The sequence below is a fragment of the Thermosynechococcus sp. genome, assembly GCF_046299655.1.
In the GTDB taxonomy this organism is placed as follows: Bacteria; Cyanobacteriota; Cyanobacteriia; order Thermosynechococcales; family Thermosynechococcaceae; genus Thermosynechococcus.
Genome location: NZ_JBKBHZ010000002.1, coordinates 112,569 through 168,845 on the forward strand (window position 1 = coordinate 112,569; position 56,277 = coordinate 168,845).

Genomic DNA, 56,277 nt, shown 5'->3' on the forward strand with positions numbered 1-56,277 from the left:
CAGCAGCAAGCCAGTGTCCCCCTCAATCCCCAAGGCCAGCTCATCGCCCAATTTTACCAACGGTTGCCCTTTCAACTGACAGGGGCACAGCAGCGGGTAGTGGCGGAAATTTTGGCAGACTTGGAGCGCCCAATTCCCATGAACCGCCTTCTGCAAGGGGATGTGGGGTCAGGGAAAACCGTTGTGGCAGTGATTGCTCTCTTGGCAGCAGTGCAGTCTGGGTATCAAGGGGCACTGATGGCCCCCACGGAGGTTTTAGCAGAGCAACACTATCGCAAGCTTCTGGAATGGCTAACCCCCCTGCATGTGCCACTGGAATTGCTCACTGGATCCACACGCACAGCTAAGCGGCGCCAGATTCTGGAGCAGTTGGCCACGGGGGAGTTGCCAGTGCTGGTGGGTACCCATGCCCTAATCCAAGAGGGGGTGACGTTTCAGCGACTTGGCCTAGTGGTCATTGATGAGCAGCATCGCTTTGGGGTGATGCAACGGGCAAAGCTGCAAGCCAAGGGACTCCTACCCCACGTGCTGACCATGACGGCAACCCCCATTCCCCGCACGCTGGCGCTGACGCTGCATGGCGACCTAGATGTCAGTCAAATTGATGAGCTGCCCCCCGGTCGGCAGCCGATTCAAACCACTGTTTTGGGACGGGGCGATCGCCCCCATGCCTATGAGTTAATCCGCCGTGAAGTGGCGCAGGGGCGCCAAGCTTACATTGTCCTGCCCTTGGTGGAGGAATCGGAAAAACTCGATCTCAAATCTGCCATTGCCGAGCACCAGCGATTAAAAACGGAGATTTTTCCCAATTTTCGGGTGGGGCTGCTCCACGGCCGCATGGTCTCCCGCGACAAGGAAGCCACGATTCAGGCCTTTGCTAAGGGGGAGCTGGATATTCTTGTTACAACAACGGTCGTGGAGGTGGGAGTGGATGTGCCCAATGCCACGGTGATGCTTATTGAACATGCCGAACGCTTTGGCCTCTCCCAACTGCATCAACTGCGGGGGCGAGTGGGGCGGGGTGCCCAGCAGTCCTATTGTCTGCTCCTGAATAGTTCTCGCAATGATGCCGCTAAGCAACGGTTGAATGTGTTGGCGCAGTCTCAGGATGGCTTCTTTATTGCCGAGATGGATCTGCGGCTGCGCGGGCCGGGGGAGGTCTTGGGCACACGGCAATCGGGATTACCGGACTTTGCCTTGGCTAGCCTTGTAGAGGATCAGGATTGCCTAGAGGCGGCGCGATCGGCAGCAAGTGAACTCATCGCAAAAGATCCGGCCCTACGGGGCTATCCTCTGCTACAGGCAGTGCTCCAACAGCGGCGCGATCGCCTGCTAGAGGGCAGCATGAACTAGTCCGTCGCCTTTGGAGGAGATATGTTAAATTTAGTTAAGAACCTGATAAAAAGCGCCGCCAATGAAAGTCTCTTGGAAAACTCTTCTCCTATGGTCTATTCCCCTACTGCTCATGGGCGTTCTCCTCTGGCAGGGGGCAAGTAACTTTGTGCTCAATCAAAGTCAGCCTCCCCTCAATGCCGCCAGTACGCGCATGAGTTATGGGCGATTCCTCAACTATCTAGAGGCGGGTCGCATTAGTAGGGTGGACATTTTTGATAATGGTCGCACCGCCATTGTGGATCTCGCAGATCCTGAATTCATTAACGGCCGTCCCCTGCGGGTACGCGTAGATATGCCGGGTATGGCGCCGGAAGTCATTAGTAAACTGCGCGAGCAGCACGTAGAAATTGATGTGCATCCGGCGCGCAATGATGGTGCCCTGTGGGGACTGTTGGGGAACCTGCTCTTTCCTGTTCTTCTGTTGGGGGGACTCTTTTTCCTCTTTCGCCGCTCTAGCAATGTGCCGGGCGGCCCTGGGCAAGCAATGAACTTTGGCAAATCCCGCGCCCGCTTCCAAATGGAGGCTAAAACAGGGGTCACCTTTGACGATGTGGCCGGCGTAGATGAGGCCAAGGAAGAACTGCAAGAGGTGGTCACCTTCCTGAAAAAGCCGGAGAAATTCACAGCCGTGGGTGCCCGTATTCCCAAAGGGGTGCTCTTGGTCGGGCCTCCTGGTACGGGTAAAACAATGCTAGCCAAGGCGATCGCGGGCGAAGCGGGGGTACCCTTCTTCTCCATTTCAGGCTCAGAATTTGTGGAAATGTTTGTGGGGGTGGGTGCCTCTCGCGTGCGGGATCTCTTCCGCAAAGCCAAGGAAAATGCTCCCTGTTTAATTTTTATTGATGAAATTGATGCCGTGGGTCGCCAACGCGGTGCCGGCATCGGCGGCGGCAATGATGAGCGGGAGCAAACCCTCAACCAGCTCCTCACGGAAATGGATGGCTTTGAGGGCAACACAGGCATTATCGTGATTGCGGCAACCAACCGCCCTGACGTGCTGGATGCGGCGCTGTTGCGTCCCGGTCGCTTTGACCGTCAGGTGATTGTGGATGCTCCCGATATCAAAGGGCGCTTGGCTATTCTCAAGGTGCATGCCCGCAACAAAAAATTAGCGCCGGAGGTGTCCCTAGAGGCGATCGCGCGCCGTACCCCTGGTTTTACGGGGGCGGATTTGGCCAACCTCCTCAATGAAGCGGCCATTCTCACCGCCCGTCGCCGCAAGCCAGCCATCACCATGCTGGAAATAGACGATGCCGTGGATCGGGTGGTTGCCGGTATGGAAGGCACGCCGCTCATTGATGGCAAGAGCAAGCGGCTGATTGCCTACCATGAAGTGGGGCATGCCATTGTCGGTACGTTGCTGAAGGATCACGATCCGGTGCAAAAGGTGACCTTGGTGCCTCGCGGCCAAGCGCGTGGTCTCACTTGGTTTATGCCCTCCGAGGATTCTGGACTCATCTCGCGATCGCAACTGATGGCCCGCATGGCCGGTGCCCTAGGGGGTCGTGCGGCAGAATACGTCGTCTTTGGGGAGGCTGAAATTACAACTGGCGCCGGCAATGATCTGCAACAGGTCACGGCCATGGCAAGGCAAATGGTCACCCGCTTTGGGATGTCTGACCTTGGGCCTTTGTCATTGGAAACCCAAAATGGCGAAGTCTTCCTAGGCCGAGATCTGGTTTCGCGCACAGAGTACTCTGAGGAAATTGCTGCACGCATTGATGCCCAAGTGCGAGAATTGGTGCAGCACAGCTACGAAGTAGCCATCAAAATTATCCGCGAGAACCGCGTGGTCATTGACCGCTTAGTGGATCTACTGGTGGAAAAAGAAACGATTGATGGCGAAGAGTTCCGCCAAATTGTTGCTGAGTACACTGCTGTTCCTGATAAAGAGCAGTTTGTGCCGCAACTTTAAGGGGAACCTATAGCTCTTTTTCAATTGATTTCATGTGTTTAGGTGTGGGGTTTGCCCTGCACCTTTTCTTTACATTTTGAAGCGACCGAAATAGAATGATAATTGTTATCAAATTGTTAGAAACTCCAAGCCATGACCCAATTTTCCCTTCCTGAACTAACCACGGCAGATGCCACTATTGCTGCCCTCCCAATGGCTCCCTCTCCGCGCGTTTCCGATGCTGAGATGGAGCAGGCTGTGCGCGTATTACTGATGGGGTTGGGTGAAAATCCAGATCGCGAGGGACTGCGGGACACCCCCAAGCGAGTGGTCAAGGCCTTGAAATTTTTAACCTCTGGCTATTATCAATCCCTTGATGAGATTCTCAATGGGGCGGTTTTTCACGAAGACACCAACGAAATGGTGTTAGTGCGCGACATTGATCTATTTAGTTCCTGTGAGCACCATATTTTGCCGATTATTGGTCGCGCCCACGTCGCCTATATTCCCAATGGCAAAGTGATTGGATTGTCGAAAATTGCTCGCATTTGTGAAATGTATGCGCGGCGGCTGCAAGTACAGGAGCGATTGACGCAGCAAATTGCCGATGCCCTGCAAGGACTGCTTCAGCCCCAAGGGGTGGCGGTGGTGATTGAAGCCACCCACATGTGTATGGTCATGCGCGGCGTGCAAAAGCCGGGGTCTTGGACAGTGACCAGTTCAATGCAGGGGGTTTTTGCGGAGGACGCGCGGACTCGCCAAGAATTTCTTGACCTGATTCGCCATCAACCCTCCTTCCACTAAACAACGCCATGGATACCTGCCAAGTCATTGTTGTCGCTGGTCGTTGGGGTGCCGGCAAGACCCACTGGATTCGGCAGCAATTAGCAGCCCAGAGTTGGCAGGAAGCCCTTTTTTACGCCTGTCCGGGGTATGGGGCAATGGGGGTAGATTTGGTACGCATGGGGTATCTCTATCCACGATTGCAAGTACTGCCCACTGCAAGTCTGGAAGAGTGCTGGGAAAGGTTGCCAAACCAAGGGCAATTTTTTCTAGAGGTGGGCTATCACCTAGACATCCAGCAGTTGCAGATTCCCCTCTCCACGGTGAAGCGGGTGGCGATCGCCACCCCCCAGGAGACAGAATTCTGCCACTGGGCCGATGAGGTGATTGAACCCGCCGTGCCCTTGCCAGCGATCGCCCCCACTTTGCCCGAGCTGTGGCAAGTAGAACTCACCGGTCAAGTCTTTGATCCCCCCAGTTTGGATGCGGTGCTCCTTGAGCTGACAGAGGGCGCCTATGGTCAAGTGCAGCGGCTAAAGGGAATTTTTGAACTGCCGGATGGTCAAGCCTTTGCCGTTGATTTTTGTCTGGGTCTTGAGGAGATCGAGTACACCAATCTCAATGTCCCACCATGGTTAGAAGGGCGCCCCCAACGCTGGAGCGGTTTAGAACTGATTGGCTATCACCTAGACAAAGCCGCCGTCCGCGAACTCATTGCCGATGCCGTCCTCAGTGACACTGTTTTAGCGCAATACCAAGTTCACTACCGAACACAGGTGGAGGCTGAAGGATGAAGTACGCCGTCATTTCTTGTATTCACGGCAATTACGAAGCCCTGAATGCGGTTCTGTTAGATATTGATCGCCAGCGAGTAGATCAAATTTACTGTCTGGGTGATCTTGTGGGCTATGGTCCCTATCCCAATGAAGTGGTGGAGATGATTCGCTCCCTCGACATTCCCACCTGTCAGGGGTGCTGGGATGAAGATATTGTTATGGGCTTGAATGCCTGTGAATGTAGTTACCCTTCCCAATTGGCCGAAAAACGGGGGCGACGCGCCCATGAGTGGACTCAGCGCAAGCTGCACCCTGAGGTTCGCGAATACCTTGCCCAATTACCGATGACCCTACGCCAGGGAAACCTGTGCTTTGTCCACGGCAGTCCTAACAGCCAACATGAATATCTCCTTCCCAGCATGCATGGATTTGCGGCCCTTGAGCGCGTCCTAGGCGCTCAAGCAGATGTGCTCTTCTGTGGCCACACTCACATCCCCTATGTGCGTTACCTACGGGACGGAAAGATTCGAGTCCACCACAGGGGAGACACCCCCCAAGAATTTCAAGCAAGCGTCAAGATGATTGTCAATGCCGGCTCAGTAGGAGAGCCACGCCATGGCCGTCCCAATGCCACCTACGTTATCTACGACACTGATACCCAAGAAGTCATCCTACGGGAAGTTCCCTACGATTACCAGAAAACCTGCGCCGCCATTCTTGAGCAGGGGTTGCCGCCAATTTTTGCCTGGCGATTGGCGCGGGGCATGGAGTTTGCAGAACGAGCGGATGATCCTCATCACGTTTGCCAGCGATGATTGCTCACTGGGCTATCCTCAGCGGTATTGAGGGGAATCTGAGGGCACTGGAGGCAGTGCTTAGGGATTTACAGCGACAACGTCCCCCTGTGACAACGCTTTACGTCCTAGGAGACATCATTGGTCTTAAGGGGCAAAATGACGCTGTGGTGCAACGTTTGCAAATGCCTGACCTAGAGCCTTTAGACCCCCAGATTTGTACAGGCTGGTGGGAGGAGCAATGCTTTAATCTATTCGGTGTCGGCCTGTCGGGGGAAGTTCCTGAGTTGATTGCCCAGCAAGGAGAGGCAGCAGTGGGCCAGCTGTGGGAGTCCATCTCGCGCTCTTCAGTGCAGTGGTTGCGATCGCTCCCCTTTGGTTTCCATGAGTTAGATTGTCTCTTAGTTCATGGCAGTCCGGTCAGTGCCTCAGAGGTCTTAACGCCAACTACTTCTCCGGCGGTGTTGTGCGATCGCCTGATTCGAGCGGAGGCTAACCAATTATTTTGTGGGCGCTCTGGTCAACTCTTTGACTGCTGGGTGAGTGCAGAGGCATTAACCAGTGAGGTAATAACCCTAGAGACAAGTGAGCAGCAGACCTTTGACTTGCCAAAGCGCCGTCTTATTGGTGTGGGATCTGTGGGGCGAGAGCCGGGCAGAGCCAGCTATGTCCTCTACCAGCCGGGGAGTAATCATCTTCAGCAGTGTTTTGTCCGCTATGAGCAACGACAGCCCTTTTCAGGGGGATAGAGTATGATTCAAAGACTGTAGAAAAGAGCTATCGGTGTCTTGTTTTACTGGGGATCAGTATTTTTACCTTTGAGCAAGCCAATCCACTCTTTCACTTGGTCGGCTGCGATCGCTTGACATCCCAAGCCAAAGGCGAGGGCGATCGCCACTGCAATTGAACCAAAGAGCAGACCAAAGGCTAGATTCACAATGCTGGCCGCAATGCCCATCTGCTGCAACGCCATTGCGCCCACAAAAGCAAGGATGGCCATCCGAGCAGCTTGAGCCAAAAATCGCGCTTGGGATCCCCCCATAGCCGCCACCAGCCGAAACGCCCAATTGGCCAAGTATAGACCCACAGCAAAGATGACAATTCCCACCAGCACTTGGCCGAGAATCACTAGGAGGGCAGTGACAAAAGCAGTCAGCGCCGAAATTTCCAGCACTTCCACCGCAGCGATCGCCCCTACCAAGACAATGCCCACCAATACAACAATGCCGACAATTTCTGAAGGCTGACGCCACTGGCGCTGCGTTTCCGTTGCCTGTTCTGCGGCAGCGGGCGGTAGCGGCAGGCCTAGCCAAACAAAGACTTGGTCAAAGCCCAAGCTACCCAGAAAGCCCTGGAGGGTCTCAGCCACAAATCGGCCAATCACATAGCTTAAGACAAGAATCACACCAGCAGTGAAAATTCGCGGTAGGGCCAGCAAGACTTGATTGAGCATTGCTGTTGCCGGTTCGCTAATGGCAGCAATTTGCAGCGCCTCCAAGGCGGCGATCGCCGTCGGAATCAGAATGAGCACATAAACCAGTGTCCCAGCGCCGGTTGCCAATGACTCACCGAGGCTCACTTGCCCCAACCCAAGGCGCTGTCCCAGTCGCTGTACCCCAAAAGCCGTCATTAAATTGACAACCAGTCTGCGCACAATCTGGGCAATGAGCCAGCCGACTATACCGATAATGACCGCCTTCAGAACAAAGGGAAGTGCCGCCAAAATGTCGTTGAGCAGGTTTTGGACAGGCTGCAGCGCTCCCTGCAGCTCCAGAACTCCCAAAATTAAGGGCAGGAAAAACAGGAGGATAAACCAATAAAGGGTATTCCCCAGCATGTCACTAAAGAGAATCGGAGGAGGTGCTGCCTCTTCCGCAGTCAACTGCTGCAAAGGACGATCCAAATTCAGCGTCTGGGCAGAGCGAATGGCCACCAACTTGGCAAAGGTCGCCACCAGCCAAGCAACAGCTCCCAAGATAATTGCTGCTCCCAGTTTAGGGAGGAAACTAAAAACCTGATTGAGGAATGTATTCAGGGGTTGAGAGGCTGTGGTTAGGCGCAGCGCATCTAGAAACATGACCACGGCCACCAAAAAAATAACCCAAAAAACGAGACCACTGACGATGCCAGTAATTGAAATTCTGCGCACCGCTTCATTGTCGCTGCCCAAAAACTGGGCTAAGCGCGTATCAAATTGCAGCCGCTTGAGCAGGGTTTGGGTGACTTTTGCCAAGATCAGGGCCACAATCCAACCCAAGATCAGCAGCGCCACCGCAGTAACAACTTGAACCAGTAGCCCCCTTAAATTATTCAAATCAAGACCAATGCCCTCCCGGATTTGCTCACCCATGGGCAGAGAGTCTGGCGTGAGTTGAGCAAGGAAGCCCTGCGGTTGAGGTAGCAACCGAGCCAACATTTCTTTTTCCTCAGTCACAACTAACGAACGCGACACTAAAGGCCAACCCTATCCTATCAAGAGGGAAAAAAACACCTAGCAAGTTTACGAATTCTTAAGACAAAAAAATCCCCCGCCGTAGGCAGGGGAGCTAGAAAAAAACGATCTCAGAAGAAGGCTACCCTCAACCGAATTTGGCTGCTGTCGAGGCAATGAGGAAGGCAGCGTAGGTCAGCACATAGCCCACACTAAAGTGCGCCAGACCCACGAGGCGAGCCTGCACAATCGAGAGCGCAACGGGCTTATCTTTCCAACGCACCAAGTTAGCCAAGGGCGTGCGCTCATGGGCCCAAACCAAGGTTTCAATCAACTCTTGCCAATAACCGCGCCAGCTAATCAGGAACATGAAGCCTGTCGCCCACACCAGGTGACCGAACAGGAACATCCAGGCCCAGACCGACAGGTTATTGGTGCCAAAGGGATTGTAACCATTGATGAGCTGTGAGGAGTTCAACCAAAGGTAATCCCGCAGCCAGCCCATGAGATAGGTGGAGTTCTCGTTAAACTGAGCCACATTGCCTTCCCAGACACCAAGATGCTTCCAGTGCCAGTAGAAGGTCACCCAGCCAATCGTGTTCAGCATCCAGAACATGGCCAGATAGAAGGCGTCCCATGCGGAGATGTCGCAGGTACCGCCACGGCCAGGGCCATCGCAGGGGAAAGCATAGCCGAAGTCTTTCTTGTCTGGCATCAGTTTCGAGCCACGGGCATCCAATGCCCCTTTGACCAAGATTAAGGTGGTGGTGTGCAGCCCCAAGGCAATGGCGTGGTGCACCAAGAAGTCCCCAGGGCCAATCGTCAAGAAGAGAGAGTTGGTACCACTGTTGATGGCATCGAGCCAGCCGGGTAGCCAGACGTTGCCATAGTTAGGCCAAGCAGTGCTTGCAATGCTATCGGGATTTGACAGCAGCGTATCAAAGCCATAGAGCAGTTTGCCGTGAGCTGCTTGAATGAACTGCGCAAACACTGGCTCAATCAGGATTTGCTTTTCAGGGGTACCAAAGGCCACCACAACATCGTTGTGGACATAGAGACCCAACGTGTGGAAGCCCAAGAAGAGGGACACCCAGCTCAGGTGGGAAATGATCGCCTCCTTGTGTTGCAGCACCCGATCCAACACGTTGCCTTTGTTTTGGGCTGGATCATAGTCGCGCACCAAGAAGATGGCACCATGGGCAAAGGCACCCACCATCAAGAAGCCAGCAATGTACTGGTGATGGGTATAGAGGGCAGCCATCGTGGTGTGGTCTTGGGCAATGAAGGCATAGGGCGGCAGTGAGTACATGTGCTGAGCCACCAAGGAGGTAATCACGCCCAAGCAGGCCAAGTGCCAACCCAACTGGAAGTGCAGCGAGTTGTTGTAGGTTTCATAGATGCCTTGGTGAGGCATATTGAAGGGACCTTCCACCTTCGTGCCAAAGAAATCCTTGGCATCCATCATCTCTTTAATGCTGTGGCCAATCCCAAACTGGGTGCGGTACATGTGACCCGCCACAATAAAGAGCACGGCGATCGCAAGGTGGTGGTGCGCCATATCCGTGAGCCACAGGGACTCCGTTTGGGGATGGAACCCACCCAAGAAGGTGAGAATCGCGGTTCCAGCACCCTCTGCTGTGCCAAAGACATGGCTAGCCGTATCAGGATTTTGGGCATAGACCCCCCAGTTGCCCGTAAAGAAGGGCGCCAGACCAGCGGGGTGAGGCATGGTGCTCAGGAAGTTATCCCAGCCCACGTGCTGACCACGGGACTCTGGAATGGCCACGTGAATCAAGTGACCCGCCCAGGCCAAGGAGCTAACCCCAAATAGCCCCGCCAAGTGGTGGTTCAACCGCGATTCGGCATTTTTGAACCAAGAAAGGCTCGGACGGAATTTGGGTTGCAGGTGCAGCCAGCCGGCAAAGAGAGCCAGCGAAGCCAGAATCAGCAGGAAGATGGCACCTTGGTAAAGGTCACCATTGGTGCGCATACCGATGGTGTACCACCAGTGATAGACACCGGAGTAAGCAATGTCCACAGGATTAGACGCCCCCGCTTGGGTGAAGGCATCCACTGCGGCTTTGCCAAATTGAGGATCCCAGATCGCATGGGCGATGGGACGGGTGTGGACAGGGTCTTGAATCCATTGCTCAAAGTTCCCCTGCCACGCAACGTGGAATAGGCTACCAGACACCCACAGGAAGATAATGGCCAGATGTCCAAAGTGGGAGGCAAAAATCTTCTGGTAAAGATTTTCCTCGGTCATGCCATCGTGGCTTTCAAAGTCGTGAGCCATAGCGATGGCGTACCAAATCCGGCGTGTGGTCGGATCCTGTGCGAGGTCTTGGCTAAACTTCGGAAATTTAGTTGCCATAGTTGGTTATCTCCTCCTCGCCCCTATCCTACAGAAATAATCCGAGCTAGGAAGAATGCCCAAGTAGTGGCAATCCCCCCTAGGAGGTAATGGGCTACACCGACAGCACGGCCTTGAATAATGCTCAGGGCACGGGGTTGAATGGCCGGTGCAACTTTCAGCTTGTTGTGGGCCCAAACAATGGACTCAATCAGCTCTTGCCAGTAGCCACGACCACTGAAGAGGAACATGAGGCTGAAGGCCCAAATGAAGTGAGCACCCAAGAACAACAAACCATAGGCGGATAGGGCTGAACCATAGGAGCCAATCACCTGAGAAGCTTGTGCCCACAGGAAGTCCCGTAGCCAGCCATTGATGGTGATGGCACTCTGGGCAAAGTTACCGCCCGTGATGTGAGATACCGTGCCATCGGGAGCAACAGTACCCCAGACATCGGACTGCATCTTCCAACTGAAGTGGAAAATCACAACAGAGATGCAGTTGTACATCCAGAACAGACCCAAGAAGACGTGATCCCAACCGGAGACTTGGCAGGTACCGCCACGACCGGGACCATCGCAGGGGAAGCGGAAGCCCAAGTTGGCTTTATCGGGAATGAGGCGAGAGCTGCGGGCAAAGAGTACGCCCTTCAGCAGAATCAGCACTGTCACGTGGATCGTGAAAGCGTGGATATGGTGCACCATGAAGTCGGCAGTTCCCAGAACAATGGGCATCATGGCGACTTTGCCACCGACAGCAACGACATCACCACCAAAGGCAACACTAGCGGTCGCTGCTGCATTGGGCGCAGTGCCACCGGGGGCTAGGGTGTGCAGGTGTTGTACCCATTGGGCAAACACGGGCTGAAGCTGAATCCCCGTATCCGAGAACATATCTTGGGGACGACCAAAGGCGCGCATCGTGTCGTTGTGGACGTACAGGCCGAAGCTGTGGAAGCCCAAGAAGATGCACACCCAGTTGAGGTGAGAAATGATGGCATCGCGATGGCGCAGTACCCGATCCAGAACGTTGTTTTGGTTCATTGCTGGATCATAGTCACGCACCATGAAGATGGCACCGTGGGCCGCACCTCCCACAATCAGGAAGCCGCCAATCCACATGTGGTGGGTAAACAGCGACAGTTGGGTGGGATAGTCGGTGGCCAAGTAGGGATAGGGGGGCATGGCATACATGTGCTGCGCCACAATAATGCTCAGCGAACCCATCATGGCTAGGTTGATGGCCAGTTGGGCATGCCAAGAGGTGGTCAGCACTTCGTAGAGACCTTTATGGCCAGCGCCGGTGAAGGGACCTTTGTGGGCTTCAAGAATCTCTTTAAGGCTGTGGCCGATCCCCCAGTTGGTGCGGTACATGTGACCGGCAATGATGAAGAGGACGGCGATCGCCACGTGATGGTGGGCGGTATCCGACAGCCACAGGCCACCTGTAACAGGATTCAAGCCACCATTAAAGGTCAGGAAATCCGAGTAGGCAGCCCAGTTAAAGGTGAAGAAGGGAATGACGCCGCTGAAAAAGCCCCAATCTACTTTGGGATACAGCTCGGCCATCAAGCTGGGGTTGAGGATAAATTCGTGGGGCAAGGGAATATCCTTGGCAGCGACCCCTGCATCCAAGAGTTTGTTGATGGGTAGGGACACGTGGATCTGGTGACCTGCCCAAGCCAAAGACCCTAAGCCAAGTAACCCGGCAAGGTGGTGGTTGAGCATGGATTCCACGTTTTGGAACCATTCCAGCTTAGGAGCGCGCTTGTGATAGTGGAACCAGCCTGCAAAGAGCATTAAGCCAGCCATGACCAAGCCACCGATGGCGGTGCAGTAAAGCTGGAACTCATTGGTGATCCCAGAGGCACGCCACAGTTGGAATAGCCCCGAAGTGATTTGGATGCCGTGGAAACCACCGCCAACATCCCCATTGAGAATGCCTTGACCCACAATGGGCCAGACCACTTGAGCACTGGGCTTGATACCGGTGGGATCGGCCAGCCAAGCCTCATAGTTTGAGAATTTTGCACCGTGGAAGTACATCCCACTCAGCCAGATGAACACCACAGCCAGATGGCCGAAGTGTGCACTGAAAATTTTGCGGGAAATATCTTCAAGGTCGCTCGTGTGTGTATCAAAATCGTGGGCAAGAGCGTGGAGGTTCCAAATCCATGTGGTGGTTTGGGGTCCTCTGGCCAAGGTGCGGTCAAAATGCCCGGGTTTTGCCCATTTTTCAAACGATGTGGGCACCGGGTCATTGTCAACCACGACTCTGACCTTTGGCTCTCGCTCCGGTGGACTGATGGTCATCGAGTCTCTCCTCTCTCTTAGGCAAGGAAGGAACGAGGGCATTCACCTCAGCAATATAGAAAGATCTTTAGATCAATGATTGTGAAGAATCGTGAACCTAAAGACCCAGAATGGAACGATAAAGCCCGTTCAGGAGGCGAATGCTCAATTCAGCATTATAGAAGGGCAGTACAGACTTTGCCGATAATTAACATTATTTAAGATGCTTGAATTCTTGACATGATTGTGGGGGTATAAATGCATAATATATGGGCTATCATATCCATTGATTTGACACAGGTAGATGTGGCTCAATCCCCTGTAGGATAAGCGTTTGGGGCGATCGCGCCCTCATTGGTAATTGTTTTAAGTTTTATGACAAAAGTGATTATTTATACCCCTGATGCGCCTATGCCTGTTGGCCCCTATAGCCAAGCCGTGCGGCAAGGGGAATGGGTCTTTCTCGCAGGGCAAATTGCCCTCGATCCCAAAACGGGTGAGATTGTCGGTAGGGAGGATATCAAGGCGCAGACCCGCCAAGTGATGGACAACCTCAGTGCTGTCCTCAAGGCCGCCGGCAGCGATTGGTCACAGGTGGTCAAGACAACCGTTTATCTCGCAGACCTCAATGACTTCGCTGCCATGAATGAAATCTATGCTCAGTACATGGATGCCGAGACAGCGCCTGCTCGTGCCTGTGTGGAGGTCTCGCGACTGCCGAAGGGAGTCAAGGTTGAAATTGACTGCATTGCCTACTGTCCTATTCAACTAACGGCCTAACGGCAATCACTGAGGCACGAAAATTATACTCTTTGCCCTCTAACTCTACGGGCGTCCCCACTTTGATGCCAGTATTCCCTAGGACTGGTCCATTCTTAGTGATCTGACCTCGCCCCTCTAGCGTAAGGAGCAAGTTGCTACTAAAGGCCATCTCTGGGCGGGGATCTGGCAGGGCTTTAACCGAGCCATCGGGCTGGGACACAGTAACCGTGCGTGGCAGTACTTGGACATTTTTTACAGTCACTTGGCCATAGGGCTGGTTGCGAATAATAAAGTTGGCAGTGCTGCCCTCAGGAATCAGATCTTGGGGACTAGGGGTACTCAAACCAAGAACCAAAATATCCACTTCAATGGGTTGGGCAGCGGTCATTTGTGCCAACGAAGTGCCCGATCGCCCCGGTAGGAGAAATAATCCCGCCAAGACGCACAGGAGAACAACCCCTGCCCCAAGGTCTAAAAGACTCAGCTTGCCAAAAAGACGGCCATAGCGATCAATGAGTTTCATTGGCACTCTAGCTTAAACCTGCAGCAACATCCTACCATGCACATACTCTTTAACTGGTTTGCCAAACCCAGAGTTCCCCGTGGGTGCCTCCTGCTGCCAATATTGCCACCGGAAACGAATCCTTGACCTTACGGATAAAGAGAGCACACACCGTGCCACAGTGCAGATCAAGCAGTTGGGGTTGCCAGCTGCTTTCATCCTCACTGAGGTGCCAGAGGGTAATCCCCTCTTGGAAACCACTAAAGAACCAATCAGGATGTGCCCTGACTCTTCGGCGGCCCACCACTGGCGATCGCTAGACACGATGAGGATCATTAAGCTTTTTAACTTTTGAGGGGTTCGATGCCCTGAAGATCGACATGCTATCTGTTAGAAGAGATGTACCATGCTGAACTTGACTAGGAAGCTCAAATGCTTGACTGGTTGGAGCAATGCCGTTGCGTTTATAACCACGCTTTAGCAGAGCGCAAAGACTGGATCAAATCAATTTGCGTAAGTGTGCAGTCAACGCTTGCAGCATGAGGCAGGAATACATCATTCCTGCTGACACAGCTTATCCCGACTACGCCAAACAGCAGAAAGCGCTGACCAAAGCGAAAGAGGAGAATCCAAAACTCAGAGCCGTTCACTCTCAAGTCTTGCAAGATGCCTTGAGACGAGTGGATAAAGCGTTCAAACGTTCAAATTGATGCCGAAAGAGGTTTTGGTTTTCCTCGATTCAAGAAGCTTGGTGAGTATTGCTCATTATTTCTAGATAATCCTTGTAGTTGATCATCTCCTCACGGTTTCTCCCTTAATACAGTAGGCATCGGCACCACTAGGAAGGGCAGCAACGGCCTCGAGGGCAGATTGGTGGGAAGTGAGGATCACCCCATGAATGTGGGGAAACTCCTGCTTAAGCCGTTGGGTGGCGGCAATTCCATCTAGCCTTGGGAGGCCAATGTCCATAATCACCACTTAAGGCTGCAATTGCCGTGTCAAGTCAATGGTGCCATACCCGTCTTCGGCATAACCCACCACAGCAAATGGCTCCCCTAGCCCCAGTTGCATCATTAGACATCTTCAACAATCAGGAGCCACAGCTTGGGTGCCATGGTGGGCGCAGAAGTGCATTAACTAAGACCTGGAACGTTCAAGCTTCCCGTGAGTTCTTCCATCCGTTCCCGCATCGTAGCAGTGGATTTTTGATAGGCATCGCGCATAGCAGCGGTCACTAGATCCGAGAGCACCTCAGCCCCTTCACTAAGGAGGTCTGGGCTAATCTCAACCCGACGCGGTTCTTGGGTACCACTCATAATCACTCTAACGGCTCCCCCTGCCGCCTGTCCCTCAATGTCCATTTTTTCAAGGTCTTCTTGCAGCTTCTTGGCGCCCTCTTGAACCTGCTGCGCTTTTTGGATGGCGGCGGCCAGCTCTTTCATTTTGCCAAGCCCGAAGCCAAAACCCTTTCCCTGTGTCATAGTGTCCCTTCTGTTTCTCTGGAGTGCAAACTATTGACTGCTATCTTACCACTGTCGTGGCGGGGAGATTAGCGAGCTGCCCGGGCAAGGGCATTGTAAAGGCCGTTGAGAACCGGAGGCGAAGGCAGGGGCGGTGAATTCTCAAAAATTTGGCTGGGGGTAAGGTTGCGGCGACCATAGAACTGGGTATTGGCAGTTTGGTCAAAGCCAATTTTGGCTCCCTCAAGAGCCACCCCTGCAAATAGCCCAGCACTGCGGGTGTAGGAAAAGACTTGGGGACTCGGGTCGGTGGGACTGACCACCTCTCCACCCACTGGACCTGCGGCAACCGAGACATTGCCCCCCAAGCGAAATGACTGTCTCAAGCTGCGCCTGACTACCGATTTGTCCATGAAGGCCAGCACCACATCTGTGGATTGGGCACCAATTTGCAGGCCAAAGCTTCCGCCGGTCATGGTGATAAAGGCGGGCTTACTCCATTCGTTATTTTCATTGCGCACAAGAAGGATGCCAGCACCCCGGCGGCCACCAAAAATAAAGCCGGCTTGAACCACATTGGGAATAATGGCAATGCCTTGGGCACGCTGGATAATCTTCGGTGGGATGCGATTGTTGCTGTTAAAGGTAAACTCGCCAAGGACAAATGTGGCATTTTCGACCCGCTGCACCATGCGAGAGTCAGGGGTATTTTGGGCAAGGGTAGTGTGGGGGATGAAAACCAAGGCGATCGCCCCACCCATGACAGACCCCACTCGGCATAAGCGTCCCATCACAAAACCCAATTCCATCGCGATCTCCCTCATCAAGGCATCAATATATCGCTAGACGGGCGAACCTTTCTGGCTTGTTCCATCACCCATCATGACTTCTTAGGAACGGCAAAGCTAAAGAAAATCCGTTTTTTAATTTTCTGTAACTGGTAGCCCTCGTCGCTTGCTAAAAGGGATATGGCAGAATGTAGAGGGTTTTGCCTACACTAGCGATTCATACCTATTGGGTTTTCTAGGCAGGCAGCTCTCATGGAAAGTTAGGTGGCACGCATGGAACCCCTGTATCAATACGCTTGGCTAATTCCTGTTTTACCCCTGTTGGGGGCGCTGATTGTTGGCTTTGGCTTGATTACCTTTTCAGAGACCACCTCGAAGCTGCGGCGACCTAGTGCCATTTTCATCATGACCTTGATGGCGATCGCCATGGTGCATTCTCTGGGCCTGTTCTGGAGCCAAGTCCAAGGCCACGCTCCCTACACGCAAATGATTGAATGGGCAGCAGCGGGCAATCTCCACATTGCCATGGGATACGTGATTGACCCCTTAGCGGCATTGATGTTGGTCATCGTCACAACGGTGGCCTTTTTAGTCATGCTCTACAGCGATGGCTACATGGCTCATGATGCGGGCTATGTTCGCTTTTTTGCCTATCTGAGCCTATTTGGCTCCTCGATGCTGGGGTTGGTTGTCAGTCCCAACTTGGTGCAGGTCTATATCTTTTGGGAACTGGTGGGGATGTGCTCCTACCTGCTGATTGGCTTCTGGTATGACCGCAAAAGTGCCGCAGAAGCAGCACAGAAGGCATTTGTCACCAACCGCGTCGGTGATTTTGGTCTTTTGTTGGGCATGGTGGGGCTATTTTGGGCGACGGGTACCTTTGACTTTGGCGGCATGGGCGATCGCCTGACGGAGCTAGTGAATAGTGGGCTACTTTCCCCCAGTCTGGCTGCGATTCTTGCCATCTTGGTTTTTCTCGGTCCTGTGGCCAAATCTGCCCAGTTTCCCCTGCATGTGTGGCTGCCCGATGCCATGGAAGGTCCCACCCCTATTTCTGCTCTCATTCACGCGGCAACGATGGTGGCTGCTGGGGTTTTCCTGATTGCGCGGATGTTCCCTGTGTTTGAGCAATTGCCCCAAGTCATGACGATCATTGCTTGGACAGGAGCCTTTACGGCGTTTATGGGGGCAACCATTGCCATCACCCAAAACGACATCAAAAAGAGCTTGGCCTATTCAACCATTTCTCAACTGGGCTATATGGTTATGGGAATGGGGGTAGGTGCCTATAGCGCTGGCCTTTTTCACCTGATGACCCATGCCTACTTCAAAGCCATGCTCTTTCTCGGCTCCGGTTCGGTCATCCATGGCATGGAAGCTGTCGTTGGCCATAACCCCGACTTGGCTCAAGATATGCGCTACATGGGCGGTCTGCGCAAGTATATGCCCATTACGGGGGCAACGTTTCTAGTGGGGTGCTTAGCCATTTCTGGGGTGCCTCCCTTTGCGGGCTTTTGGTCAAAGGATGAAATTTTAGGTGCGGTCTTTCATGTCAATCCAGCTATGTGGCTGCTGACGTGGCTGACGGCTGGCCTAACCGCCTTTTATATGTTCCGCATGTACTTCCTGACCTTTGAGGGCAAGTTTCGTAATGTGCCCCCAGAGTTACAGGAGCACCCTGATCACGATGCCCACCCCGATCACCACGCTGCTGAACCCCATGAATCTCCTTGGACAATGACCCTGCCCTTGGTGGTGCTAGCGATTCCCTCGACGTTGATTGGCTTTGTCGGCACCCCCTTCAACAATCTCTTTGAGGGCTTTATCCATGCTCCTGGTGAGGGGATGGTGGCGGAGCACGCGGTGGATTTGACGGAGTTTCTCATCCTTGGCGGTAGCTCTGTGAGCATTGGCCTGATGGGCATCACTGTGGCCTCCCTGATGTATCTCAAGGGCACTCCTAGTCCGCAGGCGATCGCCAAAGCCATTCAACCGCTGTACCAGTTCTCACTGCATAAGTGGTACTTCGATGAACTCTATGAAGCCGTCTTCATCAAAGGCTGTCGTCGCTTGGCGCGTCAGGTCTTGGAAGTGGACTACAACGTGGTGGATGGTGTGGTCAACCTGACGGGCTTTGTGACGATGGTCACGGGTGAAGGGCTGAAATACTTCCAGAATGGCCGTGCCCAATTCTACGCCCTGATTGTGCTGCTGGCGGTGTTGGGATTTGTCATCTTCTCGGTGCAAGCCTAACCCCGGTCATGGTTCTTTCCCAACTGCTGGAGGAGTAAACACGATTGCCATGAGTACGTTTCCTTGGCTGACAACAATTATCCTGTTCCCAATTGTGGCCGCCTTGGCGATTCCCTTCATCCCTGATTCCACGGGCAAAGGGCGCCCCATCCGCTGGTATGCTCTGACGGTGGGGTTGATTGACTTTGCCTTGATGGTCTATGCCTTCACAAATTTTTATGACCTGAATACCCCCGGCATGCAACTGTGGGAAAGCTATGACTGGATTCCCGAAATTGGCCTGCGCTGGTCAGTGGGGGCAGATGGCCTCGCAATGCCGCTGATTTTACTCACCGGCTTTATTACCACCTTGGCAATTTTGGCGGCTTGGCCAGTGACCCTGAAGCCGCGACTATTTTATTTCCTAATGCTGGCAATGTACGGTGGTCAGATTGCTGTTTTTGCCGTGCAGGATATGCTGGTCTTTTTCCTTGCGTGGGAACTGGAACTGATTCCGGTATACCTGCTTTTGGCAATTTGGGGCGGCCACAAGCGTCAATACGCGGCCACAAAGTTCATTCTCTACACAGCGGGTAGCTCCCTCTTTATTTTGGTGGCGGGCTTGGCCATGGCCTTCTATGGCGACACGATTAGCTTTGACATGCAGACCTTGGCGGCCAAAGACTATGCCATTGGTTTTCAACTCTTGGTGTATGCGGGCTTTTTGGTGGCCTATGGCGTCAAGCTGCCGATTGTCCCCCTGCACACTTGGCTGCCCGATGCCCACGGTGAAGCAACAGCCCCAGTACACATGCTCCTGGCGGGGATTCTCCTCAAAATGGGCGGCTACGCCCTGATTCGTATGAATGTGGATATGCTGCCGGCAGCCCATGCCAAGTTTGCCCCCGTTTTGGTGATTTTGGGGGTGGTTAATATCATCTATGCGGCGCTGACCTCCTATGCGCAGCGCAATCTCAAGCGCAAAATTGCCTACTCCTCCATTTCCCACATGGGCTTTGTGCTAATTGGTATTGCTTCGTTTACCAATTTGGGTATGAGTGGGGCAGTGCTGCAAATGGTTTCCCACGGCTTAATTGGGGCAAGCCTCTTCTTCTTGGTGGGGGCCACCTATGACCGTACCCACACGCTGATTCTAGAGGAAATGGGCGGTGTCGGCCAGAAAATGAAGAAGATCTTTGCCATGTTTACGGCCTGTTCCTTGGCCTCCTTGGCCTTGCCGGGGATGAGTGGCTTTGTGGCTGAACTGATGGTCTTTGTTGGCTTTGCCACCAGCGATGCCTATTCTTTGCCCTTCCGCGTGATTGTCGTCTTTTTGGCGGCAGTGGGGGTGATTCTGACGCCGATTTACCTACTTTCAATGCTGCGGGAGATTTTCTACGGCCCTGAAAACAAAGAACTCGTTGAGCACGAAGCCCTTGTGGATGCCGAACCCCGTGAGGTGTTTATCATTGCCTGCCTGTTGGTGCCGATTATTGGTATTGGCTTCTATCCCAAGCTATTGACGCAAATTTACGATGCCACCACAGGGCAGGTGATTGCCCGCGTGCGGGAAGTAGTCCCCCCACTGGCTCAGCAGGTGGATCAACCCCTAGGAATGTTAGTGGCACCGAGCCTGAATTCTACCTCTAAATGAGTTGGCTGCAAGATTGGGTACTGGAGGAGGGGAGTTGGCTGCGCTTGGGGCGATCGCTCCTGCTGATTTACCTGATTGTTGCGGTCTATCTCTACTTTGGCGCCGATGCCCTCATTTTCCATCCCCCCCGTCCTACCTATTCCCTTTCTGAGGAGATCAGGCTGATTCCAGTGGGTCAGAGCGATCGCCTTGCGGCGCGGTATGTCGCCAACCCAGACGCTCACTTTACGCTGCTGTTTAGTCACGGCAACGGTGAAGACCTTGGCATGGTGGAACCTTTTCTCCAGACGTTGCGGCAGTGGGGGTTTTCCGTCCTTGCCTACGACTATCGTGGCTATGGCTTAAGTTCGGGTCGCCCCAGTGAGCGTCATGCCTACGCAGATGCTTTGGCGGCCTATACCTATCTCACAGAGGAACTGCGAGTCCCCCCAGAGCGGGTGATTCTCTATGGCCGTTCCCTTGGCGGTGGGGTAGCGACGGAACTGGCGACACAGGTTGCAATTGCGGGGTTGGTTTTAGAAAGTACGTTTACTTCTATCTTTCGGGTGGTGGTGCCTTTTCCACTGTTTCCCTTCGATCGCTTTATCAACCGAGATAAACTGCCGCAAGTAAAGGTGCCGCTGTTGATTCTCCACGGTACTGCCGATAGCATCGTGCCCTTTCGTCATAGCCAACACCTTTTTGCCATTGCCCGTGAGCCAAAATTTTCCCTCTGGGTGGAAGGTGCCGATCACAATGATTTTGTTCAGGTAGCGGGCGATCGCCTGCGGACAGCCTTGCAGGAATTTGCCACTTTTCTGAAGGCGCAATCTGCCTAGGGTGTTTATTAAGGGAAAGCTGATGTTGCCAGTAACGAACAGTTGTTGAGGTACGCTGAGATCGTAGCGCGAGAGTATTTTTTATGGATGCTTTGGCTCTTTGGCAGCATTACCAAGACTGGTTGTACTACCACCCTGAATTGGAGTTCTATGTGGATGTCAGTCGGATGGGGTTGACCCCAGACGTTGTGCACCGCCTAGAGCCAGCCTTTGAGCGCGCTTTTCAGCAAATGCAGGAATTGGAAGCCGGGGCGATCGCCAACCCCGATGAAGGCCGTATGGTGGGGCACTACTGGCTGCGGGATGCCGATTTGGCACCGACTCCGGAATTGCGTGCCGAAATTCGCGATGCCATTGCCCAAGTCAAGCAGTTTAGTCAGCAAGTTCATCGTGGGGCGATCGCTCCACCCCAAGGGGGGCGCTTTACAGATATTCTCTCCATTGGCATTGGGGGGTCTGCCCTTGGCCCGCAGTTTGTGGCGGCTGCCCTTGCCCCTGTCAATCCGCCCCTGAACATTCATTTTTTGGACAATACTGACCCTGCGGGATTTGAGCGCCTCTTTGCTGAGCTGGGCGATCGCCTGCGGACGACCTTGGTGATTGTCATTTCCAAATCGGGGGGGACGCCGGAAACCCGCAATGGCATGCTAGAGACCCAAGCCCGCTTCCAACGCGCTGGTCTAGTCTTTGCTGATCACGCTGTAGCCGTCACCATGACCGGTAGTGGCCTTGCCCAAGTGGCAGAGTCCAACGGTTGGCTCGCCATTTTCCCGATGTTTGACTGGGTGGGGGGACGCACCTCCGAATTCTCAACGGTGGGTCTATTGCCCGCTGCCCTGCAAGGGATTGACATTGATGCCCTGCTCGCGGGAGCAAAGCTCATGGATCAGGCGACCCGTGTGCCGAAGATCCGCCAAAATCCCGCTGCCCTCCTCGCCTTGGCTTGGCACCATGCGGGCAATGGTCGGGGGGAAAAAGATATGGTTGTCCTCCCCTACAAAGACAGTCTGCTACTGTTTAGCCGTTACTTGCAGCAGCTGGTGATGGAGTCCCTCGGCAAAGAAAAAGACCTCGACGGCAACATTGTCCACCAAGGCATTGCCGTCTATGGCAACAAGGGGACAACGGATCAGCATGCCTATGTGCAGCAGTTGCGGGATGGCCTACCCAACTTTTTTGTCACGTTTATTGAAGTGTTGCGGGATGGCCAAGAACCTAGTATTGAGGTGGAACCGGGCATTACCTCCGGAGATTACCTGAGTGGCCTGCTCCTCGGTACGCGCCAAGCCCTCTATGAAAAGGGGCGCCCCTCCCTGACGGTAACCATTCCAGAGGTGACGCCCAAAACCGTGGGTGCTTTGATTGCTCTCTACGAGCGAGCAGTGGGCCTCTATGGCTTCTTGGTGAATATCAATGCCTACCATCAACCGGGGGTGGAGGCTGGCAAGAAAGCAGCGGCGGCGAATTTGGCGCTGCAACGGCAGATTGTCAAAGTCCTAGAGCAAAGTGATGAACCCCTTGACTTGGGGGCGATCGCTAAGGCCGTGAATGCGCCGGATCAACTGGAGCGGATTTACCTGATCCTGCGGCACCTTGTGGCCAACGATCGCGGCATTGAGCAACTGGGGGACCCGGCGCAGCCGAGTCAATTGCAGTTTCGGTGGCAACGCTGATGCAGCGGCGGCAATTTTGTCAGGGTTTGTTTGCCCTAGGGGCGATCGCCCTTAGTGGTTGTCAAGCCAGTGCCGATACAGGGCTAACGGTTCATCTGCTACGTAAATCCCTTCCCCCCCAACTCATCCAGCGATTTCGTCAACAGGCAGGCGTGGCAGTTCGTTTGCGTCTTCAGGACACCCCCCAAGCGTTAGCCCACCTCCTCGCAGTAGGCAACTTGCGAACAGGGGTATTAAGTCTGGGGGATGCTTGGTTGGCAGAGGCGATTCGCCAGCGGCAGATTGCTCCCATTCCGAAAAGACTGATTCAAACCAAGGTTGACTGGGCAGAACCTTGGCAATCTTTTCTGCAATTCATCAGCAAAGAGGATGTCCTCTGGGGGCTTCCCTATCGCTGGGGCGCCACCGCCCTGATTTATCGCCGCGATTTCTTTGCCGAGTTGGGTTGGGAACCCAAAGATTGGGATGTCCTCTGGCACCCCGCAGTGCAGGGTCACTACAGCCTCCTCAATAACCCGCGGGAAGTGATTGGTCTGACCCTGAAGTCCCTAGGACAGTCCTACAATGCCCCACCCACCCACCCGCAATTACGGGAACGCTTGTCTCGCCTGCGTCAAGGCTGCCGTTTCTTTAGTTCCGATGCCTACCTACAACCATTAATGTTGGGGAGTACGCAATTGGCAGTGGGTTGGTCAACGGATCTACTGCCCCTCCTGAAGCGGGATCCGCAGACCTATGGCGCAGTCTTTCCCGCCAGTGGCACGGCGCTTTGGCTGGATTTGTGGGTCTGTGGCCAAGAACCGGATCGCGCAGCTTTGGCATGGTTAAACTACTGGTGGCAGCCAGAGGTGGCTGAGCAAATCAGTCGGTTTAGTCATGCTCCCTCCCCCTTGGTGGCGGATCTTAGTGCTACTCTATTCCAGCGCTATATTTCCTTGGCTAGCCCCACTGCCTTTGCCCAGAGTGAGGTGCTGCTGCCCCTTGATGCGGCAAGCCAAAAGCGCTACGACATCCTTTGGCAAGAGATTTTCCTCACGAGTTCCTAATGGTGCCTTGATTCGGCTGAACTGTTAAGAAGTTGTGCCACATAGGCGAGGGCTTGGGGGCGATCGCTAATTTCGCCCCGCGCTTGGGCGGCTTCCACGGCTTGCAACAATTCACCCACACGCGGCCCCGGCGGGAGATGAAACGCTTCCACTAGATCCGCACCCCGCACCAATTGGGGGGGATGGGCTAGGGGATCGCTGGGGTCTAACCAGGCATTGACCAACGGCACAAGATGATCCTTGGGGATGCCACGGCTGAGAGCAAGGGCAACAAAAGCTGGAAAATAGCTCCCTGCTGCGCGGAAGAGATAGAAGGCTTGCTCACGGTTCAGGGGCTGTTGAAGGGGAACTAGCCAGTGGCTGAGCAGTCGGCACAGGACTTGGACAATGCGAATTTCAGCGGTGGTGTAGGTGAGGGCAGTCATTTCCTCAGCCGCTTGGCGATCGCTAGCATTCACGAGGCAGGTGAGCTTGGCCAAAGCCGCTAGGGTTCGCCGTTGGGGTTCGCCGGGGGCAGTCGTTGCCGCAATAGAGGTCGTTAGCGCCGGCCAAAGGGCAGGGAAGGGAAAATTCGCTAGGGTGGATTCAAGGGCATGGTAGTGGGTAATCCGCTCCTCGGTGACCGAAGGTAGCCACACCCCCAACACCCCATCCCGAAAGGCGAGGGTTACTTGAGCTGCACCCTCAACAGCACTGAGGAGATAGCTGAGTTCCACCCGTACCCGTTCTGCTGCCACTCGCCGCAGTTGGGGGGCAAGGGTTTGGATCACCTGCCGCGTTTCGGGGGTAATTGTAAATTGTAGTTGGGCGGCTTGGCGATAGGCACGTAGGAGTCGCAGCGGATCAGCAGCAAGATTTTCGGGGGCTACATAGTGAATTTGGCGGCGTTGCAAATCCAAAAGGCCACCGAGGGGATCGACAATGTGGTGGTGGTGAATGTCGTAGGCAATGGCATTGAGGCGAAAATCGCGATCGCTCAAATCCGTCAAGAGCGTCTCACCATGGCGCTGCGCAATATCCACAGTGGTATTGGCAAAGACCAAGCGGGCAATCTGCCGCTCTCGATCCAACACCACTAAGCCAGCCCTGTACTTATCCGCCAGTTTTTTGGTCAGGGCAATGGCATCCGCCGGCACAATAAAATCCAAGTCGGGGTATAACGTTGTCCGACTGAGGAGGGCATCCCGCACCGCTCCCCCCACAAGGTAGGTATCGGCAGGTAAATCACTGACGGCGATCGGCCAGCGACTAAAATCAAAGGGCTGAATGACAACCATTAGAGCTGGTTCAGATCGATCGCCTGACCACCAAGGGTGACCGTCAAATTTTCGCCCCGCACATGGACGGGTCCTGCCGCCGTTTGGATCGTCAAGCAGTTATTTGCAAACTTCAGCACGCCGTTCCAGAGAGGGGTTGGCGGGGTGGGCGCTGGGGTAATGGTTGGAGGTGATCCAGACGGGACACTTTCGAGCCAAATCAGCGACGCATCCGCAGGATAGTGGCGATCGCCCGCAGCGGTTTTGATAATCACGCCACCACTGGCCGAGGGGGAAAAGGCAATATCGCGAATGGGCTGCCAACTCTTGCCCACCAACAGTTGTAACTGTGCTGGCTCCTGCCCTGTGGCGGTGGACTTCAAGAGTAACCACCAGGTTTTCCATAGTTGCCGCGCTGTGCCCAGACGGACTTCACTGCCGGCAGGAATAGGTACCTGCTCGTACTGCCATGCAGGCACAGGGTCACTGAGGTATTGCGTAGGCAAAAAGGAATGGGCTTGGAGCACACTGGCCACCAAATCTGCCAAGGGAGCCTCCACAAAAAGGGTCACTCTTTCCTCAGCCACACTTGCCCCCTCAACCACCGCCACCACCGTTTCGGTCACTGTTCGCAATTGATAGCAGTGATTGCCCAGATCCACCACCTTCAAGTCAGCACTTTGATAAGTACTAGGCAACAGATGCTGTTGCAGGATCAGCCTTTGAATCACCTGCTCGTTGGTGCACTCAATTACAGTGGTTTCGTTAGCCGTTGCCATTGGCTCAGCAATTGGTGGCGTAGTGGGCAACGGTACCTTTTCAATGTCCCCTTCCTCAAAGACCACTTCCCCATTGGGGAGTGTGGCACCAGAGAGCTTTGCTTCCTCCAAGTCTTGGCGGCGGGCGATCGCTCCCGTCAGATCTGCCTCTGATAAATCTGCTCCCACCACATTGGTTTCCTTGAGGTTACTGTCGTGGAGAACCGCCCCCTTGAGGATTGCCCCACTCAGCACCGCCCGCTGCAAATTGGCTCGCGATAGATAGGCACCCACCAAAATTGCGCCACTGAGCATCGCCTCCTGCAAATCCGCATCAGTGAGGTTTGCACCACTCAGATCCGCACCAATCAGATTAGCTCCCCGCAGATTGGCATTGGCAAGGTTAGCCTTGATCAGATCTGCCCCACTCCAATTGATGCCCTGCAGGTTGGCCCCCGCCAGATCAATGTGGCTGAGTTGCACCAAGGGAAACACACTGCCCGCCAAATTGACGCCACGGAAATTCCGCACGCCACGGGCAAATTCACTTAACAAGGTTTCAAGGGTAATGGCTTTGTTCATAGCTGCTCGCATTCAGGGCACAAGAGAAGAGTGACTAGGGCACACTGCTATAGCTATTCTAGGTGTTGATTTAAATCCGCAGGAGCTAAGCACCGATGCCATGGTTTGTCAAAATTGAACGCGGCATTGTGGATAAAGGGACATTTGATCAACACGTTCCTGCTCATCGCGCCTATGTCCGCTCCCTCATTGCCGCAGGGCATCAAGCCCGCACGGGATACTGGGCTGAGCGCGGGGGTGGCATGTTGTTGTTTCAGGCGGATTCCCGCAAGGCGGCTGAGGAAATCGTTGCCCGTGACCCCCTTGTCCAACACCAGTGTGTCCAGTACGAACTTCACGAGTGGTGTATTGTCGAAGCACCCGATTAGCCTTGGCGCAGTTTCTCTGCCCAGACACGGGTGGGTAGCCCCCAGACATAGATAAAGCCCTCAGCCGCTTTGTGGTCAAACTGATCCTCAGCGCCATAGGTGGCCAAGTCTGGCGTATAGAGGGAGTAGGGAGATTGCCGCCCCACCACCCGTGCGGTTCCCTTAAAGAGCTTGACGCGCACGGTACCCGTCACCCGTTTTTGGGTCTGTTGAATAAAGGCATCAAGGGCTTCCTTGAGGGGGCTGTACCAGAGGCCGTTATAGACAAGGCGGCTGTAGGTCTCTTCAATTCCCCGCTTGTACTGCGTCACATCAGCAGTCAGAGTTAAACTTTCCAAATCGCGGTGGGCGTCAATCAGTACCAAAAGAGCAGGCGCTTCATAAATTTCGCGGGATTTGATTCCAACTAGCCGATTTTCCATCATGTCAATGCGGCCAACGCCATGGCGACCTACCCGCTCATTCAGTTCGCTGACTAAAGTCACAGGATCGAGGGAGCGACCATCGAGGCTGACGGGAATCCCTGCCTCAAAACCAATCTCCACATACTCCGGGGAGTTGGGGGTATTTTCAATGGCTTGGGTCAGCAAATAGATCTCCTCAGGGGGTTCAATCCAAGGATCTTCAAGGGGACCTGCCTCAATACTGCGCCCCAAAAGATTGCGGTCAATACTGTAAGGCGAGGATTTTTTCACGGGAGCGGGAATGCCAAAGCGTTCGCCGTAGGCAATGGTTTCTTCGCGGCTCATGCCCCATTCGCGAGCGGGTGCCAAGACCTTGAGGTGGGGATTCAGAGCAGCGATCGCCACATCGAAGCGGACTTGATCATTCCCTTTTCCTGTACAGCCATGGGCAACAGCATCAGCACCGTACTCGGTAGCCGCATCCACCAAGAGCTTGGCAATCAAGGGGCGAGCAAGGGCCGTCGAGAGGGGATAGCGACTTTCGTAGAGGGCGTTGGCCTGAATCGCTGGAAAAGCGTAGTTGCGGATAAAGTCTTCCTTGGCATCCACGACCAACGAGGCACTGGCACCAGAATCAAGGGCTTTTTGGCGAATCAGCTCTAGTTCATCCCCCTGTCCTAAATCAGCCGCAAGGGTAATGACTTCCTTCACTCCCCACTCGTGCTTGAGATAGGGAATACACACAGAGGTATCCACCCCACCCGAATAGGCCAAAATCACTTTTTCTGCACGCCCCATGATTATTTCCTGAAATAAACGCGATCGCTACTATAGCGGATCTGTTTGCCAGAAACGTTATAGCAATAACCGTTTCGTCGAAGCCTCACATCTGTTTCACTTCGTTCGCTAGGGGCAGGCCTTGCTCAAAACAGGTCAAATTTTCAATCGTGGTACGGGCAATATCCGTGAGGGCATTGCGGGTAAAGAAGGCTTGGTGAGCCGTAATCACCACATTGGGGAAAGATTGCAGGAGTTGGAAGGTATCGTCTTGGATGATGGTATCCGAGAGGTCTTGGAAAAAGAGGGAGTCCTCCTCTTCATAGACATCAATGCCCAGATAACCAATTTGGCCGCTTTTAATGCCCTCAATCACTGCTTTAGTGTCCACCAGTTTGCCACGACTCGTATTGATTAACATCACGCCTCGCTTCATTTGGGCAATGGTAGTGGCATTAATCAGGTGTTCATTTTCCGGAACTAGGGGGCAATGGAGCGTGACAATATCAGACTCCGCCAGCAGAGTCTCTAGGGTGGTATAAGTCCCTATCTGACTAAAGGCCTCGTGGGGGTAGGGGTCATAGCCGTAGAGGTGACAGCCAAAACCATGCATAATTTGCGCCACAATGCGGCCAATTTTACCCGTGCCAATAATCCCAACTGTACAGCCATGAAGGTCAAAACCCATCAGCCCCTCGAGGGAAAAGTTATCATCGCGCACGCGGTTGTAGGCACGGTGGAGTTTGCGGTTGAGCATCAGGATCAGTCCCACCGTATGCTCTGCAACTGCGTAGGGGGAATACACACTCACGCGGGTAACCGTTATCCCTATGCTGGCCGCCGTCGCCAAATCCACATTGTTAAAGCCCGTACAGCGCAGCGTCACCAGACGCACTCCCAACTCTGCCAGCCGTTTTAGGGTCTCTGCCCCCAGCTCATCATTGACAAATACACAGACGGCATCATGCCCCTTGGCAAGGGAGGCAGTTTTAGAGCGCAAGCGCACGTCGTAGTAGCTCAGGTAGTGGGGGTAGCCTTGGGCAGCATTGGCAGCATTCAAAAACTCGCGATCGTAGGATTTGGCACTGAAAACAGCAACCTTCATGGCATTGCACTCCTGACCTAGCGACAGTACCGGTTTGAGAAAAGAGCTGTTGCTAGCTTAGCGAGTGAGATACTAAGGATGTGTTAAGTGAGGACAAATAGTTAGGCGGTGTCCCTAGAGCGTCTGAAAAAACTGGCGAATGGTTGCGGCAATATACTCAATGGTGGCATCGCTCAATTCAGGCCAAATGGGTAAGCTCAGTACCTCGCAGGCAAGGCGATCGCTCACAGGATTAGGGAGAGACTGTCCCTTGTACATCGGACAATGATCTTGGGGAATCGGGTAGTAAATCATTGAACTAATGCCAGCCGCCTTCAGGTAAGCCGCAAGCGCATCCCGCTGGCCATCGAGCACCCGAATGGTATACTGATGAAACACATGCCCCGCAGACACTGCCGGGGTCACTACTGCCTCAAGACCCGCTAAGGCTTGATTATAGGTTTGGGCGACGCGCCGTCGCTCTTGATTCCAGCGATCAATATGGGGCAGCTTCACCCGCAGAATCGCCGCCTGTAGGCTGTCCAAGCGAGAATTGTAGCCAATCATTTCGTGGTGGTAGCGTTGACGGGAGCCGTGCACCCGCAGCATGCGCGATCGCTCCGCAAGGTCATCATCATTAGTCGTAATCAGCCCCCCATCTCCATAGGCACCCAAATTTTTTGTCGGAAAGAAGGAAAAAGCACCCATGTGGCCGATCGCCCCTGTGAATTGATGGGCTAAGGTCTTTTGAGTCACCGCTGTACATTGACAATTTTCACAGGGTGGGCAATAGCGGGCGCCAAAGGACTGGGCACAATCCTCAAGAATCGCTAACCCATGAGCTTGAGCCAGTTCCACAATCGCTCCCATTGCTGCTGGCCGCCCAAATAAATGCACCGGTAAAATCGCCTTGGTGCGGGGGGTAATGGCTGCCGCAACTTTACTGGGATCAAGGTTAAAAGAGTCCAGTTCCACATCCACAAAGACCGGGCGGGCACCGACCAAACTAATCGCCTCTGCCGTCGCAAAAAACGAAAAGGGGGTGGTAATCACCTCATCTCCCGCTCCCACCCCCAAACTGCGCAGGGAAATCACCAAGGCATCTGTCCCTGAATTCACCGCCACCGCATGGCGCACCCCCAAATAGGCGGCCACCTCTGCCTCGAAGGCCTGCACCTCTGGCCCTAGAATGAACTGACCGGATGCCAGTACGCGGGCAACTGCGCGATCGATGTCTGCTTGCAGCGATTGATATTGGGCTTTGAGATCAAGAATAGGGATGGTATCCATGAGAGCATCGAGCGCAAGTCTTTATTATCATCCTCTCACGAGCGTAGTGTGGTTTTAGCAAATTAGGCTAGGCTTAGAGTGTAGAGCCGCTCTCAAGGGCGGGGTTCCAGACCCGTTTTTTTTGATGAATCCCCAAGAGTTGTTAAAACGCTATGCCAGCGGTGAACGGGACTTTAATCGTGCCAGTTTAACCAATGGCGAGTTTATCAACGCTGATCTGCGCGGGATTATTCTCTCCCGTGCCGACATGGAGTGGGTCAACCTGAGCGGAGCCAATCTCAGTGGAGCCGTACTCTGTGGGGCCGAAATTGTCAATGCCGTACTTATCAAAGCAGAACTGGTGGATGCTAACCTTGCTGGTGCCAACCTCAGCCGCAGTGATCTCAGTTGGGCCAACCTAACCCGCGCCAACCTCAGCCGCGCTGAACTGAGTGAAACCACACTGCGGGGAACGGTGCTGCAGGGAGCAAATCTCTCCCGTGTAGATTTAGCCAATGCGGATCTACGGGGATTGATGCTCGACGGCATTAACCTTTCGGGAGCAAATTTACAGGGCGCGAATTTGCATGGCACGGATCTAAAGCAGGCGAACCTGACCCGTGTGGACTTAATTCAGGCGGATGTCAGTAATGCCGATCTCAGTGGTGCGAACCTCAGCGGTGCCAACCTGAGTGGCGCGAACTTAACGGCGGCGAACCTCACGGGTGCCAACCTCAGCCGCGTTGATCTTACGGAAGTCAAGCTCAGTGAAGCCAACCTTGCCAAAGCCAACCTTGTCGGTGCTGAACTGGCAAAGGCAGATCTGTCTTCCCTAGAACTATCAGATGTCAACCTCAGTGGTGCCAATCTCAGTGGCGCGAACTTGAGTCATACCAACCTTAGCCGTGCAGATCTCAGTGGGGCGAATTTACGGGGTGCCAATCTCAGCCATGCCAAACTGGTGGGCGCCAATCTGCGGGGGGCGAATCTCCAAGGGGCAAACTTGCAGGGGGCATTGCTGGACAATGCGGATTTGAGTCAAACGGATCTGCGCAGTGCCAATCTCAGTGGCCTCGTCTTTAATGGTGTGAAGCTGCGGGGTGCCAATCTCAGTGGTGCCAATCTCCGCGAAGTGGAGTTAACGGAAGCCAACTTTAGCCGTGCCGACTTGGTAGAAGCGAATCTCAGCCGTGCCCGTTTGGTGGGCGCTAACTTGAGTCGCGCCATCCTCTCAGAAGCGAATCTGAGCCGCGCCACCCTCAGTGGAGCCACCCTGAGCCGCGCCACCTTTAGCAGCAGCTTACTAGCAACGGTGGATCTCAGTGGCGTCAACTTGAGTGGGGCAGACTTAGGGGATGCCAACCTCTCAGGCTCTAACCTGTCGCGGGCAGATTTGACGCGGGTCAATTTAACCGCTGCGGATATGAGCGGTGCCAACCTCAGTGAAGTGGATTTGCGGGGCACGATTATGCCCGATGGTCAGCGGCGAGCTTAAGCGGGGTCTTTTTCGGGGACGGCTTCTTCAGCAGCTTCAACGGGCTGGGGTCGCGGTGGCGCTTGACGGCCAAAGAGATGGACTAAGTGCTTCAAATGGGCCGCAAGTTCAGGCGTGAGTTGCCCCGCAGTCAGTCGCCACGCCCAATTACCCTCGCCAGTACCGGGAAAATTCATACGGGCATGGCTATCAAGGCCGAGCAAATCTTGAACGGGAATAATGGCTTGGTTGGCAACAGTACCCAAGGCCATGCGAATCAAAGCCCAGTGGGGTTCGCTGGGGGTATAGCCCAAATAGTCAATGAAGCGCTGCCGTTCCCAGTCACTCAGGGTGCGGTACCAACCCACAGTTGTATCATTGTCGTGGGTACCGGTGTACACCACACAGTTGCGCTCCTGATTAAAGGGCAAGAAGGGATTATCCGAGCCGCCACCAAAGGCAAACTGGAGAATTTTCATCCCCGGAAACTGAAACTGATCCCGCAGGGCAATGACATCGGGGGTAATATCCCCTAGATCCTCAGCGAGAATGGGCAGTCGTCCCAAGGCAGCTTGCAAAGCTTCAAAGAAAGCAGCACCGGGACCCGCTTGCCACTTGCCGTTGACCGCCGTTTCCTCCCCTTCAGGCACTTGCCAGTAGCCCTGAAAGCCGCGAAAGTGATCAAGGCGGATGATATCTACATAGGAAAGCAGCACTCGGAAGCGTTCAATCCACCAAGAGTAGCCATCGGCAGCAAGGGCTTTCCAGTTGTAAATGGGGTTGCCCCACAGTTGCCCTGTAGCACTGAAGTAGTCGGGGGGCACACCGGCCATGAGGGCAACAGCTCCCGTTTCTGGATTGAGTTCAAAAAATTGCGGAAAGGCCCAGACATCGGCACTGTCGTGAGCTACATAGATGGGAATATCCCCAATAATTTGAATCCCCTGTTGATTGGCGGCTTCCTTGAGGGCGTGCCACTGCTGGTAAAAGAGAAATTGCTGAAACTCGTACTCAAAAATGCGCTCTTTGAGAAGGACTTGGATCGCGGCAAGGGCAGTCGGCTCGCGATCGCGCAAAGGAGCAGGCCATTCATACCACGGCTGTCCCCCGTGGTGATCCTTAAGCGCCATAAAGAGGGCATAGGTGGGCAGCCAGTAGTGGGCAAGGGATTGAAAGTCACAGAAGGCCTGCCAGTCTTCTGGGGTGGCTTGACGCTGGAAGCGTTGAGCGGCAAGGCGCAGCAGGGGCAATTTTTGGCGAATGACGGCCTCGAAATCAACGCGATCGCCATTCTCAAACCTAAGTCCTGCTAAATCTGCTGCTGTTAACCAGCCCTCCTTCACCAGTTCATCAAGGCTAATCAGCAGTGGGTTGCCGGCCATGGCGGAGTAGCACATATAGGGCGAGTTGCCAAAGCCCGTCGGTCCTAGGGGCAACACTTGCCAGTACTGCTGATCACTGGCAACCAAAAATTCAAGGAACTCACGAGCCGCCGTACCCAAGTCACCAATGCCGTGACCACCGGGCAGGGACGTGGGATGAAGTAGCAAACCACAAGAGCGAGGAAAGTGCATGCTCAAGCCATGGGAAACTTGAGCTAATTATCGCCCAATTCTGGATTGGCAATTTCATTTGATTCCGCAAAAATTTCTGCTTCAAGGGCGGCTAGCTCCTCTGGCGACATCCGTGCAAGGCGATCGCTAATCACCGCTTCTTCATAGTCCTTGAGCTGCTGATGGTAGGTCATCCGTCCCGTAAAAACCCGCAGTAGATACGTCGAGACCCAACCCAGAACCCCTAGGACAAAAATGGCTTGGCTCCAGATGCCCGCTTGCAGCGGCTCAATTCCCACGGCTCGCAACAGGCCATAAACCAAGCCACCTGCAAAAAAAACACCAATCCCAATCCCAAGAACATCAATGCGGCGCATAGTCCCTAGGAATCAAGGGAGCGGGGTTGCGGACGAAGGTTAATAAACGGCGCCAACAGCAACATTCCCGGAAAGAAGAAGGTAACGAGGAAATACATAAATGCCCGCTCAAAGGAACTGGCTACATACCAGCGAGCATTCAGATAGGCATAGACGATCGCCGGCATTGCCAGCAGATACAGCCCTGCCAAGGCGCCATAGGCCGCCAGTACCAGAAGTTCCATTGAAACTGCCATGATTCCTACCTCTTACCAACAATGACCCAACTACTCTGCGACGGTGCTGGTTTCGCTCACGGGTTCCCCAAGGGCAGGAACTGCCATCCCCATTGCTTGGGCAAGGGCTGGGGGCGGGGCTTGGCGACTGGGGGCATTGAGATATTGCCCTGTCAAAATGGGGGGCACCGGCTTCATCTTGTGCTTAATGCTAAAGAGGCGGTGGGTTTGGGCAAGGTTGCCGCGCTCACTAAGATGCTCGTTGGCAATTTTCTTGCGCAGCTTGACAATCGCATCCATGATTGCTTCTGGCCGGGGCGGACAGCCGGGCAAATAGACATCCACGGGAATCAGCTTGTCCACACCGCGCACCGCAGAATAGGAGTCAGAGCTAAACATTCCCCCTGTAATCGTGCAGGCACCCATGGCAATCACGTATTTGGGATTGGGCATTTGATCGTAGAGGCGCACTAAGGCGGGTGCCATTTTCATCGTGATGGTGCCAGAGGTGATGATCAAATCTGCCTGACGGGGGCTGTTGCGGGGCACCAAGCCAAAACGGTCGAAATCGAAACGCGAGCCAATCATGGCGGCAAACTCAATGAAGCAGCAGGCAGTGCCATACATGAGCGGCCAGAGGCTCGATAGCCGCGCCCAGTCATAGACATCATTGAGGGAAGTGAGGATGATATTTTCAGCCAGTTCTGGGGGAACTTGAGGACGAGCGATCGGATTGAGAATGGCAGGCGAGGTCGTATTGGTCATAGGGTTCCCTCAAGGGACATCGGCCAAATGTAAAAACACCTAAAATTATAGGGGTTTGTCCCCCTAGATGCACCCAATTCCATTGCCCAAGCAATAAAAAAAATTGACATCTAAGATAGAGGATTCCGACTGCCCACCTGTAGCCCCGGTGGTAATTCCAAGGTATCGCCAATGGTTGTGCCATCCCAGTAGGCCGCCAAGAGGACATCACAGGTTTTGCCCCAGGCGATCGCCCCTCGGTGATCGAGGCCAATGGCACCAAAATCCCGCTGCCGACTCGTAGCTTCGCGGAAGGACTTTTCAAAGGCCGCTTCAAGGGACAAGCCATCGGTAACCCGCACCACAATCCGCGCCGCCAGCGCCTCATCGAGAATATCCTCGCCAATGCCTGTACAACTGACCGCTGCTAAGCTGTTGGCATAGTTACCGGCTGGGGTTGCGGAATCACTCACTCGCCCAATGCGCTCAAAGCCTTTACCGCCGGTGGAGGTGCCCACGGCCAAGTGCCCCTGCTGATCTAAAACCACCACGCCAATTGTGCCCCGCCTTGCCTCTTCGGCCACAACCGCGGCCATGGATTTTTGGAAATTGCCCTTGCGTTCCTCGAGCCACTCGTAGAGTCGCTGATCCGTGAGGGGTTGATAGACAGGAAGCTGCAATTCACGAGCGAGTTCTGCTGCCCCGACATCGGAGAGGATGCGATCGGGGCACTGTTGCAACCAATGGGCAAGGTCAATGGGATTTTTTACCCGTGAGACGTTAATCACGCCGCTAAGGCTCTGGCGCTGCCCATCCATGAGCGAGGCACTCATACGAATTTGACCGTCGGATTGCAGCACAGACCCCGTGCCTGCATTAAAGCGCGGTTCATCCTCTAGGAGCCGACAGCCCAAAACCACTGCTTCAATGGCCGTTGCCCCTTCTTTTAGGGCCTGAACCACTTGGCTAACAATGGTATGCAGGGATTGGCGCACGGGGAGGAGACCACCTTTGTCTTGGAGCGAACTGCCGGCGCCGCCATGGAGAATAACAGTGGGTTGAGGCATCCTCGGTAAGCAAAAGAGCAGTGTTCAATCTCCACCATACCCTGTGGCAGTAGGTTATCTCTAGTGCCTAGGCAACCGCAGCAACGGCCATGGCATTGGACTCATTAGCCTCGTTGGACGCCGTGGTTTCTTCCTCAGCATTCAAGAGCGCTTGCAGTTCTTGGATAGCTTGCTGTGTCTGTTCCACTTGAGTGAGGAGCGATCGCGCGATTTTTTCCCCAGAGGCGGTGGACTGCACTACTTCGCGGATGTGATGGCGAAAATGATTGGCCATTTCCTCCACCTGTTGGTTGGCCAAAACCACTTGGTTGGCCAGTTTGTTAATAGCTTCACTGATAAAGTCAAAATTAGCCATCTGCTGACCACTGCGACTGGCAATTAGCCCTGCTTGTACCGCAAGGTGCTTCACCTGACGGGTAATCTGGGCAATTTGATAGGTGGCTTGGTCAATAATTTCCACGTCCTGTTTCAGGCGTTCACTGAGGCGATAGACCTCTGCCGTGTGGCAGGTGATTTGGTTAACGCCCATAAAGGTTTCCTGAAAGGCTTTTTGTCCCCGCTGGGAGAGCACTTGGCTGATGGAGATGAACCGCTGGTTGAGTTGGGCAATCCGTTCTGCTTGCTCGCGGACAGAACGCTCCTGCTGCTCTAGGGCTTCGTTCATCTGTTGGGTGCGGGCTAGCTCGCTTTCAAGGCGCTTGGCGTAGTCTTGGTTGCGCTCTTTTTCCACCTTTAACTTCTCAAGGAGTTGTTGGGTATGGAGGTGCTGCTGCTGAATGAAGAGATTTTTCTTGCTCAGCACTTGCGCTTGGGCAATCAGGATCACCCGCATATCCACCAACACCAGTTGCTTGCCCTTACGTACAACCACCGGCTCATACACATAGTTGGGAGGACGCTCTAGGGCGCACTCAACAGCTTCTTCAACGGAGGTTTGCGCCATGAGGACAAGGGGAAGCACCTGAGGGTGGGCAATTTCTGGAATGAGTTTAATTGGACGCGGCAAGTAGAGATCGCGGCCAAACTGCTGGCTCATCCGTTCAAAAAATTTGACCTTGGAGATCATGCCAATCACGCGATCGCCCGCCACGACCAACACCCCCGGTAGTTCAGGGTGACGTTGGAATTCATCAGCTACTTCTTCAGAGATGGTTTCAGGGGAAACCTGATAGGAAAAATAGGGTAAGTCATCCAACGTAGCGGCTGCAGACAGTTGACTATTGACTGTCTCATTCATTTTGATTATCCCTCGGAATGAGTATTGAATTTTTTAGGGTGGAAAGTGTACTTTTGCTCTACCTCAGTCAAATTATCTCGACTTGAGAGTAGGAGGAATTTATTTTTTGGTTATCCTTTAGTTAAGCTTTATTGGCAATTGGGGGCAAAAGAAAGGATTTAAGGAATCAGGATAACCTAGGATACATTGTTCAGTCATGAGGCTTATGAGTTTTGAGCATACCACTGGGCGACTTGCTGTTGAATGGCTGCTGTTTCGGCAGCCCTAAATTTATCAAGATTTTTGAGAATCATACTCATCCGTCCTTGGTGGCGGAGAATGTCGCGGTGGCGGGCGAGAAAATGCCAATAGAAAAAGTTAAAGGGACAGGCGCGATCGCCCACACGCTGCTTAGGATCATAGGCACACCCTTGGCAATAGTTACTCATGCGCTGAATGTAATTGGCAGAAGCAGCATAGGGCTTAGAGGCAAGCAGTCCGCCATCGGCAAATAAACCCATGCCCAAGACATTCGTTTGCATCACCCAGTCGTAGGCATCAATAAAGACGCTGTGGAACCAGTTTTCCACCGCTTGAGGAGAAAGGCCGGCAATGAGGGCAAAGTTGGCGAGAATCATTAGCCGTTGAATGTGGTGGGCGTAGCCTGTGCGCTCAATTTGTTGCAGAACCTGACGCAGACAGTTCATCGAGGTGCGATCGCTCTGCCAAAAGAACGCAGGCAGGGGTTGCCGATGCTGAAAGAAGTTATGCTGAACGTACTCGGCACCAAAGTAGTGGTAGAGGCCATACATATACTCGCGCCAGCCAAGGATTTGGCGAATAAACCCCTCAACGCTATTTAGGGGCAGTTGCCGCTCGTGGTAGTCCACCAACGCCCTATGGATCACCTCTTGGGGGTGCAGTAATCCTAAGTTCAAATAGGGAGAGAGCAAACTGTGCCAGAGGGTCTCTTCTCCTGCCACCATGGCATCTTGGTAGGGGCCAAAGTGGGGCAAGCGGTATTCCACAAAGTTTTCCAAGACTTGCAGGGCTTGGGCGTGGGTGACCCCCCACTCAAAGGGTTCAATGTGGCCGTAGGTGTCAAAGTTTCCGCGGCGCACTGTCTCAATGACTTCTTGGGTGATCTGATCGGGAGAAAAGCGCAGTGGTGGTGGCGGTTTAAGGTGCGTTGGCGGTGGTTGGCGGTTTGCGGCATCGTAGTTCCATTTGCCCCCGACAGGCATTTTGCCGTCCATGAGAATTTGAAAGCGTTGGCGCCCCGCGCGGTAGAAGTACTCCAAAAGCAGGGTTTTGCGCCCCCTCGCCCACTGCTGAAACTCGGCTTCTGACCAGAGAAAGTGATTGTTGGGCAGCACTTTGATGGCACAAGGGAGATCAAGGGTGGCAATCAGCTCCCGAAAGGGGCGATCGCTGGGTTCCATGATCCGCAGTTCGTGGATATGGTGGGCTGCAATCCACTGTCGCAGGGGAGTGGCAAAGTCGGGGGCGATCGCATAGGTGACTGGCCAACCGGCTGCTTCGAGTTCTTGAGCAAAATGCCGCATTGCCGACCAGACCAGTACTAATTTTTGGGCATGGTAGCGGCGTTGTTTGACCCATTGGTGGGACTCAATGAGGATGACAGGCACAGGGGTTGGACAGCTTTGCAGGGCTGCTTGCTCTTGCCACAGTTGATCGCCTAAAACCCAAACGCCAATGGTCATGTTGATTCACATGCTGAGAAGAATACGGGGGAGGATAGTTTGAAATGGTCGTTGTGGTTTATCTTAATGGTCAACTGTTGCAACTCCTACGAAACTCATCATGCAAATTCGCCGGCGTCCCCCGAATCCTCCTGTAACCGTTCGCAATCTCCACTACCAAGTCCCAGTAGCCGATGCGGCTCCCCGCAACATCCTTGAGAAAATTGTCTGGCACAAGGAACAGGAGGTGGAGCAACTGCGGGAAGCTCTCCCTTTGTCCGATTTACAACGTCAGGTGCTCGATGCGCCACCCGTGCGCCCCTTTCTGGAGGCACTGCAAACCCCTGTCACCCAGCCGGCACTGATTGCTGAGGTGAAAAAGGCCTCTCCCAGTAAAGGGATTATTCGCCCCAACTTTGAGCCGGTGGCGATCGCCCAAGCCTATGTTGCCGCTGGTGCGACCTGTCTTTCTGTGCTGACGGACAGTGAGTTTTTTCAAGGGAGTTTTGAGTACCTGGCTCAAATTCGCCAAGTGGTGGAAGTGCCCCTGCTGTGTAAGGACTTTATCATTTACCCCTACCAGATGTTTCTGGCTAGGCTGCGGGGGGCAGATGCAGTGTTGCTGATTGCTGCGATTCTCTCGGACAAGGATCTGCGCTATTTCCTGCGCATTGCCCAAGGATTGGGACTGACGGCTCTGGTGGAAGTACACACTGCCGAGGAGATGGAGCGGGTTTTAGGCCTTGAGGAGGTGCGCCTTGTGGGCATTAATAATCGCAATTTGACGGACTTTAGTGTTGATCTGGCCACTACGGAAACACTTTTGGCTACCTATGGGGCGCAATTGCGCGATCGCGACATCCTTGTGGTCAGTGAATCCGGCATTCATCAGCGTGCCGATGTGGAACGGGTGACCCAAGCCGGTGCCCAAGCGATTTTAGTGGGAGAATCTCTAATGCGACCCCCAGCAGAGATGGCGCACTTGAGCGAGGCGGAGCAACTCCAAGCACGGATTCAGCAGTTATTCCCAGAGTTAGCGCGCTAGGTATGCCCCTGAAGGCAGTTTTGTTTGATTTCAATGGTGTCATCCTCGACGATGAGGCGATCCATGCTGCCCTCATTGATGAAATCCTGCTGCAAGAAAATCTGCGACCGCAGCGGGGCGAGTATGACCTTTTTTGCTTAGGACGGAGCGATCGCGCCTGTTTAGATAATCTCCTCAGCCGCCGCGGACGGGCAGTCACTCCAGCCTATTTGGATAAACTGGTGGCTCAAAAGGCCGCCACCTACCGCGCACGCTTGGCCAGTCTCGAAGCGTTTCCCTTCTTTGGGGGGGCGATCGCCCTCCTTGAGAAACTGCATGCAGCGCAATTAAAAATTGCCATTGTTACCGGTGCCCTGCGATCGGATGTGGATTTGGCCTTGGAGCGGGGCACCCTCACGCATGTTGTGGACTGTATTATCAGTGCCGAAAGTGTGGAACGGGGCAAGCCCCACCCTGACCCCTATCTACAGGCTGTTCAACAGTTGCAAACCCTAGAGGCTGACCTGACAGCCGCCGATTGTCTGGCGATCGAGGACACGTTGGTGGGGATTCAATCTGCCCGCGAAGCTGGGGTTAAAGTGTTGGGGGTAGCCCACACCTATCCCTTGCACATGCTGCAGCGTCGCTGCCATTGGGTACTGGATCGCCTTGATCAGTTTGACCTTGGGGAAATTGCCCCTCTGTTCAATCGCCGTGTGGCCACTGCCACCCCTTAGAGCTGCTTGACCTCAGCAATGAGTTGATTGAGCACTTCCTTGGCATTCCCAAAGAGCATCAGCGTTTTGTCTTTGTAAAACAGCTCGTTGTCAATGCCGGCAAAGCCCGGATTGAGACTGCGCTTGATCACAATCGTGTGCCGTGCCCGATCCACATCGAGAATGGGCATACCATAGACAGGGCTACCGGGGTTGGTGCGGGCGGCGGGATTCACAACATCATTGGCACCAATCACAAGGGCGACATCCACATGCTCAAACTCTGGATTGATGTCCTCCATGTCCTTGAGTTGAGAGTAGGGGACATTGGCTTCCGCCAGCAGCACGTTCATATGCCCTGGCATGCGCCCAGCCACGGGATGAATGGCGTATTTAACCTCCACACCAAGCCGCTCCAGTTGATCCGCTAGTTCTTTGACGCTGTGCTGCGCTTGCGCCACTGCCATCCCATAGCCGGGAACAATGACCACCGACTTGGCATAGCCGAGCATCATGGCACTTCCTTCAGGATCAATTGTGCGTACTGACTTCGCCGTGGCGTGAGCCGTCCCCTCCGCGTTGCCAGTGGTCGCACTGCCAAAACCACTAAAGAGGACATTGGCCAAGGAGCGATTCATTGCTTTGCACATGATCTGCGTCAGAATCAGCCCCGAAGCTCCCACTAGGGCACCTGCGATAATCAGCATACTGTTGCCAACAATAAAGCCAGCCGCACTGGCAGCCAACCCTGAGAGGGAGTTCAAGAGGGAAATCACCACCGGCATATCGGCACCGCCGATGGGCAGGACAAAGAGCACTCCCAAAATGCTGGCGATCGCCACCAAGCCCCAGAACATCGGCAACTGACTTGGATCCAACCACACCAAACCACTGGCCACTAAGAAAGCCACCAGTAAGCCGAGGTTAATCACCTGCTGCATTGGGAAAATGATTGGAGTTCCCGAAATCAGTCCCTGAAGTTTACCAAAGGCAACAAGGCTACCAGTGAGGGTGACGCCACCAATGAGCACCCCCAAAATAATCGTGATCAGTGTACTGGCGGTCAGCGGTTCATCCATGGCCACGAGGCGGCAAAATTCACCAATGCCCACCAAGGCAGAGGCTGCCCCCCCTAAGCCATTGAGCAACCCCACCATCTGGGGCATAGCCGTCATTTCCACTTTGTAGGCAGCGATTGCGCCAATAACGCTGCCGAGGCCAATGGCCGCTAGGATGCCCGTGTAGCTTATAATCTGGCGATCAAGGAGCGTGACCACAATCGCAATCAACATCCCCAAGGCGGCAAGGCGATTTCCTTGACGGGCCGTGGCCGGTGACCCTAGTTTTTTCAGACCGAGGATAAAGAGCGCCGCAGCGCCTAGATAGCTCAATTCTTGAATGCGTGTTAGCCAATCCATGGTTCCTACCGCTTAAACATCTGCAACATGCGATCTGTGACCAAAAAGCCGCCCACTACGTTAATTGTGGCCAGCACCGTCGCAATAAATCCCAAGACCACCGTTAAGGTTGTGTGTCCACTCCCCGCCATCAGCAGTGCCCCAATCACGGCAATCCCAGAAATTGCATTGGAGCCAGACATGAGGGGCGTATGCAGGGTGGGCGGAACCTTATTAATCACCTCAAAGCCAATGAAACTGGCCAGCACAAAAATAATCAGACCGACAAGAATAGGATCTGTCATCGAACCAACCCTCTAGGGAAATGTCTAAACCGTTGTGGCCAAGGTTTGGGCAGGATGCAGCAGTTCCAGTACCCGTGGGTTGCGTACCTGCCCCTCATGGGTGATACAGGCAGCATCAATAATGTCATCGCCAAAGTTCAACACCAATTCCCCCTTGGGAGCAAGGTACTTCAGAAGCGTTGAAATGTTTTTGGCATACATCTGACTGGCATGCACCGCCAGCGTCGAGGGTAGATTAATTGGGCCAATAATCGTAACCCGCTGATGACAAATGGCGCGCCCTGGTTCGGTGCAGGCACAGTTGCCCCCCTGCTCAGCGGCTAAATCCACAATCACTGAACCTGGTTTCATGCTGGCCACCATGCGTTCTGTGACCAAAAGCGGGGCAGGCTTACCGGGAATTTGGGCCGTGGTAATGACCACATCGGCATTGTGGACATGGGCAGCGATCGCCTCTTGGGTTTTGTGCTTCGCCGCTTCCGAGACCTCTTTGGCATAGCCGCCAGGGGCAACCGTCTCTTCCTCCAAGGGGACTTCGACAAATTTGGCACCGAGGCTTTGGACTTCTTCCTTGACTGCGGGGCGAATGTCAAAGGCTTCAACCACAGCTCCCAAACGCCGCGCCGTGGCGATCGCCTGCAAGCCAGCCACCCCTGCCCCAATCACAAACACCTTGGCGGGGGGAATTGTACCCGCTGCCGTCGTCAACATTGGAAAAAAGCGCGGCAAATTGGAAGCGGCCAATAATACTGCTGCATAGCCCGCCACGGCTGCTTGGGAGGAGAGGGCATCCATACTCTGGGCGCGACTGGTGCGGGGAATACACTCGAGGGCAAAGGCCGTAATATACCGCTCCGCTAGGTGTTGCATCTGCCATGGATTGCCCAAGGGATTGAGAAAACTAATTAAGGTGGTGCCAGGGCGAATCCACTCCACCTCGCGATCGCGCAGCGGGGCGACCTTGAGCAGCACATCCACACTGCCCCAGACCTCTTCAATGGAGTAACCAATTTCCGCACCTGCGGCACGGTAGTCCTCATCGCTGAAGTGCGCCATATCCCCTGCCCCGGACTCCACACAGAGGTGATACCCCTGCTGCACTAGCTTGGCAACGACTTCGGGAATGAGGGCAACCCGTTGTTCACCCACTTCGCGTTCCTTAACGACCCCAACTTTCATAGGCACTCTTGGATAGGGTTTGCAGTCTTTACAGAACAATTCCTTGGTGTACTCATCAGGGCATCTTTATCACTGCCCGACACCGTCACAACACATTCACCTGCTGTCCTGTACTAATCCTCAAGCTACTGCGATCCCCTTGGGAATGGGAGAAAATGTCAGCATTTCGTGGGGGTTCTCCACAAGTCTTATGATCCCCAGCAACGTTTGTAACAAATGTTGACAATGTCACTGAGTACTTTTACTTACTGAATCTAGAAAATATCAATCTCAGCGCCCTTGTGGCAGACTAGGAGATTGCAAGTACAGAATCACAGGCATGTTCAAAACAATTTTAGTGGCACTCGATACCAGTGAGTTATCGGCACGGGTGATGGCAGCGGTGACCCAGTTAAATCTTGACCCGGATGCCCAAGTGATTCTCAGTCATGTGATCTCACCCGCAGAGTCGGGGTTTGGGGTCAGTGCCGATCGCCCCTCGTTGCATCCGCAAATGGGCACCTACCGTAGTATTGAACAGCATTTACAACAGTTCCAAGACCTCCTCCCCTGCGATTCGGAAATTGAAATTGTCACCGGTGATCCGGTGGATGAAATTTTGCGCTTGGCCAATATCTATGGGGCCGATCTAATTGTACTGGGGAGTCGCGGTCTCACAGGGGTTGAGCGAGTTGTGCAAGGCTCGGTGAGTGGCGCTGTGGTGGCTGATGCGCCTTGTTCAGTGTTTGTGGTGAAGTCAGCGGAAACCTAAGGCATGACAGCACCATTGACGGGTTTAACAGCGGCGGAAGTGGCGGAGCGGCAAGCCAGAGGTCGCATTAACCGTCAAGTGAGTGAAAGCAATCGCACCTATGGCGACTCGCTGCGGCTTTTTGGGCAGTGCCGGGACCGCGTCCGCATCGCTTTCTGATTTGTTCATCTTTGCTGGCTGTCTTCTTGATGATTAGCGTCTCGCCCACCCTGCAGGCAGTGGTGGAGTTGGAACCCCTTTCGGGGTGGCTGTGGGGATTGATTGTTCTAATTGTGTTCCTCTGGGTAATCTTGCTACGCACGTTCTGGGGCTATCGGCTCTTGGATCGCTTCCTTGGTGTTGATCTCAGTTAGGCATGGGGGGCGCGATCGCGCTGAATGGAATAAAGATGGGCATACAAGCCTCCTTGGGCGAGGAGCGTCTCGTGGTCTCCCTGCTCACGAATTGTGCCTTGGTCCAACACCACAATTTGATGGGCATCCCGTACTGTGCTGAGGCGGTGGGCAATCACAATCATTGTGCGAGTACCCGTAATGGAGCGCAGGGCAAGTTGAATTTCGCGCTCTGATTCATAGTCGAGACTTGAGGTAGCTTCATCAAAAATCAGTACATCGGGATCCGCCAAGAGGGCACGGGCAATCCCTAACCGCTGCCGTTGTCCCCCGGAAAGCCGCAACCCCCGTTCACCCACAATCGTGCGATAGCCCAAGGGCAATTGATGTACAAATTCATCCACCCGCGCAATGGCACAGGCCTCATAGACCGCCTCAGGGCTGACATCGGGGTTGGCATAGGTGAGGTTCTCCCAGAGGGTGCCGTTAAAAACATCCACCTCTTGGTGCACAATAGCTAGCCGGCGGCGATAGGCACGCACATCAAGGGTTTGAATATCTTGGCCGTCAATGAGAATTTGCCCCTGATCTGGCTGGAAGTAGCGAAAGAGAAGCTTGATCAGGGTGGATTTTCCCGACCCGGAACGCCCCACCAAGGCCACCGTTTGGCAGGGTTCAATGAGTAGATTAATATCCCGCAGAATAGGATGCCCCGGCGTGTAGCTAAACCAGACGTGCTGAAAATCCACTTTGCCGGAAAACTTCAGGCTAGGAATCTCCTGTTGCTCAAGATCAATGGCATCGCGGCCGGGGGGCAATTCCATAAATTCATGGAAGCGCAAAATGGAGGCATAGCGGCGCGCAAAGACCTCCGACACCTGCGAGAGGGGTGTAATTTCGGCATAGGCCATACTGGCAAGGGTGTAAATCGTAATAAAGTGGCCAATGGAGACCCGTCCGGCAATCGTGGCAGCTAGGGAGAAACCCAACAAGGTGAATAAACAGAATTGCACCCAGCCTGCTTGCCAAGTAATTAGATACATGTAGCCGCGATGGATGCGATCAATAACCATCTTGAACTCGCGATCGAGGCGCTGGGTTTGACGAGCCAATTCGCGAGCTTCGGTAGCAAAGGCTTTGACGGTTTTGATATTGGTAATGATTTCTGAGGTGCGGCTTTCGGTACTCTCAATATGGCTGTCGAGAATTTCTTCCTTTTGAATGAGGCGGCGTAGGGTGCGCAGTGTCATCGCAAAAATCAATGTAAATGAGGTGATTAACCCTAGGGCGATCGGCCAGTCTAGCCACCATAGAATGACCCCAATGCCAAGAACACGCACAGTTTTAGGGATCAGTTGGCCAGCGATTTCTGGATAGCTCCAGGTGTGGTTAGAAATTCCCTTGTTGACGCGGTTGGCAATTCGGCCGGGGTTGTTTTCCTCAAAAAACTCCAAGGGCAACGTTAGAATTTTCTCCACCGCTTTGCGGGTGTGATCGCGCCGAGCGGCCAAGGCAATCCACCAGTGGAACCAGACCCCCAGCCACGGTTGAATGGGGGCGCGCACCACGGTGGCCAAAAAGACAATACTGCCGAGAACGGTGAGATTCACCCCAAAGGTATTGTTCCAGCCCGTCCATGTTTGGAGCGTATGGGCGATCGCCACCACTGGCGGATCAAGGGGTTGTTGCGAGAGCAGGTTGAGAATTTGGCCAATGGCATAGGGTACGAGCAAATCCACCAGTTCGCAGAGACTGGCTGCGGTAATACTGGCGATCGCTGTCCACCGATAGGCGCGATAGTAACCCAGAATGGAGCGAAACGTGGCCATAAAAACAGGACAAGCACTGTTCCTATTTTAAGAAATCTTAAAATTTTCTGCCGTCGCTCTTGGGTAGAGAACGCTTTAGACCTTCACAGAGACGGGGGTGCGATTCAGACGGGTTTCATAGGGGGCACTGACAATCAGCGATCGCCCGGTCATCTCAGGGGGTTGCGGCAGCCCCAAAATTTCCAGAATGGTCGGTGCAATATCCGCAAGGCAGCCGTCTTGGCGCAGGGTGACATCTCCACCATGGCCGGGGATTTTGCGTTTCTCCCCTTCCACCAAGATAAAGGGAACGGGGTTGGTGGTGTGAGCCGTCCAAGGGTTACCGTCCTCATCAATCATGTACTCAGCGTTGCCGTGATCAGCGGTAATCAGCAGCGTGCCCCCCACTTTTGTTGTCGCTTCCACCAAGACGCCGACACAGCGATCCACAGTTTCAATGGCTTGAATGGTCGCGGCCAATTGCCCCGTGTGCCCCACCATATCGGGGTTAGCAAAGTTCACCACAACTAGAGCATATTCCTGTTTCTCAATGGCTTCTTTGACTGCTTCTGTTACGGCGAGGGCAGACATAGCTGGTGCTTGATCGTAGGTGGCCACCATTGGACTGGGGATGAGGATGCGATCTTCACCGCGGAAAGGTTCCTCGAGACCACCATTGAAAAAATAAGTGACGTGGGCATATTTTTCCGTTTCCGCTGCCCGCAGTTGCTTCAGACCATGTTCGGCAATCACTTCCCCAAGGATATGATTGAGGTTTTGGGGGGGGAAGGCGACACCACAGTTAAAGTTGGCATCGTACTGGGTAAAGGTCACATACTCCAGCGGTGTAATCAATGTCCGTTCAAAGCCGCTAAAGTCCGGGTCAATAAAAGCTTGGGTGAGTTGGCGGGCGCGATCGGGTCGGAAATTAAAGAACACCACACCATCGCCGGGTTCAATGGCTCCTTCCGCAATGCGTGTGGGGACAATGAATTCATCGCCAATATCCTGAGCATAGGACTTACTAGCCACATCCACCGCCCGTAGGGGTTGTATATTCTCATTGCTGGTCATGACGCGGTAGGCCGCCTCAGTGCGATCCCAACGGCGATCGCGATCCATGGCATAGTAGCGACCACTCACCGTCACAATTCGTCCGCAGCCGATGGTTTGCAGGCGTTGTTCCAATTCCTCAAGGACACCTGCTGCATCGCGGGGGGGCGTATCGCGACCATCAGTAATGGCATGAATACAGGCGGGCAATTCATGGCGCTTCGCCAGTTCCACCAAGCCGTAGAGATGATCAATGTGGGAATGCACCCCGCCAGCAGAACACAGGCCGATAAAATGCAGCTTGCCCTGACGCTCCTTCACAGTTTGACAGAGCTTTACGAGGACAGGGTTGGTAAAGAAGCTGCCATCCTCAACAGCATCGGAAATGCGCACCAATTCTTGGGGGACAATGCGCCCCGCGCCGATGTTGAGGTGCCCCACCTCAGAGTTACCCATTTGTCCTTTGGGGAGTCCCACCGCCTTCCCAGAGGTGTTGATTAACGTGTGGGGATAGGCTTGCCACAAACTGTCCATGACAGGCGTCTTGGCACTGGCGATCGCATTACCGTAGGTCTCTTCGCGATAGCCCCAGCCATCTAAAATCATCAAAACAACGGGCGCAACAGGAGACGATGCCATGTGAATGCCCTACCTTAAACTTCTCTGGGAAATTGCGTAAATTTTACAATCTCGCAAATAATACCATTCTCAACCGCGAGAGACAAATTGGGTAACTTGGGCTACAGTTCACAAATTCGATCAATTCTGAGTCAATAGACGGATCTATCCTAGCGGATCAGAGAGGGCCAAATGTTGAAAACTGTTACAGATGCGGCTTTTCGGGATTAAATCCTTGAAGACAAAAAATTGCCGTGATAGTATCCAAACTGTTGTTTGTTAGCCAAAATTGGGAGTCGTCCGTTGTCACTTCGGGTAGCCGTGGTCGGTGGTGGTCCAGCGGGTTCCTCAGCCGCCGAAACCTTAGCCAAAGCTGGAATCGAGACTTATCTTTTTGAGCGCAAATTAGACAATGCCAAGCCCTGTGGCGGTGCGATCCCCCTGTGCATGGTCAGCGAATTTGACTTGCCGCCGCAAATTATTGACCGCCGCGTGCGCAAAATGAAAATGATTTCCCCCTCTAATATCGAGGTCAATATTGGCCATACCCTCAAAGACCACGAGTATATCGGTATGTGCCGCCGCGAAGTCCTCGATAGCTTTCTGCGCAATCGGGCGGCAGATTTAGGCGCCAATTTGATCAATGGCACTGTCTTTAAGCTGGAACAGCCCACCACCAGTGATCAGCCCTACACCCTCCACTATGTGCAAGAGGATGGTACTGCCCATAGCCTTGAAGTGGATGTGGTGATTGGGGCCGATGGGGCAAATTCCCGCATTGCCAAGGAAATTGATGCCGGCGACTACAACTACGCCATTGCCTATCAGGAGCGCATCCGTCTGCCTGAAGACAAAATGGCTTACTACAACGAGTTGGCAGAAATGTACGTCGGGGATGATGTGTCCCCCGACTTTTATGCGTGGGTTTTCCCCAAATATGACCATGTCGCCGTGGGCACCGGCACCATGAAAGTCAACAAAGACCGGATTCGGGAGTTGCAAGCGGGAATCCGTGCCCGCGCTGCTGCCAAACTGGAAGGGGGGCAAATCATCAAAGTCGAAGCCCACCCCATTCCTGAACATCCTCGGCCTCGGCGGGTCGTTGGTCGTGTCGCCCTTGTAGGGGATGCTGCGGGTACCGTCACCAAATCCTCTGGCGAAGGTATTTACTTTGCCGCCAAGTCAGCCCGCATGTGCGCGGAAACCATTGTCGAGACCTCCAACGGTGGTCGTCGTATCCCCACGGAAGCCGATCTCAAGCTGTACCTGAAGCGCTGGGATAAAGCCTACGGCATGACCTACCTAGTTTTGGATCTGCTGCAACGGGTCTTCTATCGCTCCGATGCCACCCGTGAAGCTTTTGTGGAGATGTGTAGCGATATTGATGTGCAAAAGCTCACCTTCGATAGCTACCTCTACAAGACTGTTGTGCCGGCCAATCCCCTCGTGCAGTTGAAGATTACAGTGAAAACCATTGGGAGCTTGATGCGGGGCAATGCTCTTGCTCCCTAGGTAAGTTGCAGATCCGCCCTCGCCCTTAGAGGGCTTGGATCCATTCATAGATCTTGTATTCTGTCCAAATTTGATGCTGCCAGTAGGGATCGTTTTCGATCAGTTGGCGCACGGTCTCTTCGCTGTCTGCCTCGTAGAGGGCAAAAAAGTAACGCAGGTCTTTGGTGGGGCCAATGGTCACAAGCACTCCTTGGGCTTTTTGAGCCGCTAGGCCATCGAGGTGGGCTTGGCGGTGAGGGGCACGCCGTTCGAGGACATCTTCACAGTAGCGCCCCCAAGCCACAAATTTTGTCATTTCATCCTCCTAGGCTTGTTCAGCAGCCAGTTGGGCCAGTTGTTCCTGCTGATCGCGGGCAATACAGGCTTGGATAATGGGTTCGAGATCCCCTTCTAGGACACTACTGAGGCTAAAGTTTTGTCCTAGGCGGTGATCGGTAACGCGGTCGTCTTTGTAGTTGTAGGTGCGAATTTTTTCGGAGCGATCGCCTGTTCCCACTTGGGAGCGGCGCATTGAGGTAATGGCCTCCTGCTGCTCCCGCAGCTTCATTTCGTAGAGCTTCGCCCGCAGGATTTGGAAGGCTCGCTCTTTATTTTTCAGTTGGCTGCGCTCTTCGGTGCAGAAGATGCGAATACCTGTCGGCTTGTGGAAGAGGTCAACGGCTGTTTCCACCTTGTTGACATTTTGGCCGCCGGCACCCCCGGATCGCGCCGTGGTAATTTCAATATCTTTTGGATCGATTTCGACTTCCACTTCATCCACTTCAGGCATCACCGCCACCGTGGCCGTAGAAGTGTGGATGCGTCCCCCTGCTTCAGTGACGGGCACCCGCTGCACGCGATGTACACCGGATTCAAACTTCAGCTTGCTATAGACGCGATCGCCCTTGATTTCGAGGATGGCTTCCTTGAAGCCCCCCATTTCTGCAAGGGATTCGCTCACTAGGCTCACTTGCCAGCCTTGACTTTTGGCATAGCGAGAGTACATTCGCACCAAATCCCCTGCCCAAATTCCCGCTTCATCACCGCCGGCGCCCGCCCGAATTTCTAGCATGATGTTTTTATCATCATTGGGATCACGGGGGAGCAGCAGAATTTTTAGGCGTTCCTCGAGTTCGGCAATGCGGCAGCTGAGATCAGCGACTTCTTCTTCAGCCATTTGCCGTAGTTCGGGTTCATTGACCGCTTCTTTAAGCAGTTGGCGGGCATCCACCAGTTGCTGGTTAAGGGATTGCCATTCGTGGTAAGCATTCACCGTTTCCTCTAAAGCCGCGCGAGAGCGAGCCACCTTTTGAAATTCTGCTGGGTTGACCGCCACATCGGGGTCTGCCAAGCGACGGGTGAGTTCCGTAAAGGTTTGCTCGACAGTGCGCAGTTTTTCTAGAAGATAGGCCTCTGCCATAGGAAAGGTAGGAATTTTCTAAACTTTCCGTGAATAGTACTCAACCACGAGAAGTTCGTTCACTTGGAGAGCAACCCACTGCCGCTCCACAATGCCCGTGACTCTGCCAGTGAGGGTACTTTTATCTAGCTCCAGATGACTGGGAATATTGGCAAGGCCAGGGTTTTGAAGATTGGTTTCCACTAGGCGGCGCGATCGCTCGTTATCGCGGACGGTAATCACATCCCCCGGACGGCACTGATAGCTAGGAATGGAAACGCAGCGGCCATTGACCAAAATATGGCCATGATTCACCAGTTGGCGAGCTGCTGGAATCGTTGGTGCCATACCAAGGCGGAAAACGGTATTATCTAGCCGCATTTCCAACAACTGTAGGAGGGTCTGGCCCGTGGAACCACTCACGCGACGGGCTTTGCGCACATAGCGCACAAGTTGCCGCTCCGAGATCCCGTAGTTGAAGCGCAGTTTTTGCTTCTCGTCAAGGCGCAGGGCATATTCCGAACGCTTTTTGCGAGTTTGCCCATGCTGGCCGGGAGGGTAGCTTCGCTTAGGGTCTTTGCGGGTTAGACCAGGTAGCTCACCTAGACGACGGACAATTCTCAAACGAGGGCCACGATATCGAGCCATGCAACTATACCCAACCTACAGTGATGATGGTGTCCAACCAAAAATGTGCAAAAAATAGACTAATTTGCCGAGGGCAACTTAATCAGCTTGCCTAGTATATCAAGGGGATGGGGGCGATCGCAACCCTAGGACGAGGATTTCGGGACAGCCTCACTGCTGGCCTGCAAGGCTTTGAGATCTAGCAAACTGACAATCGTCCCCGTAATGGGAATAGCAAGGAAAATGCCGACAATGCCTGCCACCGTTGCTCCCACCAAGAGGGAAAAAAATAAAACCACCGGATTGAGGTTGACGGAGTTGCGCATCACACGCGGCATGAGGATATTTTCCTCCACCTGTTGTAGCAGAATACAGCTAATTAGCACTTGTACACTCAGGGCAATACCCTTGGGCAGTAGGATCAAGCACACTAGGGCAATGCCCATCGTTGAGCCAATTCCTGGAATGAGATCCAAACCGCCGGCGATCGCCCCAAGGGCAAGGGCGTAGGGGGCACGTAACACCAGCAGGACAATGAATGTGGCGGTACCAAAGAAGAGAGACAGAAGCAAACGGCCACTAAAGAAGCCCAAAAAGTTCCGCTCCAAGGCTTGAGGCACGCGATCGCGCCATGGGTCGGGCAAAAAACTCAGCAGGTACTGCCATAGCCGTTCCCCCTCTAGCAGCATAAAGAAGGTAATCACAGCAACAATAATGCCGCTTAGGAAGAGGGCAAAGATGGACTGTAGCTTCCCAAAGCCAAACTGAATCCCCGCAAGGGCAAAGGCGCGCAATTCTGACTCCAGTTGCTGAAAATTGATGTCTAAATTCCATCGCGCCAGAAAGTGCTGCATCCCCTCAAGGGAATCAATCCACAGATCAATTTGGCTGGGCAAATTGCTCACCAAGTCCTGCAACTGGCCAATGATCGCCAAGCCAAGGGTAATCCCCAGGCCGATCACCAATGCCAATGCCCCTACAAAGACAACAATTACCGCAAAACTATGGGGCAAGTAACGCTTCAGCCAGCGCACAGGGTAGTTAAGCAAAAACGCGAGAATCGCCGAAAAGAGAAACACCAGTAGGACGTAGGCAAAGTAGTGCAAAAGCTGCACACCAATCCAGCCAAGGGCAAAGAGCAGAAGCAGGCGCAGTAGGCGACGGTTTTCGAGGCGATCAAGCCAATTGAACATAGATTGATTCGGATGCCCTCAACGCCTTGACTATAGCCTATAGGCTGCATTTTTCGGCTCAGTTACATTGCTTTACAAACCGTCTGACCCTTTGGGATCATGGGAAGGGGTTTCCATTGTAGGGAGTAGATAGACGTGGATCACCACAGTTGGCAAACCAGTTCCCAGTGGATCATGGTAGGGCTATTGCTCTTGTTTGCGATCGCCCACAGTGGATTGGCCAGCTTACGTCCTTGGGCAGAAAAGCACGTGGGTGCCCGCCTCTATCGCATTTTTTTCGCCCTAGTGAGTCTGCCCCTAGCGACAATCTTGATTCTCTACTTTTTGGCCCACCGCTACGACGGCGTGCAACTGTGGCAACTGCAGGGGGTACCGGGGATGGGTGCGCTCGTGTGGGGGCTATCGGCGATCTCGTTTCTCTTTCTTTATCCGGCCACATTTAACCTGCTAGAAATTGCCGCTGTGCAAAAGCCAGAAGTACACCTCTACGAAACGGGCATTATTCGCATTACCCGCCACCCGCAGTTATGGGGACAGGTGATCTGGTGTGTAGCGCATACGCTGTGGTTGGGCACGTCCTTTACACTGCTAACCTCCCTTGGTCTGATTGCCCATCACTGCTTTGGGGTTTGGCATGGCGATCGCCGCTGGTACGCCCGGCACGGTGAGGCATTTACTGCCCTGAAGGCTCGCACCTCAATCATTCCCTTCAAAGCCATTTGGGAGGGCAAGCAACAACTGGTGTGGCAGGAATTTTTGCGCCCTGCCTATGGGGGAGTGGTGATCTTTGTCGCTTTGCTGTGGTGGCTGCACCCTTACTTTTACCGTGTCACCCCTGAAATCTTGCCCTTTTAGCCTCTCCTAGGGAAATTGCGCATAATTAGGTTAGAGCTATCCCGTTTCAGGCAAGTTTTTCCACCCGTGTCCTCCCTTTCCCCCCTTTTTGCTGCTGAATCTCGCCTCACTCGTCTTTTCAATCAATTGCAACCGCCCCCGGAAACCGTCGTACTAGTCTTGGCAGTACTCATTGGCGGCAGTGCGGGGTTAAGTGTGCTGCTGTTCCGTTATCTGATTGAGACAATTCATCACATTGCCCTTGAAGACTTAATGGGGCTGATTGGTCGATGGGGCGCTTGGACACTGGCCTGTGTGCCGATGCTTGGAGGGCTATGGGTAGGGTTAATTCGTTGGGGCGTACAGGAGTTCAGCCCAAATCTTACCGCTCTCATGGGAGTGGTAGAAGCCGGCAAGGAAATTCCTTGGCTTCGCCCTATTGCTAAAACCCTTGCAGCAGCGATTTCCCTTGGTACAGGTGCCTCCCTTGGTCCAGAGGGCCCCAGTGTGGAAGTGGGCGCTAACATCGGCATTCTCCTTGGTCAAGCACTGAAGGTCTCCCGAGAACGGCAAAAGTTGCTCCTTGGTGCAGGGGCAGCAGCCGGTTTGGCAGCAGGTTTCAATGCCCCGATCGCCGGCGTGTTCTTTGCCCTTGAGGTGGTACTGGGCACCACCTTTGAAACCACGGCTGTGAGTGTCGTACTTTTAGCGGCAGTGATTTCTGCCCTGATTACCCAAATTGGCTTGGGGTCACAACCTGCCTTTGATCTGCCAGCCTATGAGGTGCGCAGTTCCCTTGAGTTGCCCTTGTATTTGGGCTTGGGACTGTTGGCCTACGGCGTTGCCATTGCCTATACTCAGTTACTCCAGTGGCTCCCCCAAGCCTTTCAGGGGAAGATTCCACCCATGCAGTTTTTAGATCGCATTCCCCTACCGCTGCGTCCCCTTGTGGGTGGGTTATGTGTTGGCCTTGTCGCCTTGTATTTGCCACAAGTGCTGGGCATTGGCTATGAAACGGTGGAGGCGATTCTCAGGGATGTGAACTTTTCCCTCGGCTTGCTGTTGATATTGCTCGTCGCCAAGATGGTGTTGACGGCAGTGAGTCTAGGCAGTGGTCTAGTGGGGGGCATCTTTGCACCGGCGCTCTTTTTGGGTGCTTCCCTTGGTGCCGCCTATGGTAAGGTATTACCCATCTTACTACCCATGTTTGCCAACAGTATTGCTGCTCCTGCCGCCTACGCAACCGTGGGAATGGCCGCCGTTCTTGCCGCCAGTGTCAATGCCCCCTTAACCGCCATTTTGCTGCTCTTTGAAATGACGCGGGACTATCGCATTATTTTGCCCCTTATGGCAGCAGTGGGGTTGAGTGTCTGGCTGGTGAACAGCTTTAGTTTGCCAAAACGGCGTGAAGTGCCTGCATTATCCCCTAGTATTCAACCGCAACAAGAGGAACAGGAAGAGAGTCTTCCCAATCTTTCGGTTGCTGAAGCCATGCAGTCTGATGTGCTGTTGCTCAATGAAACCATTCCTCTTGTGGTGGCAGGGCTGCAACTCATTGAAAGAAAAGCCTACTGCGCCTTTGTCATAGATGGTCAGCAGCAATTGATTGGCCTTGTGACTTTGGGAGATATTAACCGAGTAATCACTCGCTGGGAGGCTGACCAAGAAACAACCGCCGATCAAGGGCAAACGGTGGGGAGTGTCTGTACGCGCGACTTGTTACTGGCCTATGGGGATGAACCCTTGAGGGATGCCCTTGATCGCATGGCAGCACGGGATTTAAGGCAGTTGCCTGTGGTGGATCGCAGCAACCCGCAACGGGTCCTAGGGTTACTCACCAGAGAGAATATCCGCCTTGCCTATTCTCTCGATCAAACGCGACGTAAGCTACTGCCCTATTTGGAGCAGGCGATGCTGTCGCTGCCCCTAGAACCTGAACCTATTTCTTCAGACCTAGTGGAGACTTCCCCCTAACTGGGAGCGCAGGTGAATGACCTCACCAATGACAATCAAGGCGGGGGTTTGAATCTTTGCTTCATCATAAGTGGCGATCGCTCGCTCTAGGGTTGTCACCACTACCCGTTGTTGCGGTGTTGTTCCCGATTCAATAAAGGCCAAGGGGGTCTGGGGCGATCGCCCCCCTGCCAGCAGTTGCAGCACGATTTCCCCCAGATGGTGAAGTCCCATGTAAATCACAATCGTATCCACCGCCGTAGCCAGAGCCGACCAATTCACACGTGGTTGATAGCGACCAGCGGCCTCATGACCAGTGACAAAAACCACCGAAGAACTAAAATCCCGATGGGTGAGGGGAATGTGCGCATAGGCAGGTGCAGCCACCCCACTGGTGACCCCCGGCACCACTTCGACAGTAATGCCAGCCTCGACAAGGGCAAGACACTCCTCACCCCCTCGGCCAAAGACAAAGGGATCACCCCCCTTAAGGCGCACGATCACAGCATGGCGCTGTGCCAAGTCAATCAACAGGCGGCAAATCTCCGCTTGGGAGAGGGTATGGTTGCCCCGCCGCTTGCCCACATAAATTTTTTCCGCTTGGGGGTTGATCAAGCTAAGAATTTCGGGGCTAATCAGTGCATCGTAGAGCACCACATCCGCCCACTCCAGCAGCGTCTTGGCACGCACCGTCAGTAACCCCACATCTCCAGGGCCTGCGCCCACTAGATATACTTTGCCAATTAATTGCGGTGAACTCATGCCTTAATCCTTTGCGGGGAATTTCTTATCTACCAATGGGATCCGAAACGTTCAATCAACAGTCACCAGTTCTGCTGGTAGCGCTTCCCACCCTTGTCCCTTGCGGACTAATAGCGGGGGTTCAACGGTGAGATCAAGGATACTCGACATTTGCTGTCCAAGGGGTTCCCCGGTATCAATAATTAAATCCACCCGTTTGTCAAACGCATCGAAGAGATCTGCGGTATTCACATAATAGGTCTCGTCGTCGGGCAGTCGTGCTGAGGTGGAAATAATCGGATTACCTAAGGCGGTCAACAGCGCTTGGCTCACAACGTGGTTAGGTACGCGAATCCC

The 56,277-nt window shown here is 53.8% G+C and carries 53 protein-coding genes and 1 pseudogene (2 of these 54 running past the window's edge); 23 read left to right on the forward strand and 31 right to left on the reverse strand.

Annotation, left to right across the window (positions count from 1 at the left end):
- The 6 genes from recG to ACK4HN_RS02095 form a co-directional block, all read left to right on the forward strand.
- Positions 1-1,353 carry the 3' portion of an ATP-dependent DNA helicase RecG gene (gene recG, locus ACK4HN_RS02070; RefSeq protein ID WP_409868866.1) on the forward strand. The gene continues 1,035 nt to the left of window position 1, outside the view, so only the last 1,353 of its 2,388 coding nucleotides appear in the window; the start codon falls outside the window, past its left edge; it ends in the stop codon at positions 1,351-1,353.
- 61 nt (positions 1,354-1,414) lie between these two features.
- Positions 1,415-3,310, forward strand: a complete 1,896-nt coding sequence (gene ftsH2 / locus ACK4HN_RS02075) for an ATP-dependent zinc metalloprotease FtsH2 (protein WP_409868865.1) — start codon at positions 1,415-1,417, stop codon at positions 3,308-3,310.
- Positions 3,311-3,502: 192 nt separating this feature from the next.
- Positions 3,503-4,093: a GTP cyclohydrolase I FolE gene (folE, locus tag ACK4HN_RS02080; protein WP_300876160.1), complete on the forward strand. Its 591-nt coding sequence runs from the start codon at positions 3,503-3,505 to the stop codon at positions 4,091-4,093.
- An 8-nt stretch (positions 4,094-4,101) separates the two neighbouring features.
- Positions 4,102-4,866: a GTP-binding protein gene (locus ACK4HN_RS02085; RefSeq protein ID WP_409868864.1), complete on the forward strand. Its 765-nt coding sequence runs from the start codon at positions 4,102-4,104 to the stop codon at positions 4,864-4,866.
- The gene (locus ACK4HN_RS02090; RefSeq protein WP_409868863.1) at positions 4,863-5,663 is read left to right on the forward strand and encodes a metallophosphoesterase family protein; all 801 of its coding nucleotides are present in this window, start codon (positions 4,863-4,865) and stop codon (positions 5,661-5,663) included. The genes ACK4HN_RS02085 and ACK4HN_RS02090 overlap by 4 nt, the downstream gene beginning before the upstream one ends.
- On the forward strand, positions 5,660-6,391 hold the full coding sequence (locus ACK4HN_RS02095; RefSeq protein WP_409877187.1) for a metallophosphoesterase family protein: 732 nt from the start codon (positions 5,660-5,662) through the stop codon (positions 6,389-6,391). The genes ACK4HN_RS02090 and ACK4HN_RS02095 overlap by 4 nt, the downstream gene beginning before the upstream one ends.
- A 44-nt stretch (positions 6,392-6,435) precedes the next feature.
- Here the strand turns inward: ACK4HN_RS02095 and ACK4HN_RS02100 are convergent, their stop codons facing one another.
- The 3 genes from ACK4HN_RS02100 to psaA all read right to left on the reverse strand — a co-directional run bounded on the left by ACK4HN_RS02100 (position 6,436) and on the right by psaA (position 12,738).
- Positions 6,436-8,058, reverse strand: coding sequence for a mechanosensitive ion channel (locus ACK4HN_RS02100; protein ID WP_409868861.1), 1,623 nt, complete (start codon positions 8,056-8,058; stop codon positions 6,436-6,438).
- Between the two features lie 163 nt (positions 8,059-8,221).
- Complete coding sequence (psaB, locus tag ACK4HN_RS02105) at positions 8,222-10,447, reverse strand: photosystem I core protein PsaB (protein WP_409868860.1); 2,226 nt, start codon at positions 10,445-10,447, stop codon at positions 8,222-8,224.
- Between the two features lie 23 nt (positions 10,448-10,470).
- A complete protein-coding gene (gene psaA / locus ACK4HN_RS02110; RefSeq protein ID WP_409868859.1) occupies positions 10,471-12,738 on the reverse strand; it encodes a photosystem I core protein PsaA in 2,268 nt (755 codons plus the stop codon).
- A gap of 354 nt (positions 12,739-13,092) precedes the next feature.
- Between psaA and ACK4HN_RS02115 the strand changes: the two genes are divergently transcribed.
- Positions 13,093-13,497 (forward strand): RidA family protein, encoded by a 405-nt coding sequence (locus ACK4HN_RS02115; RefSeq protein WP_409868858.1) that lies wholly within the window; start codon positions 13,093-13,095, stop codon positions 13,495-13,497.
- On the opposite strand, the gene ACK4HN_RS02120 is transcribed toward ACK4HN_RS02115, so the two are convergent.
- Both ACK4HN_RS02120 and ACK4HN_RS02125 read right to left on the reverse strand, forming a co-directional pair.
- Positions 13,478-14,002 carry a DUF4330 domain-containing protein gene (locus ACK4HN_RS02120; protein ID WP_409868857.1) on the reverse strand — a complete coding sequence of 175 codons (525 nt, stop codon included), beginning with the start codon at positions 14,000-14,002 and terminating at the stop codon, positions 13,478-13,480. The genes ACK4HN_RS02115 and ACK4HN_RS02120 overlap by 20 nt on opposite strands.
- A 49-nt stretch (positions 14,003-14,051) precedes the next feature.
- Positions 14,052-14,288 (reverse strand): hypothetical protein, encoded by a 237-nt coding sequence (locus ACK4HN_RS02125; protein ID WP_409868856.1) that lies wholly within the window; start codon positions 14,286-14,288, stop codon positions 14,052-14,054.
- A gap of 125 nt (positions 14,289-14,413) precedes the next feature.
- Between ACK4HN_RS02125 and ACK4HN_RS02130 the strand changes: the two are divergent.
- A pseudogene (locus tag ACK4HN_RS02130) lies at positions 14,414-14,764 on the forward strand (helix-turn-helix domain-containing protein); the annotation flags it as partial.
- Positions 14,765-14,773: 9 nt separating this feature from the next.
- Here the strand turns inward: ACK4HN_RS02130 and ACK4HN_RS02135 are convergent.
- From ACK4HN_RS02135 to ACK4HN_RS02145, 3 genes are all read right to left on the reverse strand, one after another.
- Positions 14,774-14,950 (reverse strand): response regulator, encoded by a 177-nt coding sequence (locus ACK4HN_RS02135; protein ID WP_409868855.1) that lies wholly within the window; start codon positions 14,948-14,950, stop codon positions 14,774-14,776.
- Positions 14,951-15,114: 164 nt separating this feature from the next.
- Positions 15,115-15,462, reverse strand: coding sequence for a YbaB/EbfC family nucleoid-associated protein (locus ACK4HN_RS02140; protein ID WP_409849715.1), 348 nt, complete (start codon positions 15,460-15,462; stop codon positions 15,115-15,117).
- Positions 15,463-15,530: 68 nt separating this feature from the next.
- The gene (locus ACK4HN_RS02145) at positions 15,531-16,232 is read right to left on the reverse strand and encodes a lipid-binding SYLF domain-containing protein (RefSeq protein WP_409868854.1); all 702 of its coding nucleotides are present in this window, start codon (positions 16,230-16,232) and stop codon (positions 15,531-15,533) included.
- 270 nt (positions 16,233-16,502) lie between these two features.
- Here ACK4HN_RS02145 and ACK4HN_RS02150 point away from each other — a divergent pair, with 270 nt between their 5' ends.
- From ACK4HN_RS02150 to ACK4HN_RS02170, 5 genes are all read left to right on the forward strand, one after another.
- Positions 16,503-18,482: an NAD(P)H-quinone oxidoreductase subunit 5 gene (locus tag ACK4HN_RS02150; RefSeq protein ID WP_409868869.1), complete on the forward strand. Its 1,980-nt coding sequence runs from the start codon at positions 16,503-16,505 to the stop codon at positions 18,480-18,482.
- Positions 18,483-18,531: 49 nt separating this feature from the next.
- The gene (ndhD1, locus tag ACK4HN_RS02155; RefSeq protein ID WP_409868853.1) at positions 18,532-20,115 is read left to right on the forward strand and encodes a photosynthetic/respiratory NAD(P)H-quinone oxidoreductase subunit D1; all 1,584 of its coding nucleotides are present in this window, start codon (positions 18,532-18,534) and stop codon (positions 20,113-20,115) included.
- Positions 20,112-20,933, forward strand: a complete 822-nt coding sequence (locus tag ACK4HN_RS02160; protein ID WP_409868852.1) for an alpha/beta hydrolase — start codon at positions 20,112-20,114, stop codon at positions 20,931-20,933. The genes ndhD1 and ACK4HN_RS02160 overlap by 4 nt, the downstream gene beginning before the upstream one ends.
- Positions 20,934-21,016: 83 nt before the next feature.
- Positions 21,017-22,606: a glucose-6-phosphate isomerase gene (locus ACK4HN_RS02165; protein WP_409868851.1), complete on the forward strand. Its 1,590-nt coding sequence runs from the start codon at positions 21,017-21,019 to the stop codon at positions 22,604-22,606.
- Positions 22,594-23,652 carry an extracellular solute-binding protein gene (locus ACK4HN_RS02170; protein ID WP_409877188.1) on the forward strand — a complete coding sequence of 353 codons (1,059 nt, stop codon included), beginning with the start codon at positions 22,594-22,596 and terminating at the stop codon, positions 23,650-23,652. The genes ACK4HN_RS02165 and ACK4HN_RS02170 overlap by 13 nt, the downstream gene beginning before the upstream one ends.
- Here the strand turns inward: ACK4HN_RS02170 and ACK4HN_RS02175 are convergent.
- Positions 23,649-24,929 carry a CCA tRNA nucleotidyltransferase gene (locus ACK4HN_RS02175; RefSeq protein WP_409868849.1) on the reverse strand — a complete coding sequence of 427 codons (1,281 nt, stop codon included), beginning with the start codon at positions 24,927-24,929 and terminating at the stop codon, positions 23,649-23,651. The genes ACK4HN_RS02170 and ACK4HN_RS02175 overlap by 4 nt on opposite strands.
- The gene (locus tag ACK4HN_RS02180; RefSeq protein ID WP_409868848.1) at positions 24,929-26,248 is read right to left on the reverse strand and encodes a pentapeptide repeat-containing protein; all 1,320 of its coding nucleotides are present in this window, start codon (positions 26,246-26,248) and stop codon (positions 24,929-24,931) included. The genes ACK4HN_RS02175 and ACK4HN_RS02180 overlap by 1 nt, the downstream gene beginning before the upstream one ends.
- Positions 26,249-26,343: 95 nt before the next feature.
- On the opposite strand from ACK4HN_RS02180, the gene ACK4HN_RS02185 reads away from it, so the two are divergent.
- Positions 26,344-26,616, forward strand: coding sequence for a YciI family protein (locus ACK4HN_RS02185; RefSeq protein WP_181495115.1), 273 nt, complete (start codon positions 26,344-26,346; stop codon positions 26,614-26,616).
- Here the strand turns inward: ACK4HN_RS02185 and ACK4HN_RS02190 are convergent.
- The 3 genes from ACK4HN_RS02190 to ACK4HN_RS02200 all read right to left on the reverse strand — a co-directional run bounded on the left by ACK4HN_RS02190 (position 26,613) and on the right by ACK4HN_RS02200 (position 30,171).
- Positions 26,613-27,818, reverse strand: a complete 1,206-nt coding sequence (locus ACK4HN_RS02190; protein ID WP_409868847.1) for an argininosuccinate synthase — start codon at positions 27,816-27,818, stop codon at positions 26,613-26,615. The two genes, ACK4HN_RS02185 and ACK4HN_RS02190, sit on opposite strands and share 4 nt — an antisense overlap.
- Positions 27,819-27,903: 85 nt before the next feature.
- Positions 27,904-28,902, reverse strand: a complete 999-nt coding sequence (locus ACK4HN_RS02195) for a 2-hydroxyacid dehydrogenase (protein WP_409868846.1) — start codon at positions 28,900-28,902, stop codon at positions 27,904-27,906.
- Between the two features lie 114 nt (positions 28,903-29,016).
- Complete coding sequence (locus ACK4HN_RS02200) at positions 29,017-30,171, reverse strand: DegT/DnrJ/EryC1/StrS family aminotransferase (RefSeq protein WP_409868845.1); 1,155 nt, start codon at positions 30,169-30,171, stop codon at positions 29,017-29,019.
- Between the two features lie 124 nt (positions 30,172-30,295).
- Here ACK4HN_RS02200 and ACK4HN_RS02205 point away from each other — a divergent pair, with 124 nt between their 5' ends.
- Positions 30,296-31,645: a pentapeptide repeat-containing protein gene (locus tag ACK4HN_RS02205; RefSeq protein ID WP_409877205.1), complete on the forward strand. Its 1,350-nt coding sequence runs from the start codon at positions 30,296-30,298 to the stop codon at positions 31,643-31,645.
- On the opposite strand, the gene malQ is transcribed toward ACK4HN_RS02205, so the two are convergent.
- From malQ to ACK4HN_RS02240, 7 genes are all read right to left on the reverse strand, one after another.
- Entirely contained in the window at positions 31,642-33,198 is a 1,557-nt protein-coding gene (gene malQ, locus ACK4HN_RS02210) for a 4-alpha-glucanotransferase (protein WP_409868843.1), read from the reverse strand. The two genes, ACK4HN_RS02205 and malQ, sit on opposite strands and share 4 nt — an antisense overlap.
- A gap of 23 nt (positions 33,199-33,221) precedes the next feature.
- Entirely contained in the window at positions 33,222-33,554 is a 333-nt protein-coding gene (locus ACK4HN_RS02215) for a DUF3007 family protein (protein ID WP_409868842.1), read from the reverse strand.
- 5 nt (positions 33,555-33,559) lie between these two features.
- A complete protein-coding gene (gene ndhL, locus ACK4HN_RS02220) occupies positions 33,560-33,790 on the reverse strand; it encodes a photosynthetic/respiratory NAD(P)H-quinone oxidoreductase subunit L (protein ID WP_409868841.1) in 231 nt (76 codons plus the stop codon).
- Positions 33,791-33,820: 30 nt separating this feature from the next.
- Positions 33,821-34,534, reverse strand: a complete 714-nt coding sequence (gene ndhK, locus ACK4HN_RS02225; protein ID WP_409868840.1) for a photosynthetic/respiratory NAD(P)H-quinone oxidoreductase subunit K — start codon at positions 34,532-34,534, stop codon at positions 33,821-33,823.
- 110 nt (positions 34,535-34,644) lie between these two features.
- Positions 34,645-35,580: an isoaspartyl peptidase/L-asparaginase gene (locus tag ACK4HN_RS02230; protein WP_409868839.1), complete on the reverse strand. Its 936-nt coding sequence runs from the start codon at positions 35,578-35,580 to the stop codon at positions 34,645-34,647.
- A gap of 67 nt (positions 35,581-35,647) precedes the next feature.
- A complete protein-coding gene (locus ACK4HN_RS02235; RefSeq protein ID WP_409877189.1) occupies positions 35,648-36,817 on the reverse strand; it encodes a hypothetical protein in 1,170 nt (389 codons plus the stop codon).
- Positions 36,818-37,020: 203 nt separating this feature from the next.
- Entirely contained in the window at positions 37,021-38,520 is a 1,500-nt protein-coding gene (locus ACK4HN_RS02240; RefSeq protein ID WP_409877190.1) for a cryptochrome/photolyase family protein, read from the reverse strand.
- Positions 38,521-38,620: 100 nt separating this feature from the next.
- Between ACK4HN_RS02240 and trpC the strand changes: the two genes are divergently transcribed.
- Together trpC and ACK4HN_RS02250 are read left to right on the forward strand one after the other, a co-directional pair.
- Positions 38,621-39,544, forward strand: coding sequence for an indole-3-glycerol phosphate synthase TrpC (gene trpC / locus ACK4HN_RS02245; protein WP_409868836.1), 924 nt, complete (start codon positions 38,621-38,623; stop codon positions 39,542-39,544).
- A gap of 2 nt (positions 39,545-39,546) precedes the next feature.
- Positions 39,547-40,260 carry an HAD family hydrolase gene (locus ACK4HN_RS02250; protein ID WP_409868835.1) on the forward strand — a complete coding sequence of 238 codons (714 nt, stop codon included), beginning with the start codon at positions 39,547-39,549 and terminating at the stop codon, positions 40,258-40,260.
- Here ACK4HN_RS02250 and ACK4HN_RS02255 read toward each other — a convergent pair.
- The 3 genes from ACK4HN_RS02255 to ACK4HN_RS02265 are packed head-to-tail and all read right to left on the reverse strand — an operon-like array spanning position 40,257 to position 43,120.
- Positions 40,257-41,657 carry an NAD(P)(+) transhydrogenase (Re/Si-specific) subunit beta gene (locus ACK4HN_RS02255; protein WP_409868834.1) on the reverse strand — a complete coding sequence of 467 codons (1,401 nt, stop codon included), beginning with the start codon at positions 41,655-41,657 and terminating at the stop codon, positions 40,257-40,259. The genes ACK4HN_RS02250 and ACK4HN_RS02255 overlap by 4 nt on opposite strands.
- Before the next feature lie 5 nt (positions 41,658-41,662).
- A complete protein-coding gene (locus tag ACK4HN_RS02260; protein ID WP_250682948.1) occupies positions 41,663-41,941 on the reverse strand; it encodes an NAD(P) transhydrogenase subunit alpha in 279 nt (92 codons plus the stop codon).
- 24 nt (positions 41,942-41,965) lie between these two features.
- On the reverse strand, positions 41,966-43,120 hold the full coding sequence (locus tag ACK4HN_RS02265) for a Re/Si-specific NAD(P)(+) transhydrogenase subunit alpha (protein WP_409868833.1): 1,155 nt from the start codon (positions 43,118-43,120) through the stop codon (positions 41,966-41,968).
- A gap of 319 nt (positions 43,121-43,439) precedes the next feature.
- Here ACK4HN_RS02265 and ACK4HN_RS02270 point away from each other — a divergent pair, with 319 nt between their 5' ends.
- The 3 genes from ACK4HN_RS02270 to ACK4HN_RS02280 are packed head-to-tail and all read left to right on the forward strand — an operon-like array spanning position 43,440 to position 44,224.
- Positions 43,440-43,871 (forward strand): universal stress protein, encoded by a 432-nt coding sequence (locus tag ACK4HN_RS02270; RefSeq protein WP_409868832.1) that lies wholly within the window; start codon positions 43,440-43,442, stop codon positions 43,869-43,871.
- 3 nt (positions 43,872-43,874) lie between these two features.
- Complete coding sequence (locus ACK4HN_RS02275) at positions 43,875-44,030, forward strand: hypothetical protein (protein WP_409868831.1); 156 nt, start codon at positions 43,875-43,877, stop codon at positions 44,028-44,030.
- 29 nt (positions 44,031-44,059) lie between these two features.
- Positions 44,060-44,224 (forward strand): hypothetical protein, encoded by a 165-nt coding sequence (locus ACK4HN_RS02280; protein ID WP_409868830.1) that lies wholly within the window; start codon positions 44,060-44,062, stop codon positions 44,222-44,224.
- Here the strand turns inward: ACK4HN_RS02280 and ACK4HN_RS02285 are convergent.
- Positions 44,221-46,032, reverse strand: a complete 1,812-nt coding sequence (locus tag ACK4HN_RS02285; protein WP_409868829.1) for an ABC transporter ATP-binding protein — start codon at positions 46,030-46,032, stop codon at positions 44,221-44,223. The genes ACK4HN_RS02280 and ACK4HN_RS02285 overlap by 4 nt on opposite strands.
- Positions 46,033-46,107: 75 nt before the next feature.
- Complete coding sequence (gpmI, locus tag ACK4HN_RS02290; protein ID WP_409868828.1) at positions 46,108-47,703, reverse strand: 2,3-bisphosphoglycerate-independent phosphoglycerate mutase; 1,596 nt, start codon at positions 47,701-47,703, stop codon at positions 46,108-46,110.
- A 282-nt stretch (positions 47,704-47,985) separates the two neighbouring features.
- On the opposite strand from gpmI, the gene chlP reads away from it, so the two are divergent.
- Complete coding sequence (chlP, locus tag ACK4HN_RS02295) at positions 47,986-49,194, forward strand: geranylgeranyl reductase (RefSeq protein ID WP_409868827.1); 1,209 nt, start codon at positions 47,986-47,988, stop codon at positions 49,192-49,194.
- 25 nt (positions 49,195-49,219) lie between these two features.
- On the opposite strand, the gene ACK4HN_RS02300 is transcribed toward chlP, so the two are convergent.
- The 4 genes from ACK4HN_RS02300 to ACK4HN_RS02315 all read right to left on the reverse strand — a co-directional run bounded on the left by ACK4HN_RS02300 (position 49,220) and on the right by ACK4HN_RS02315 (position 52,392).
- The gene (locus tag ACK4HN_RS02300) at positions 49,220-49,489 is read right to left on the reverse strand and encodes a YciI family protein (protein ID WP_409868826.1); all 270 of its coding nucleotides are present in this window, start codon (positions 49,487-49,489) and stop codon (positions 49,220-49,222) included.
- Positions 49,490-49,498: 9 nt separating this feature from the next.
- Positions 49,499-50,593, reverse strand: coding sequence for a peptide chain release factor 1 (gene prfA, locus ACK4HN_RS02305; protein WP_409868825.1), 1,095 nt, complete (start codon positions 50,591-50,593; stop codon positions 49,499-49,501).
- An 18-nt stretch (positions 50,594-50,611) separates the two neighbouring features.
- Positions 50,612-51,220, reverse strand: coding sequence for a 30S ribosomal protein S4 (gene rpsD, locus ACK4HN_RS02310; RefSeq protein ID WP_409849654.1), 609 nt, complete (start codon positions 51,218-51,220; stop codon positions 50,612-50,614).
- A 125-nt stretch (positions 51,221-51,345) separates the two neighbouring features.
- Positions 51,346-52,392: an AI-2E family transporter gene (locus ACK4HN_RS02315; RefSeq protein ID WP_409868824.1), complete on the reverse strand. Its 1,047-nt coding sequence runs from the start codon at positions 52,390-52,392 to the stop codon at positions 51,346-51,348.
- A 174-nt stretch (positions 52,393-52,566) separates the two neighbouring features.
- Here ACK4HN_RS02315 and ACK4HN_RS02320 point away from each other — a divergent pair, with 174 nt between their 5' ends.
- Together ACK4HN_RS02320 and ACK4HN_RS02325 are read left to right on the forward strand one after the other, a co-directional pair.
- Entirely contained in the window at positions 52,567-53,247 is a 681-nt protein-coding gene (locus ACK4HN_RS02320; RefSeq protein ID WP_409849719.1) for an NnrU family protein, read from the forward strand.
- A 66-nt stretch (positions 53,248-53,313) separates the two neighbouring features.
- The gene (locus tag ACK4HN_RS02325) at positions 53,314-55,200 is read left to right on the forward strand and encodes a chloride channel protein (protein WP_409868823.1); all 1,887 of its coding nucleotides are present in this window, start codon (positions 53,314-53,316) and stop codon (positions 55,198-55,200) included.
- Here the strand turns inward: ACK4HN_RS02325 and cobA are convergent.
- A complete protein-coding gene (gene cobA, locus ACK4HN_RS02330; RefSeq protein WP_409849648.1) occupies positions 55,180-55,941 on the reverse strand; it encodes a uroporphyrinogen-III C-methyltransferase in 762 nt (253 codons plus the stop codon). The two genes, ACK4HN_RS02325 and cobA, sit on opposite strands and share 21 nt — an antisense overlap.
- Before the next feature lie 51 nt (positions 55,942-55,992).
- Positions 55,993-56,277, reverse strand: the 3' portion of a protein-coding gene (locus ACK4HN_RS02335; protein ID WP_409868821.1) for an L-threonylcarbamoyladenylate synthase. 357 nt of this gene lie beyond the right edge of the window; only the last 285 of its 642 coding nucleotides appear in the window; the start codon falls outside the window, past its right edge — the gene reads right to left on this strand; the stop codon is at positions 55,993-55,995.

Excerpts from the sequence above, each read along its gene's own strand:
- rpsD (WP_409849654.1), bottom strand. The coding sequence starts at position 51,220 with ATGGCTCGATATCGTGGCCCTCGTTTGAGAATTGTCCGTCGTCTAGGT.
- ACK4HN_RS02275 (WP_409868831.1), top strand. The coding sequence starts at position 43,875 with ATGACAGCACCATTGACGGGTTTAACAGCGGCGGAAGTGGCGGAGCGG.
- ACK4HN_RS02100 (WP_409868861.1), bottom strand. The coding sequence starts at position 8,058 with ATGTTGGCTCGGTTGCTACCTCAACCGCAGGGCTTCCTTGCTCAACTC.
- ACK4HN_RS02140 (WP_409849715.1), bottom strand. The coding sequence starts at position 15,462 with ATGACACAGGGAAAGGGTTTTGGCTTCGGGCTTGGCAAAATGAAAGAG.
- ftsH2 (WP_409868865.1), top strand. The coding sequence starts at position 1,415 with ATGAAAGTCTCTTGGAAAACTCTTCTCCTATGGTCTATTCCCCTACTG.
- ACK4HN_RS02150 (WP_409868869.1), top strand. The coding sequence starts at position 16,503 with ATGGAACCCCTGTATCAATACGCTTGGCTAATTCCTGTTTTACCCCTG.
- ACK4HN_RS02265 (WP_409868833.1), bottom strand. The coding sequence starts at position 43,120 with ATGAAAGTTGGGGTCGTTAAGGAACGCGAAGTGGGTGAACAACGGGTT.
- ACK4HN_RS02180 (WP_409868848.1), bottom strand. The coding sequence starts at position 26,248 with ATGAACAAAGCCATTACCCTTGAAACCTTGTTAAGTGAATTTGCCCGT.
- ACK4HN_RS02240 (WP_409877190.1), bottom strand. The coding sequence starts at position 38,520 with ATGACCATTGGCGTTTGGGTTTTAGGCGATCAACTGTGGCAAGAGCAA.
- ACK4HN_RS02230 (WP_409868839.1), bottom strand. The coding sequence starts at position 35,580 with ATGCCTCAACCCACTGTTATTCTCCATGGCGGCGCCGGCAGTTCGCTC.
- ndhK (WP_409868840.1), bottom strand. The coding sequence starts at position 34,534 with ATGACCAATACGACCTCGCCTGCCATTCTCAATCCGATCGCTCGTCCT.
- ACK4HN_RS02190 (WP_409868847.1), bottom strand. The coding sequence starts at position 27,818 with ATGGGGCGTGCAGAAAAAGTGATTTTGGCCTATTCGGGTGGGGTGGAT.
- psaB (WP_409868860.1), bottom strand. The coding sequence starts at position 10,447 with ATGGCAACTAAATTTCCGAAGTTTAGCCAAGACCTCGCACAGGATCCG.
- ACK4HN_RS02260 (WP_250682948.1), bottom strand. The coding sequence starts at position 41,941 with ATGACAGATCCTATTCTTGTCGGTCTGATTATTTTTGTGCTGGCCAGT.
- ACK4HN_RS02195 (WP_409868846.1), bottom strand. The coding sequence starts at position 28,902 with ATGAAGGTTGCTGTTTTCAGTGCCAAATCCTACGATCGCGAGTTTTTG.
- ACK4HN_RS02300 (WP_409868826.1), bottom strand. The coding sequence starts at position 49,489 with ATGACAAAATTTGTGGCTTGGGGGCGCTACTGTGAAGATGTCCTCGAA.
- ndhL (WP_409868841.1), bottom strand. The coding sequence starts at position 33,790 with ATGGCAGTTTCAATGGAACTTCTGGTACTGGCGGCCTATGGCGCCTTG.
- ACK4HN_RS02215 (WP_409868842.1), bottom strand. The coding sequence starts at position 33,554 with ATGCGCCGCATTGATGTTCTTGGGATTGGGATTGGTGTTTTTTTTGCA.
- ACK4HN_RS02280 (WP_409868830.1), top strand. The coding sequence starts at position 44,060 with ATGATTAGCGTCTCGCCCACCCTGCAGGCAGTGGTGGAGTTGGAACCC.
- ACK4HN_RS02320 (WP_409849719.1), top strand. The coding sequence starts at position 52,567 with ATGGTAGGGCTATTGCTCTTGTTTGCGATCGCCCACAGTGGATTGGCC.
- ACK4HN_RS02165 (WP_409868851.1), top strand. The coding sequence starts at position 21,017 with ATGGATGCTTTGGCTCTTTGGCAGCATTACCAAGACTGGTTGTACTAC.
- malQ (WP_409868843.1), bottom strand. The coding sequence starts at position 33,198 with ATGCACTTTCCTCGCTCTTGTGGTTTGCTACTTCATCCCACGTCCCTG.
- ACK4HN_RS02270 (WP_409868832.1), top strand. The coding sequence starts at position 43,440 with ATGTTCAAAACAATTTTAGTGGCACTCGATACCAGTGAGTTATCGGCA.
- gpmI (WP_409868828.1), bottom strand. The coding sequence starts at position 47,703 with ATGGCATCGTCTCCTGTTGCGCCCGTTGTTTTGATGATTTTAGATGGC.
- folE (WP_300876160.1), top strand. The coding sequence starts at position 3,503 with ATGGCTCCCTCTCCGCGCGTTTCCGATGCTGAGATGGAGCAGGCTGTG.
- ACK4HN_RS02120 (WP_409868857.1), bottom strand. The coding sequence starts at position 14,002 with ATGAAACTCATTGATCGCTATGGCCGTCTTTTTGGCAAGCTGAGTCTT.
- ndhD1 (WP_409868853.1), top strand. The coding sequence starts at position 18,532 with ATGAGTACGTTTCCTTGGCTGACAACAATTATCCTGTTCCCAATTGTG.
- ACK4HN_RS02160 (WP_409868852.1), top strand. The coding sequence starts at position 20,112 with ATGAGTTGGCTGCAAGATTGGGTACTGGAGGAGGGGAGTTGGCTGCGC.
- ACK4HN_RS02185 (WP_181495115.1), top strand. The coding sequence starts at position 26,344 with ATGCCATGGTTTGTCAAAATTGAACGCGGCATTGTGGATAAAGGGACA.
- ACK4HN_RS02255 (WP_409868834.1), bottom strand. The coding sequence starts at position 41,657 with ATGGATTGGCTAACACGCATTCAAGAATTGAGCTATCTAGGCGCTGCG.
- ACK4HN_RS02090 (WP_409868863.1), top strand. The coding sequence starts at position 4,863 with ATGAAGTACGCCGTCATTTCTTGTATTCACGGCAATTACGAAGCCCTG.
- ACK4HN_RS02135 (WP_409868855.1), bottom strand. The coding sequence starts at position 14,950 with ATGGACATTGGCCTCCCAAGGCTAGATGGAATTGCCGCCACCCAACGG.
- cobA (WP_409849648.1), bottom strand. The coding sequence starts at position 55,941 with ATGAGTTCACCGCAATTAATTGGCAAAGTATATCTAGTGGGCGCAGGC.
- ACK4HN_RS02235 (WP_409877189.1), bottom strand. The coding sequence starts at position 36,817 with ATGAATGAGACAGTCAATAGTCAACTGTCTGCAGCCGCTACGTTGGAT.
- ACK4HN_RS02250 (WP_409868835.1), top strand. The coding sequence starts at position 39,547 with ATGCCCCTGAAGGCAGTTTTGTTTGATTTCAATGGTGTCATCCTCGAC.
- ACK4HN_RS02175 (WP_409868849.1), bottom strand. The coding sequence starts at position 24,929 with ATGGTTGTCATTCAGCCCTTTGATTTTAGTCGCTGGCCGATCGCCGTC.
- prfA (WP_409868825.1), bottom strand. The coding sequence starts at position 50,593 with ATGGCAGAGGCCTATCTTCTAGAAAAACTGCGCACTGTCGAGCAAACC.
- ACK4HN_RS02085 (WP_409868864.1), top strand. The coding sequence starts at position 4,102 with ATGGATACCTGCCAAGTCATTGTTGTCGCTGGTCGTTGGGGTGCCGGC.
- ACK4HN_RS02200 (WP_409868845.1), bottom strand. The coding sequence starts at position 30,171 with ATGGATACCATCCCTATTCTTGATCTCAAAGCCCAATATCAATCGCTG.
- ACK4HN_RS02315 (WP_409868824.1), bottom strand. The coding sequence starts at position 52,392 with ATGTTCAATTGGCTTGATCGCCTCGAAAACCGTCGCCTACTGCGCCTG.
- psaA (WP_409868859.1), bottom strand. The coding sequence starts at position 12,738 with ATGACCATCAGTCCACCGGAGCGAGAGCCAAAGGTCAGAGTCGTGGTT.
- ACK4HN_RS02115 (WP_409868858.1), top strand. The coding sequence starts at position 13,093 with ATGACAAAAGTGATTATTTATACCCCTGATGCGCCTATGCCTGTTGGC.
- ACK4HN_RS02095 (WP_409877187.1), top strand. The coding sequence starts at position 5,660 with ATGATTGCTCACTGGGCTATCCTCAGCGGTATTGAGGGGAATCTGAGG.
- ACK4HN_RS02205 (WP_409877205.1), top strand. The coding sequence starts at position 30,296 with ATGAATCCCCAAGAGTTGTTAAAACGCTATGCCAGCGGTGAACGGGAC.
- ACK4HN_RS02145 (WP_409868854.1), bottom strand. The coding sequence starts at position 16,232 with ATGGGACGCTTATGCCGAGTGGGGTCTGTCATGGGTGGGGCGATCGCC.
- trpC (WP_409868836.1), top strand. The coding sequence starts at position 38,621 with ATGCAAATTCGCCGGCGTCCCCCGAATCCTCCTGTAACCGTTCGCAAT.
- ACK4HN_RS02285 (WP_409868829.1), bottom strand. The coding sequence starts at position 46,032 with ATGGCCACGTTTCGCTCCATTCTGGGTTACTATCGCGCCTATCGGTGG.